The sequence below is a fragment of the Aquibium oceanicum genome, assembly GCF_001889605.1.
Taxonomy (GTDB): Bacteria; Pseudomonadota; Alphaproteobacteria; order Rhizobiales; family Rhizobiaceae; genus Aquibium; species Aquibium oceanicum.
In genome coordinates, this window is sequence record NZ_CP018171.1 from 3716598 (window position 1) to 3771123 (window position 54526).

The 54526-nt window shown below is 65.7% G+C and carries 56 protein-coding genes, 1 pseudogene and 1 other annotated feature (2 of these 58 only partly in view); of the genes and pseudogenes, 33 read left to right on the forward strand and 24 right to left on the reverse strand.

Annotated elements, in window-relative coordinates; all coding sequences use genetic code 11:
- A protein-coding gene (locus BSQ44_RS18165; protein ID WP_114580091.1) for an extensin-like domain-containing protein crosses the window boundary here: on the forward strand, positions 1-348 show its end. Its footprint begins 429 nt before the window's first position; the window shows 348 of its 777 coding nt (coding positions 430-777); its start codon lies off the left edge, out of view; it ends in the stop codon at positions 346-348.
- A 15-nt stretch (positions 349-363) separates the two neighbouring features.
- Here BSQ44_RS18165 and BSQ44_RS18170 read toward each other — a convergent pair whose 3' ends face one another.
- Positions 364-1242, reverse strand: coding sequence for a DUF1206 domain-containing protein (locus tag BSQ44_RS18170; RefSeq protein ID WP_072606551.1), 879 nt, complete (start codon positions 1240-1242; stop codon positions 364-366).
- A 102-nt stretch (positions 1243-1344) separates the two neighbouring features.
- A complete protein-coding gene (locus BSQ44_RS18175; protein WP_072606552.1) occupies positions 1345-1944 on the reverse strand; it encodes an NADPH-dependent FMN reductase in 600 nt (199 codons plus the stop codon).
- A 90-nt stretch (positions 1945-2034) separates the two neighbouring features.
- On the opposite strand from BSQ44_RS18175, the gene BSQ44_RS18180 reads away from it, so the two are divergent.
- Both BSQ44_RS18180 and BSQ44_RS18185 read left to right on the forward strand, forming a co-directional pair.
- Complete coding sequence (locus BSQ44_RS18180; RefSeq protein ID WP_162276746.1) at positions 2035-2406, forward strand: winged helix-turn-helix transcriptional regulator; 372 nt, start codon at positions 2035-2037, stop codon at positions 2404-2406.
- Positions 2407-2488: 82 nt separating this feature from the next.
- Positions 2489-2953, forward strand: a complete 465-nt coding sequence (locus tag BSQ44_RS18185) for a GNAT family N-acetyltransferase (protein WP_072606554.1) — start codon at positions 2489-2491, stop codon at positions 2951-2953.
- Positions 2954-2957: 4 nt separating this feature from the next.
- On the opposite strand, the gene BSQ44_RS18190 is transcribed toward BSQ44_RS18185, so the two are convergent.
- Positions 2958-3347 (reverse strand): acyl-CoA thioesterase, encoded by a 390-nt coding sequence (locus tag BSQ44_RS18190; RefSeq protein WP_072606555.1) that lies wholly within the window; start codon positions 3345-3347, stop codon positions 2958-2960.
- Between the two features lie 185 nt (positions 3348-3532).
- Between BSQ44_RS18190 and BSQ44_RS18195 the strand changes: the two genes are divergently transcribed.
- From BSQ44_RS18195 to BSQ44_RS18215, 5 genes are all read left to right on the forward strand, one after another.
- On the forward strand, positions 3533-5149 hold the full coding sequence (locus tag BSQ44_RS18195; RefSeq protein WP_072606556.1) for a GMC family oxidoreductase: 1617 nt from the start codon (positions 3533-3535) through the stop codon (positions 5147-5149).
- Positions 5150-5226: 77 nt separating this feature from the next.
- A complete protein-coding gene (locus tag BSQ44_RS18200; protein WP_072606557.1) occupies positions 5227-6438 on the forward strand; it encodes a mandelate racemase/muconate lactonizing enzyme family protein in 1212 nt (403 codons plus the stop codon).
- A 112-nt stretch (positions 6439-6550) separates the two neighbouring features.
- Positions 6551-6985: a DUF4383 domain-containing protein gene (locus BSQ44_RS18205; RefSeq protein WP_072606558.1), complete on the forward strand. Its 435-nt coding sequence runs from the start codon at positions 6551-6553 to the stop codon at positions 6983-6985.
- Between the two features lie 9 nt (positions 6986-6994).
- Entirely contained in the window at positions 6995-8122 is a 1128-nt protein-coding gene (locus BSQ44_RS18210; RefSeq protein ID WP_235633260.1) for a hypothetical protein, read from the forward strand.
- A 25-nt stretch (positions 8123-8147) separates the two neighbouring features.
- Positions 8148-9194 carry an alpha/beta fold hydrolase gene (locus BSQ44_RS18215; RefSeq protein WP_072606560.1) on the forward strand — a complete coding sequence of 349 codons (1047 nt, stop codon included), beginning with the start codon at positions 8148-8150 and terminating at the stop codon, positions 9192-9194.
- A gap of 1 nt (position 9195) precedes the next feature.
- On the opposite strand, the gene BSQ44_RS18220 is transcribed toward BSQ44_RS18215, so the two are convergent.
- Positions 9196-10116, reverse strand: a complete 921-nt coding sequence (locus BSQ44_RS18220) for an NAD-dependent epimerase/dehydratase family protein (protein WP_072608142.1) — start codon at positions 10114-10116, stop codon at positions 9196-9198.
- Between the two features lie 8 nt (positions 10117-10124).
- Positions 10125-10946 (reverse strand): glycosyltransferase, encoded by an 822-nt coding sequence (locus tag BSQ44_RS18225; RefSeq protein ID WP_072606561.1) that lies wholly within the window; start codon positions 10944-10946, stop codon positions 10125-10127.
- Positions 10947-11715: 769 nt separating this feature from the next.
- Here BSQ44_RS18225 and BSQ44_RS18230 point away from each other — a divergent pair.
- Positions 11716-13455 carry a sensor histidine kinase gene (locus BSQ44_RS18230; RefSeq protein ID WP_072606562.1) on the forward strand — a complete coding sequence of 580 codons (1740 nt, stop codon included), beginning with the start codon at positions 11716-11718 and terminating at the stop codon, positions 13453-13455.
- Here the strand turns inward: BSQ44_RS18230 and BSQ44_RS18235 are convergent.
- Entirely contained in the window at positions 13452-15092 is a 1641-nt protein-coding gene (locus tag BSQ44_RS18235; protein WP_072606563.1) for an FAD-binding oxidoreductase, read from the reverse strand. The genes BSQ44_RS18230 and BSQ44_RS18235 overlap by 4 nt on opposite strands.
- Before the next feature lie 408 nt (positions 15093-15500).
- Between BSQ44_RS18235 and BSQ44_RS18240 the strand changes: the two genes are divergently transcribed.
- The 3 genes from BSQ44_RS18240 to BSQ44_RS18250 all read left to right on the forward strand — a co-directional run bounded on the left by BSQ44_RS18240 (position 15501) and on the right by BSQ44_RS18250 (position 20396).
- Positions 15501-16019, forward strand: coding sequence for a SixA phosphatase family protein (locus BSQ44_RS18240; RefSeq protein ID WP_072608143.1), 519 nt, complete (start codon positions 15501-15503; stop codon positions 16017-16019).
- Positions 16020-16123: 104 nt separating this feature from the next.
- Entirely contained in the window at positions 16124-19219 is a 3096-nt protein-coding gene (gene uvrB / locus BSQ44_RS18245) for an excinuclease ABC subunit UvrB (protein WP_072606564.1), read from the forward strand.
- Between the two features lie 157 nt (positions 19220-19376).
- Positions 19377-20396, forward strand: coding sequence for an LLM class flavin-dependent oxidoreductase (locus tag BSQ44_RS18250; RefSeq protein ID WP_072606565.1), 1020 nt, complete (start codon positions 19377-19379; stop codon positions 20394-20396).
- A gap of 44 nt (positions 20397-20440) precedes the next feature.
- Here BSQ44_RS18250 and BSQ44_RS18255 read toward each other — a convergent pair whose 3' ends face one another.
- Positions 20441-21268 (reverse strand): DUF1206 domain-containing protein, encoded by an 828-nt coding sequence (locus BSQ44_RS18255; protein WP_072606566.1) that lies wholly within the window; start codon positions 21266-21268, stop codon positions 20441-20443.
- Positions 21269-21360: 92 nt separating this feature from the next.
- Between BSQ44_RS18255 and BSQ44_RS18260 the strand changes: the two genes are divergently transcribed.
- Both BSQ44_RS18260 and BSQ44_RS18265 read left to right on the forward strand, forming a co-directional pair.
- The gene (locus tag BSQ44_RS18260; RefSeq protein ID WP_083535021.1) at positions 21361-22014 is read left to right on the forward strand and encodes a DUF922 domain-containing Zn-dependent protease; all 654 of its coding nucleotides are present in this window, start codon (positions 21361-21363) and stop codon (positions 22012-22014) included.
- 76 nt (positions 22015-22090) lie between these two features.
- Positions 22091-23005 carry a CHAD domain-containing protein gene (locus BSQ44_RS18265; RefSeq protein WP_072606567.1) on the forward strand — a complete coding sequence of 305 codons (915 nt, stop codon included), beginning with the start codon at positions 22091-22093 and terminating at the stop codon, positions 23003-23005.
- A 98-nt stretch (positions 23006-23103) separates the two neighbouring features.
- Here the strand turns inward: BSQ44_RS18265 and BSQ44_RS18270 are convergent, their stop codons facing one another.
- Positions 23104-23322 (reverse strand): hypothetical protein, encoded by a 219-nt coding sequence (locus BSQ44_RS18270; protein ID WP_083534806.1) that lies wholly within the window; start codon positions 23320-23322, stop codon positions 23104-23106.
- Positions 23323-23857: 535 nt separating this feature from the next.
- Here BSQ44_RS18270 and BSQ44_RS18275 point away from each other — a divergent pair.
- From BSQ44_RS18275 to BSQ44_RS18285, 3 genes are all read left to right on the forward strand, one after another.
- Entirely contained in the window at positions 23858-24070 is a 213-nt protein-coding gene (locus tag BSQ44_RS18275) for a cold-shock protein (protein WP_072606568.1), read from the forward strand.
- Between the two features lie 397 nt (positions 24071-24467).
- Entirely contained in the window at positions 24468-24674 is a 207-nt protein-coding gene (locus BSQ44_RS18280; protein WP_378216144.1) for a cold-shock protein, read from the forward strand.
- Positions 24675-24848: 174 nt separating this feature from the next.
- Positions 24849-25274: a BA14K family protein gene (locus tag BSQ44_RS18285; RefSeq protein WP_072606570.1), complete on the forward strand. Its 426-nt coding sequence runs from the start codon at positions 24849-24851 to the stop codon at positions 25272-25274.
- An 83-nt stretch (positions 25275-25357) separates the two neighbouring features.
- Here BSQ44_RS18285 and BSQ44_RS18290 read toward each other — a convergent pair whose 3' ends face one another.
- Both BSQ44_RS18290 and BSQ44_RS18295 read right to left on the reverse strand, forming a co-directional pair.
- Positions 25358-25999, reverse strand: coding sequence for an MBL fold metallo-hydrolase (locus BSQ44_RS18290; protein WP_072606571.1), 642 nt, complete (start codon positions 25997-25999; stop codon positions 25358-25360).
- A gap of 133 nt (positions 26000-26132) precedes the next feature.
- Entirely contained in the window at positions 26133-27026 is an 894-nt protein-coding gene (locus BSQ44_RS18295) for a branched-chain amino acid aminotransferase (protein WP_072606572.1), read from the reverse strand.
- On the opposite strand from BSQ44_RS18295, the gene BSQ44_RS26970 reads away from it, so the two are divergent.
- From BSQ44_RS26970 to BSQ44_RS18310, 4 genes are all read left to right on the forward strand, one after another.
- Positions 27025-27189 carry a hypothetical protein gene (locus BSQ44_RS26970; RefSeq protein WP_157894632.1) on the forward strand — a complete coding sequence of 55 codons (165 nt, stop codon included), beginning with the start codon at positions 27025-27027 and terminating at the stop codon, positions 27187-27189. The genes BSQ44_RS18295 and BSQ44_RS26970 overlap by 2 nt on opposite strands.
- Positions 27190-27267: 78 nt before the next feature.
- On the forward strand, positions 27268-27810 hold the full coding sequence (locus BSQ44_RS18300; RefSeq protein ID WP_072606573.1) for a MarR family winged helix-turn-helix transcriptional regulator: 543 nt from the start codon (positions 27268-27270) through the stop codon (positions 27808-27810).
- The gene (locus BSQ44_RS18305; protein WP_235633262.1) at positions 27803-28507 is read left to right on the forward strand and encodes a response regulator; all 705 of its coding nucleotides are present in this window, start codon (positions 27803-27805) and stop codon (positions 28505-28507) included. Before BSQ44_RS18300 ends, BSQ44_RS18305 begins: the two co-directional genes overlap by 8 nt.
- A gap of 63 nt (positions 28508-28570) precedes the next feature.
- Complete coding sequence (locus BSQ44_RS18310) at positions 28571-29986, forward strand: ATP-binding protein (RefSeq protein WP_083534807.1); 1416 nt, start codon at positions 28571-28573, stop codon at positions 29984-29986.
- Between the two features lie 112 nt (positions 29987-30098).
- Here the strand turns inward: BSQ44_RS18310 and BSQ44_RS18315 are convergent, their stop codons facing one another.
- The 3 genes from BSQ44_RS18315 to BSQ44_RS18325 are packed head-to-tail and all read right to left on the reverse strand — an operon-like array spanning position 30099 to position 34830.
- A complete protein-coding gene (locus tag BSQ44_RS18315; RefSeq protein WP_072606575.1) occupies positions 30099-31226 on the reverse strand; it encodes an osmoprotectant NAGGN system M42 family peptidase in 1128 nt (375 codons plus the stop codon).
- A complete protein-coding gene (gene ngg, locus BSQ44_RS18320; RefSeq protein ID WP_072606576.1) occupies positions 31223-33052 on the reverse strand; it encodes an N-acetylglutaminylglutamine synthetase in 1830 nt (609 codons plus the stop codon). The genes BSQ44_RS18315 and ngg overlap by 4 nt, the downstream gene beginning before the upstream one ends.
- A gap of 2 nt (positions 33053-33054) precedes the next feature.
- The gene (locus BSQ44_RS18325) at positions 33055-34830 is read right to left on the reverse strand and encodes an N-acetylglutaminylglutamine amidotransferase (protein ID WP_072606577.1); all 1776 of its coding nucleotides are present in this window, start codon (positions 34828-34830) and stop codon (positions 33055-33057) included.
- Between the two features lie 99 nt (positions 34831-34929).
- On the opposite strand from BSQ44_RS18325, the gene BSQ44_RS18330 reads away from it, so the two are divergent.
- Positions 34930-35415 carry a MarR family winged helix-turn-helix transcriptional regulator gene (locus tag BSQ44_RS18330; RefSeq protein ID WP_083534808.1) on the forward strand — a complete coding sequence of 162 codons (486 nt, stop codon included), beginning with the start codon at positions 34930-34932 and terminating at the stop codon, positions 35413-35415.
- A gap of 29 nt (positions 35416-35444) precedes the next feature.
- On the opposite strand, the gene BSQ44_RS18335 is transcribed toward BSQ44_RS18330, so the two are convergent.
- From BSQ44_RS18335 to BSQ44_RS18355, 5 genes are all read right to left on the reverse strand, one after another.
- Complete coding sequence (locus tag BSQ44_RS18335; protein WP_072606578.1) at positions 35445-36293, reverse strand: universal stress protein; 849 nt, start codon at positions 36291-36293, stop codon at positions 35445-35447.
- Between the two features lie 11 nt (positions 36294-36304).
- Positions 36305-37792 (reverse strand): SulP family inorganic anion transporter, encoded by a 1488-nt coding sequence (locus BSQ44_RS18340; protein ID WP_072606579.1) that lies wholly within the window; start codon positions 37790-37792, stop codon positions 36305-36307.
- A gap of 67 nt (positions 37793-37859) precedes the next feature.
- Positions 37860-37915: a sequence feature (sul1 is cis-regulatory element that is thought to sense ions involved in sulfur or methionine metabolism; They are found in Alphaproteobacteria), on the reverse strand.
- 92 nt (positions 37916-38007) lie between these two features.
- Positions 38008-38373: a tRNA-binding protein gene (locus BSQ44_RS18345; RefSeq protein ID WP_072606580.1), complete on the reverse strand. Its 366-nt coding sequence runs from the start codon at positions 38371-38373 to the stop codon at positions 38008-38010.
- Positions 38370-38870, reverse strand: coding sequence for a type III secretion system chaperone family protein (locus BSQ44_RS18350; RefSeq protein WP_072606581.1), 501 nt, complete (start codon positions 38868-38870; stop codon positions 38370-38372). Before BSQ44_RS18350 ends, BSQ44_RS18345 begins: the two co-directional genes overlap by 4 nt.
- 311 nt (positions 38871-39181) lie before the next feature.
- Positions 39182-39496, reverse strand: a complete 315-nt coding sequence (locus BSQ44_RS18355; protein WP_072606582.1) for an accessory factor UbiK family protein — start codon at positions 39494-39496, stop codon at positions 39182-39184.
- Between the two features lie 178 nt (positions 39497-39674).
- Here BSQ44_RS18355 and lgt point away from each other — a divergent pair, with 178 nt between their 5' ends.
- The 7 genes from lgt (at position 39675) to BSQ44_RS18390 (ending at position 46581) form a co-directional block, all read left to right on the forward strand.
- Positions 39675-40520 (forward strand): prolipoprotein diacylglyceryl transferase, encoded by an 846-nt coding sequence (gene lgt / locus BSQ44_RS18360; protein WP_179948733.1) that lies wholly within the window; start codon positions 39675-39677, stop codon positions 40518-40520.
- A complete protein-coding gene (locus tag BSQ44_RS18365; protein WP_072606583.1) occupies positions 40517-41599 on the forward strand; it encodes a class I SAM-dependent methyltransferase in 1083 nt (360 codons plus the stop codon). Before lgt ends, BSQ44_RS18365 begins: the two co-directional genes overlap by 4 nt.
- Positions 41600-41660: 61 nt before the next feature.
- Positions 41661-42452 carry a peptidoglycan editing factor PgeF gene (gene pgeF, locus BSQ44_RS18370; RefSeq protein WP_072606584.1) on the forward strand — a complete coding sequence of 264 codons (792 nt, stop codon included), beginning with the start codon at positions 41661-41663 and terminating at the stop codon, positions 42450-42452.
- Positions 42452-43603 (forward strand): M24 family metallopeptidase, encoded by a 1152-nt coding sequence (locus BSQ44_RS18375; RefSeq protein WP_072606585.1) that lies wholly within the window; start codon positions 42452-42454, stop codon positions 43601-43603. Before pgeF ends, BSQ44_RS18375 begins: the two co-directional genes overlap by 1 nt.
- Positions 43604-43659: 56 nt before the next feature.
- The gene (locus BSQ44_RS18380) at positions 43660-44217 is read left to right on the forward strand and encodes a hypothetical protein (RefSeq protein WP_083535022.1); all 558 of its coding nucleotides are present in this window, start codon (positions 43660-43662) and stop codon (positions 44215-44217) included.
- A gap of 121 nt (positions 44218-44338) precedes the next feature.
- Positions 44339-45271 (forward strand): ribose-phosphate pyrophosphokinase, encoded by a 933-nt coding sequence (locus tag BSQ44_RS18385; protein ID WP_072606587.1) that lies wholly within the window; start codon positions 44339-44341, stop codon positions 45269-45271.
- Positions 45272-45528: 257 nt separating this feature from the next.
- Positions 45529-46581: a GGDEF domain-containing protein gene (locus BSQ44_RS18390; RefSeq protein WP_157894633.1), complete on the forward strand. Its 1053-nt coding sequence runs from the start codon at positions 45529-45531 to the stop codon at positions 46579-46581.
- 39 nt (positions 46582-46620) lie between these two features.
- Here the strand turns inward: BSQ44_RS18390 and chrA are convergent, their stop codons facing one another.
- From chrA to BSQ44_RS18410, 4 genes are all read right to left on the reverse strand, one after another.
- Positions 46621-47988, reverse strand: a complete 1368-nt coding sequence (gene chrA, locus BSQ44_RS18395; protein ID WP_378215996.1) for a chromate efflux transporter — start codon at positions 47986-47988, stop codon at positions 46621-46623.
- Positions 47985-48308, reverse strand: a complete 324-nt coding sequence (locus tag BSQ44_RS18400; protein ID WP_072606589.1) for a rhodanese-like domain-containing protein — start codon at positions 48306-48308, stop codon at positions 47985-47987. The genes chrA and BSQ44_RS18400 overlap by 4 nt, the downstream gene beginning before the upstream one ends.
- Before the next feature lie 119 nt (positions 48309-48427).
- The gene (locus BSQ44_RS18405) at positions 48428-48829 is read right to left on the reverse strand and encodes a (R)-mandelonitrile lyase (RefSeq protein WP_072606590.1); all 402 of its coding nucleotides are present in this window, start codon (positions 48827-48829) and stop codon (positions 48428-48430) included.
- 88 nt (positions 48830-48917) lie between these two features.
- Complete coding sequence (locus BSQ44_RS18410) at positions 48918-49790, reverse strand: LysR family transcriptional regulator (protein ID WP_072608150.1); 873 nt, start codon at positions 49788-49790, stop codon at positions 48918-48920.
- Between the two features lie 101 nt (positions 49791-49891).
- Here BSQ44_RS18410 and BSQ44_RS18415 point away from each other — a divergent pair, with 101 nt between their 5' ends.
- On the forward strand, positions 49892-50110 hold the full coding sequence (locus BSQ44_RS18415; RefSeq protein WP_072606591.1) for a DUF1127 domain-containing protein: 219 nt from the start codon (positions 49892-49894) through the stop codon (positions 50108-50110).
- A 107-nt stretch (positions 50111-50217) separates the two neighbouring features.
- On the opposite strand, the gene BSQ44_RS18420 is transcribed toward BSQ44_RS18415, so the two are convergent.
- Positions 50218-50898, reverse strand: coding sequence for a DUF502 domain-containing protein (locus tag BSQ44_RS18420; protein WP_072606592.1), 681 nt, complete (start codon positions 50896-50898; stop codon positions 50218-50220).
- Between the two features lie 288 nt (positions 50899-51186).
- Between BSQ44_RS18420 and BSQ44_RS18425 the strand changes: the two genes are divergently transcribed.
- Both BSQ44_RS18425 and pth read left to right on the forward strand, forming a co-directional pair.
- The gene (locus BSQ44_RS18425) at positions 51187-51840 is read left to right on the forward strand and encodes a 50S ribosomal protein L25/general stress protein Ctc (RefSeq protein ID WP_072606593.1); all 654 of its coding nucleotides are present in this window, start codon (positions 51187-51189) and stop codon (positions 51838-51840) included.
- A gap of 29 nt (positions 51841-51869) precedes the next feature.
- On the forward strand, positions 51870-52595 hold the full coding sequence (pth, locus tag BSQ44_RS18430) for an aminoacyl-tRNA hydrolase (RefSeq protein WP_072606594.1): 726 nt from the start codon (positions 51870-51872) through the stop codon (positions 52593-52595).
- Between the two features lie 101 nt (positions 52596-52696).
- Here pth and BSQ44_RS26975 read toward each other — a convergent pair whose 3' ends face one another.
- Complete coding sequence (locus BSQ44_RS26975) at positions 52697-53164, reverse strand: hypothetical protein (RefSeq protein WP_157894634.1); 468 nt, start codon at positions 53162-53164, stop codon at positions 52697-52699.
- A gap of 175 nt (positions 53165-53339) precedes the next feature.
- Between BSQ44_RS26975 and BSQ44_RS18440 the strand changes: the two are divergent.
- Positions 53340-54526 (forward strand): annotated as a pseudogene (locus BSQ44_RS18440) (IS3 family transposase) (it continues 2 nt past the right edge of the window).

Consider the following 54526-nt stretch of genomic DNA (forward strand, 5'->3'; position numbering starts at 1 on the left):
GACGAACTCGCGCCGGCTGCGCGGTGGCGCTATTTCTCGGGCGTGAAGACGATCCACCAGGGATCGAGCTATTCCTGCCGCTCGATCGCCGGAAGCCGCACGATCTCCGAACACGCGAAGGGGAACGCGCTCGACGTCATGCGCATCGAGCTGAAGAACGGCAACGATATCGACGTCCGCAAGCCGGGCTGGTTCGCCTTCCGCCAGCGTGGCCTTCTGAACAACGTCCGTTCCGATGCCTGCGGCTACTTCTCGACCGTGCTTGGCCCCGGCTACAATGCCGATCACAAGGACCATTTCCACTTCGACATCAAGGAACGGCGCAACGGCTACCGCGCCTGCAAGTAGCGTTCCCGACCGCGGTCAGGTCGCAGCGCGCGCCTTGGCCTTCAACCGCGCTCCCAGCGTCTCGATGTCGTCGCCCGCAACCTTCGGCACGATGCGGTAGGCCGCGTTGACGAAGCAGAACAGCGAGAAGCCGAGCAGCCCGACGCAGACGATGACAACGAGGACCTGCCCGTAAGCCTGGTTCGTCAGCCAGGAGAAGGCCCCGCCGACGCCGCCGGCCGCCTCCGGGTTGGCGCGCCAGGCTGCATAAAGGACCAGACCGCCGATGATCGCCACCACCGCGCCATGCGCGAACAGCCCGGCACGCAGGGCGCCGTTCCAGTTGGTGGTGAAGCGGTTGGCGCTCAGGTAGCGGCGATAGGTCTCTTTCCATCCCTTGTAGAAGAAGTAGCCGGCCGCGCCGAGCACTACCAGCCCGATGATGCCAACGATCCAGCGACCGCCCGGCCACTGCATCACCGTGGAGACGCCGCTCTGGAGCGACGAACTACCACCGCCGCCCGAGCCGCTTCCCGAGCTTCCGCCCGATCCGCCACCGGCGAACAGCAGCGAAAACGCGATCGCGGCGATGGACAGATGAATCAGCCCCGTCACCGCCACCGCGATGCGCGCGGCCATGCCCTTGCCGTCGTCGCCATGATCGTCGAGATCCCAGATCGCGTCGATGACGCGCCAGAGCGCATAGGCGAGCATGCCGAGAAAGATCAGGAAGAGGACGATCCCTCCGCCCGTGGAGTTTTCGAGGTCGGCCAAGGCGGATGACGTGCCTTGCGCCTGACCGCCCCGCCAGATCGCATAAAGCGAGAAGCCGGCCACCACGAGGTAGACAAGCCCCCTCCCCGCATAGCCGGCCCGCATCACCGGGACGGACCAGGAAAGATCGTTCTGTGCCATGCCTTGCTTCCCCTGCTGTTCAGCAGGGACAACAAGCGTGGACAGCCATCGTTCCTTGTCCGCCGGTGCAGCGGCCTTTCGAGGCGTATAGGGAAGACGTCGTCAGGCGGCCTCGGCCTGCGCGCCATCCTCCTCGCGGGCGTTCTTGAGCGCCTTCGTCCACCAGGCCAACTGGTCGAGCATGCCCTTGGCATTGTCTTCGAGATGTGGGAGCTCGCCGAGCTTCTTCTCGCCCTTCATCAGGGCAACGAAGTCCGGCATCAAGATGTGCACGCCGGCGCGGATCGGCGCCATCTGCAGCTCTACGGCATGGAGGCGAAGCTGCTCAACCGCCCTCGCGCCACCGACGCCGCCATAGCCGACGAAAGCAGCCGGTTTGTTGTTCCATTCGGTGTAGGCATAGTCGAGCGCGTTCTTCAGAACGGCCGTCGGCCCGCGATTGTATTCGGCGACGGTGAAGATGTAGCCATCGAGCGAAGCCACCTTCTTCTGCCACAGCTGCGCGGTCTCGTTCTTCGACGGCCCCCAGGCCGGCGACATCTGCTCCTCGAAGAAGGGCAGCGGATAGTCGCGCAGGTCGACGATTTCGACCTCGAAATCGCCGCGCGCCTTGGCGAGGTCGAAGATCCACTGCGCCGGCTTGTCGCCGAAGCGGTTCTCGCGGGTCGAGCCGATGACGACTCCGATTTTGGGTTTGGACATGGTAGTCTCCTTCGGAAACGAACGATGGTATCGAATTGTTACCGACGCTATATAGGTGACCGTTTTTGCGGCGCACAAGGAGGCACTTTCTTGAAACCGAGGCACATGCACTTGACCAATGACTGCCGGGCGGTGAGCGACGTCCTGCAGCGGGTCGGCGACAAATGGACGGTGCTGGTGGTGAGCAAGCTCGGCGGCGGCCCGCTACGGTTCAACGAGTTGCGCAACACGATCGGCGGCATTTCGCAGAAGATGCTGACGACGACGCTGCGCGGGCTGGAGCGCGACGGCTTCGTCACGCGCACGGTTTTTCCCACGATCCCGCCGCGGGTCGATTACGAGTTGACCGATCTCGGCCGCGAACTGCTGGTTCCCGTCCAGGCGCTGGGCGACTGGGCGCTGAAGAACATCGACAGGGTCAACGCGTCGCGCGAAAGGTTCGACGCGGAGCGAGGCCCATAGGGTCGCATCGCGCTGGCTCTTCATGCCGCGGGCACGGTCTGGTGCAGAGCGGGCCCGACCAGACACGCCGGTGAGTTTCGACATGAACGCTCCGCATTCGCCCGCCCTGCTTCGGCCTGCCACCGAGGCTGACCGCGACGCCATCGCCGACATCTGGCACGTAAGCGCCAGCCTGCCGGACGTCGGTCCGACCGACATGCCGAGTCGGCGGGAACTGCGGCTGCGGGTCGACGTGGAGATGGCCACCGGTTGGCAGGTGACGGTGGCGGACGCCGGCGGCGAGTTGATCGGCTTCCTGGCGATCAGGCCAGGCGAGGCGACGCTGAACGAACTCTTCGTGAGGCCGGGGTTCCTGGGCGGCGTCGTCGGCAGGGCGCTGTTCGAGCACGCCAAGGCCGAGATGCCGGAGGGGTTCACGCTCTACACGCGATCATCGAACGCGCGGGCGCGGCGCTTCTACGTGAGGGAGGGCATGGTCCCGTTGCGCGAGGACGTACATCCCCGCTCGGGCGATCCCGTCATCCACTACGGCTGGAAGCCGCGCTGAACGCCTACACCTGCGGGATGGGCTTAGGCTTGCCGGCGGCGTCGAGCGCCACCATGACGAAGTCGGCGTCCGTCACCTTCTCCATCAGGTCCGACAGGTAGCGCTGCGCCCAGGCTTCGACCTTCAGCGTCATGGAGGTGCGGCCGACGCGGGTGACATGGGTGTAGATGCAGAGCGTGTCGCCGATCTTCATCGCCTTGGCGAAGGACATCTCCTTCACCGCCGCCGTCACCACGCGGCCCTTGGCCCGTTCGGCGGCGCGGATGCCGCAAGCAAGGTCCATCTGCGCCATGACCCAGCCGCCGAAGATGTCGCCGGCGGCGTTGGCGTCGGCCGGCATGGCGAGCGTGCGCAGGGTCAGTTCGCCGGTAGGCCTGGTCTCGTCGCCACTCATCGTTTTTCCGATCCGCTCTCGTCCAGTCGGTTGATAGCCACGGCCTAGCCCCGCGGTCAACGCGGCGGCGGGCTGGCAGTCGTCGCTTTTTCCACACAGTGCGGCGCGCCAGCGACAGGACGGACACCCACGCGGAAGGCTAGTCTCCACCCCGTACAGGAGGCGGGCGCGCCGGCAAGACATCCATGCAGACATACGACTTCATCATCGTCGGCGCGGGTTCGGCCGGCTCAGTGCTCGCCGAGAGGCTTTCGGCGAGCGGCCGGTATTCCGTCCTGGTGCTGGAGGCCGGCGGCCACGACCGGCGCTTCTTCGTCCACATGCCGCTCGGCTACGGCAAGACCTTCTTCGATCCCGCCGTAAACTGGAACTTCAAGGCGGAGCCCGATCCGGGGCTCGGCGGCAATTCCGACCACTGGCCGCGCGGAAAGCTGCTCGGCGGGTCGAGCTCGATCAACGCCATGGTGTGGGTGCGGGGCGCGCGCGAAGACTATGACGAATGGCGCGACGCCGGCAATCCAGGCTGGGGCTACGACGACCTGCTGCCGATCTTCAGGACGATCGAGCACAACGAGGCTGGCGAATGCGAGTGGCGCGGCCATGGCGGACCGCTGCACGTCTCCGACATGCGCAAGAAGGTCGACCCGCTGACGCATCTTTTCCTGAAGGCGGCCGGCGAGGCCGGCCTGCCGACGAATGAGGACTTCAACGGCGCCGCGCAGGAAGGCGCCGGCATCTACCAGATCACCACCCGGAATGGCCGGCGCATGTCGGCGGCACGCGCCTTCCTCCGTCCCGCGATGAAGCGAGGCAACGTGCGCGTCGTGACGGGCTCCCATGTCGGACGCATCCTCTTCGAGGGGACCAAGGCCGTCGGCGTGGAATACGAGAAGAACGGCGTCTCGCGCCAGGTACGCGCGGGCCGGGAAGTGATCGTGTCCTGCGGCTCGGTCTGTTCGCCGAAGCTGCTGGAACTCTCCGGCATCGGCGATCCGGCGCTTCTTGGCGGCCTCGGAGTCCCGGTGGTGAGCGCCAACCTGAACGTCGGCGAGAATTTGCAGGACCATCTCGGCATCAACTACACTTGGAAGGCCAGGCGCCGGACGCTGAACCAGCTGCTGCGGCCCTGGTGGGGCAAGGCCTGGGTAGGCATGCAGTATCTGCTTTTGCGCTCCGGTCCGCTGTCCATGTCGATGAACCAGGGCGGCGGCTTCTTCCGCAGCGACCCGTCGCGCACGCGGCCGAACATGCAACTCTATTTCCAGATTTTTTCGACCGTCATCCCGAAGGCGGGCGAGCGGCCGATCCTGACCCCCGACCCGTGGCCGGGCTTTTCCATCGGCCTCTCCAACTGCCGCCCGACCAGCCGCGGATCGATCCATGTCCGCTCCGCCGATCCCGCCGCGCCGCCGAAGATCGTGCCAAACGCGTTTTCGACCAACGCGGACGTGGCGGAGATGCTCGACGCGGTCAAATACCTCCGCCGCCTCGCCTCGATGCCGTCTCTCGCCGCGATCATCGCCGAGGAGATGCTGCCCGGAGCTTCGGTGCAATCGGACGAGGATCTCGTGCAGGATTTCCGCAAGCGCTCCGGCACGGTCTACCATCCGGTCTCGACCTGCCGCATGGGACCCGATCCCGCGACCGCGGTGGTCGATTCGCGTCTGCGCGTTCACGGGATCGACGGCCTGCGCGTCATCGACGCCTCGATCTTCCCCAACAACATCACCGGCAACACCAACGCCGCCGCCATCATGACCGGCTGGAAGGGCGCGGAGATGGTGCTGGAGGACCAGGGGTGAGCGGATGATTAGGGTACTTTCCAATCCGCGCTTGCGGTAGAGCATAGCGATCCCATGCCCCACCCAGGAGAAAACCGATGAAAATCACCGACGTCAAAACCTGGGTCGTGGGCAATCCGCCGCCGGGGATCGGGGGGAAGTATTTCATCTTCGTGCGGCTGACGACCGACTCCAATGTCATCGGTTACGGCGAGGCTTACAATGCCACGTTCGGGCCGCACGTGACGGCCAGGATGATCGAGGACGTGGCGGACCGGTATCTGGTGGGGCGCGATCCGCATGACGTGGAGGCCTTCTTCCGCCGCTGCTATTCCTCCGGCTTCACGCAACGACCCGACGTCTCGATGATGGGCTGCGTGTCGGCGCTGGAGATCGCCTGCTGGGACATCATCGGCAAGGAGGCGGGAAAGCCGGTCTACAAGCTCATCGGCGGCCAGGTGCACGAGACGCTGCGCACCTACACCTACCTCTATCCGCACTCCGGAAGCGTGCACACCGAGGACGTCCACGGCAGCAATGTCTACAACGATCCCGACCTTGCAGCGGAATGCGCGGCGGAATACGTCGCGCAAGGGTTCAACGCCGTGAAGCTCGATCCCGCCGGCCCCTATACCGCCTATGACGGCCACCAGCCACGGCTCGTCGACATCGACCTGTCGGCGCGCATGGTGAAGGCGATCCGCGAGGCGGTGGGCACGAAATGCGATATCCTGTTCGGCACGCATGGGCAGTTCACCGCTTCGGGAGCGCTGCGCCTGGCGCGCGCCATCGAGCCCTATGATCCGCTGTGGTTCGAGGAGCCGGTGCCGCCGGACATGCCCGAGGTGATGGCGCAGGTGGCGCGCCAGACGTCGATCCCGGTGGCGACCGGCGAGCGGCTCACGACCAAGACCGAGTTCGCCCGCGTCATCGAACACCGCGCCGCGAGCATCCTGCAGCCAGATCTCGGACGTTCCGGCGGTATTTTGGAAACCAAGAAGATCGCGGCGATGGCGGAGGCCTATCACATCCAGGTGGCGCCGCACTGCTATTGCGGCCCGATCGTCGGCGCGGCGAACATCCAGCTCGCCGTCACGCTGCCGAACTTCCTCATCCTGGAATCGCTCAAGACCTGGGACGGCTTCCACGCGAAGCTCCTGAAGAAGAAGATCGAATGGCAGGACGGGAACGTCGTGCCCTCCAAGGAGCCCGGCATCGGCGTCGAGCTCGACGAGGCGGTCTGCGAGTCGCATCCCTATGACGGGAAGGACCTGCACCTGCAGATGATGCAGACGCCGCTGATGCCGTAGGCGGCGAGCGCGGCGGATTCGGCCGCTCAGCGGGGCGGCGGCGCAAGTTCGGCGTTTCCAGCGATCGGGAATCGGCTATCATTCGCGCACTAACTAAGGGGAAAGTGCTGCAATGTCGCTCATCCAGAAACTCGGCATCGCCTACGCGGTGATGTTCTTCCTGGTCGTGGCGATCGGTTACGTGCCGGCCTTCAACGACGAGAACGGCTATCTCTTCGGCCTGTTCTCGCTGCAATGGTACGATGACCTGCTGCACGGATTCTCGGGGATCTGGGCGCTCGCGGCAGCGTTCGTCTCGCACCGCGCCTCGGTGCTCTATTTCAGGCTCTTCGGCACGGTGTATTTCTTCGACGGCGTGCTGGGGCTCGTCACCGGCTCGGGCTGCCTAGACGGCGGCATCTTCATCGACGGCTTCCGCTCTCTGAACGACATCGAACTGCCGGTTCGCTTCTTCGCCAACCTGCCGCATCTGGCGATCGGCGGCACCGCGATCCTGATCGGCTTCTGGCTGGCGAGGCGCGTCGCGCGGCCGCTCGCCATGGCCTGAGGCATCCCGTTGCTGCGCTTCCTTTGGCGGATCGTCCGGGCGATCCTCATCCCCCTCGTGGTCGTTGTGGCGATACCAGTCCTGGGCTTCGCCTATGGCTGGCTTACCACGTCGCCGCCTCCCCCGCTCACTGATCCGGGCACGCGCGTAGATGCGCCCGCGCCGGAACTGTCGGCGCAGATCCGCCGCGAGATCCCGGGTTACCAGCGGCCGGAGGAATCGACCTTCCTGACCTATCCGGAGTGGTCGATCGTCTATGCCGCGCGCGAATACGCGGATTTCGTCGCCGATCGCAGCGAGAGCGATTTTCCCTACTGGCGCACCATCGGACGATTCTGGCAGGACTATGCCATGGTCGTGCGGGCGACCGAAGACTATCCGTTCAATTCGCAGAACCATGTGATGCTGGTCGTGATCGGCACCAGCCACACAATCGAGCATGCCATCCAGTCGGTGTGGGAGAACACCGTAGGGCGGCTGACCGAGTGGGCGGCCGGCTGGGAGAAGACGCGGCAGGATATATTCCAGGCCGAGGTCGCGGCCGAGTATGCCTCCTTCCTCGACCAGACCCCGTGGTACCGTTTTCCCTACGCCGAAAAGCGCGCCGGCCTGTGGCGCCTTCCCAACGCCAACGGAATGGCGACGCTGCGATCACGCGAGCGCAAGCTGGCGTTCGGCCTCGCCTACACGATCAAACAGGCCTATGCCGGCCTGATCACCGCGGGGCTCGCCGCCACCACCGATCCGGCCTTCCTCGACATCCACGCATGGGCGCAAGGACCGGTGTGGGAGGCGATCGCCGGGGAGCCGGACACGGAGCTCGAAATGGAGCTGGGCGATGCCGGCGTGGTGTTCGTCACCCGCCGCTACCAGGTCTTCACCGACATGATCCCGCGCCTGATCGAAAAGGGCGTCCGCTTCGTCGAGATCGGCGGCAACGACCGCATCTTCCTGACAGTGCTCTCCAACGAAGCCATCCGCCTGCCGGACGGCACTTCCGAGCTCTTCGCCTACCAGGTGCCCGCCGACCCGGCGCTGCGTCGGACAGGCATCGTCGCTTCGGTGCCGCGCCTGCACGAGGTGCTTCCGGAGATCATGCGCAATGGCGTCCGGCTGGAGCACGTTTACGACTACTGAAGATTGACCGCGTAGAGGTGACTTCATGTCGAACCTGCTGCGCAATCTCATCCTGTTCGTCGTAGCGGCCGCAGTGATCGCAGCGGTCTCCTTCCGCGTGCTGGCAGGCATGCGTGAACAATACGATCCGGTCACCGCCGCGGGCGCCAATGCGCGCTTCGCCGAGGTGAAAGGCCTGCGGATCCACTACCGCGAATGGGGCCCGACCAAGGGAACGCCCATCCTGCTCGTCCACGGCACGATGGCCTGGTCGGAAACCTGGCGCGACATCGCGGCACCGCTGGGCGATGCCGGCTACAGGGTGATCGCGCCCGACCTGCCACCTTTCGGCCTGTCGGACCGACCGTCGTCCCGAAACTATTCGCGCAAGGCGCAGGCGGAAATCATCGGCGGCTTCGCCGACGCGGTCGGCCTGGAGAAGTTCGTGCTCGTCGGCCATTCCTTCGGCGGGGGCGCCACGCTCGAAGCTGCCTTCACCATGCCCGACCGCATCCGGCAGCTGATCCTGCTCGACGTGGCGCTGGGTCTGGGGAGCGAAGGAGACGCGCCGCCGCTCGCCGCGCTGCTTCGCGCGCGATGGCTGCGCAACGTCGCGGTGGCGAGCAGCTTCACCAATCCGCTGGCGATCGGGCACGGGCTACGCAGCTTCGTGCGCGACAAAGCGATCGTGACCAAGGAACGCGCCGCGATCTACGAATGGCCGCTGACGCTGGTCAACACGACGGATACGGTCGGAGACTGGATGATGACCGGGCTCTACGGCGACGAGCGCGCATCGCGCGCCGCCGATAGGGCGAACTACGGCGACTTCCCGCGGCGCGTTCTGCTCATCTGGGGACGCGAGGATACGGTGACGCCGCTCGCAGAGGGTCGCGAGATCGCCGGCCTGTTCAGGGATGCCCGGCTGGAGGTGCTGGACGACGTCAACCACCTGCCGCAGATCGAGAAGCCGGACGAGGTGGTGCAACTGGTCACCGATTTCCTCGGGGGCTCCCCGCGTCCGAAGCCGACGAAGGCAAAGCCGATCGTATCCTCGCTACCGCTGCGCGGTTCCGTGGCGGATTCCCGATAAGTCAGGTGCTTGCGCCACTTCCGCGAAGCGGTCCGCAGAGTTCGGCGACCGTCGCGCGGAGCCTGTCGAGGCCGCCAGGACGCCATCCGAGCGCCGTGAGCTTTGCGGTGTCCATGACGTTGAGCGCCGCGGCATCCGCCCGCTCGGGCAGCGAAGACGCGATGCCGGTAACGTCCCCCACCATGGACAGCAGGTCGTGCCGGTCGAGCAGGAGGTCCGAGACGTTGAAGAGCGTTCCGCAGACATCTTCCGGCGGCGCCTCGAGGACGAGCCGCACGGCGGCGGCGACGTCCGCTCCGTACACTTCAGTGGCGACGCGCGGCGGAATGGGCGACCCGGCAGCGAAGTCGCGGAAGAGCGCCGACCATTTGTGTTCGCGCCCGGGCCCGGCGGGTCCGTAGACCCCCGTGACGCGCAGGCTGGTGCCGCAGAAGCGCTTGGGCTCGGAGAGGTCTCGGAGCGCCAACTCGCCGCCGAGCTTCACCTCGCCGTAGAGCGTGTCCGGGTGTGGGTCCATATCCTCGACCAGCGCAGCGCCCGGCGCCTGCCGGCCGTAGACGGCTCGACTCGACAGGAAGACGCAGCGGTTGACGCCGGCACCTTTTGCGGCGGCAAACAGCGCCAGCGTGCCGTCGAGATTGCGGCGGCGGAAACCTTCCGGATCGTCCCCCTCCCCGCCCCGGAACCGAGCGGCGAGATGGTGGAAGCCGGCGTGGACGAAGGCGTCGACGCCGTCGAAGAGGCCAGGGTCCGGCTCGGGACGGTCGAGCGAGCCCTTGGCGAACTCCACGGGACGGCTGAAGAAACCGGCCGGTGGCGGCGTCCGGCCCATGACGCGCACGGCATGACCTGTCTCCAGCAGCGCCTCCACGAGGAAGCGCCCGACGAAGCCGGTGCCTCCGGACACGAGCGTGCGCCGCAGCGGCCGGCTCATTCGGCGCTGCCCGGTTTCGGGAGGCTCGACAGGTCGGGGATCGCCTCGCCTCGATGGTAGGCCTGCCATAACTCGATCAGCGGACGCAGCCGCACGGCCTTTGCGTGCTCCACCTCCCAGGGTTTTTCGTACTGGAAATGGATCACCCGCACCGAGCCCCAATCCCAGAGGTCGGGCAGGTTAAGCCACACGTACTGGAGCATGTTGTCGAAGACCGGCAGGCCATGCCAGTCCGGGAAGAAGTGCTGGAGGAAGGTCTGGTCCGTGCGTCGCCAGAATGCGTCGGGAGCGTCGAGACTGGCGAGCATCTCGGAAAAGGTCGCGCGCGACGGTTTCGCGACGAAGACGCCGGAGTTCAAGCGGTGGAAGTCGGCCAGGCTCTCGTAGACGTTCGGCGCGGCGGAGAACTCGGGATAGGCGAAGAGCCGGTCGATGTTGCGCACGACGATGGCGTCGGCGTCGATGAAGACGATCTTCTCGTATTCCTCCATCTCCCACAGCCGCAGTTTGACGAAATTGTCGAGCGGCGTGTGAAAATCCGGTTTCCGACCCTTGGTGAACGGCGCGTCGGCATGCAGCCGCCGGCGCTGGTGGCGCTCGTTGAAGGCGTCGGAAGTCGGAAGGAGGCCGGCGGGAACGAGCCGCGCGCCGAGGCCGGCCAGCGGCGCCAGCGCTTCGCGATCGACGCCGCCCGTGTGCATGACCACGATGTCCGCCGCCGTTCCGCTCAGCCTCAGCGACCGCACGAGCGCGAGCGCGCCGGTGGCGTAGTCGGCATTGGTGACGAGCGTCGCGAAGGCGTGGCGGCTGTTGGACATGTCGATCTCTCGGGCAGCGGCGACGTTAGCAGCGACCGACGGTCACGGCGATGACGCCGAAGGCGGTCTGCGACGCTTGGCCACAATTCCTCCCGCCTTCGAACCCATTCCCGTCGCCATCGGGGCGTAGCACGCATTCGGTCGAAGGATTCGGGAGACCTGTCGTGCTGAAATCGGCTCTGGTGGCAATGACGGTGATGGGGTGCGATTGCGACGCGCGGGTATGCGTCCCGCTCGACGCACCCCCGGATCGATTCGCTTCGGTGGAAGACTGCGAATCGGCGCTCGTGGCGCTGATACAGTTCGGTAGCGAGATCTATCCGCTGCTCAGGGCCGAATGCAAAGAGCACCGGACCGGCGTCGGGGCAACTCGTCGCCGAAGCCGCCGAGTCACCCCTTGTTACGGTAGAATCCGCTCCGTCGTCCCCGCGCGGCACGCTGGTCGGCCAGGGGATCGAGTATGCCGGACAGGCGGGAAGCTATCTCTTCTACAGGACGGGCGACGGGTTCGTGGCCGTTCGCGGCGGACTCGGCTGGGCGTACGACAAGGCATCCCGGTCGGCGAGCGGCGCGGCGTCCTGGATTGCCGACAGCCTTCCGGTGGCGTTCCCCTTCTGACGCACATCGCGGTGGATCATCGGAAACGCATTGCATGCAGGGCACGCCGATTGCATATGATGACATTCCGATGGCGGCTCCGGCCGTACATAGCGGCAGACTGGTCCGGCGGCTTTGGCACCCGGACCTCGGACGAGGGAGACTTCCGCAAGTGCGGCAACCGGAATTCCTCCGGCGTACACTTGCAGCGCCGAGAACGCTGCAATTCCACCTGATCGCGTTTGCCGCGATCCTGGTGCTGCCGCTGTTCGTGATCGCGGTGACGGTCCTGCTTTGGTTCTCCAGCTCGGAACTCGCCTCCAACGAGGCGCGGCTGCAGAGGATGGCCTTCGACGTCTCCGCGTCGGTCGACAGGGACGTGACCAGCTGGATCACGGTGCTGGAGACGCTGGGAACCTCCGAACTCCTGCAGGAGGGACGCCTGGAGGCGTTTCACGCCCGCGCCCGGGCGGCGCTTCGCAACAGCGACGTCCATGTCATCCTGCTGGACGACGACTACGACCAGGTCCTCAACACGCGCGTTCCCTTCGGAACGCCGCTTCCGAAGACGGCCGATATCCGCAGTGCCGAGATCGTCGCCAAGTCGCGCAAGTCCTACGTGTCGGACGCCTTCGTCGGCCGTGTGTCCGGCGAGAGGGTCGTCAACGTCGAGATCCCGGTCATGCGGGACGACGAGCTTCGCTACATCCTGGTAATCACCTTTAACGTTGCCCGGATCGGCGAGATCATCGCGCAGGAGCAGCTTGGCACGGACTGGAACGTCATCGTCTCCGACCGCAGCGGCGGGGTGATCGCTCAGGATCCGCCGGCAGCACTCTCGGCCGAGCCGCCCTCCGTCAACGAGAACGGCGGTCAGGGCGGCGGTGTCGTCAGGCAGACAGGCGATTCGGACGAGTGGGTCGAAGGCTATCGCTGGTCGCAGGTGACGGGTTGGCGGACCTCCGTGCGTGTACCCCGCGCCACGCTCGACGCGCCCTTCTGGAGAAGCTTCTACGGCCTGGCGCTGCTGGCGCTGCTGGCCGCCCTGGTAACGGTCGGCCTCGCCACCTTCCTGGCGCGGCGGATGTCGCGTTCGATGTCCAAGCTGCGAATCGCCGCCGGAGACCTGGCCGCCGGGCGCGCGATCGAGGCTGCGCGCCAGCCGATCGCGGAGGCGAACGTCGTGCTGGACGCGATCCGCAAGGCCGCGAACGTGATCAGCGAGCGGACCCACGCCTTGCAGGCGAGCGAGGAACAGTCCCGCGATCAGGTGGAGCAGATCAAGATGCTCATGGGCGAACTCGCCCACCGCAACAAGAACGTCATGGCCGTCCTCCAGGCGATCGCGCGGCAGATTAGCCGGCGCAGCAACTCGCTGGAGGAGTTCCAGACCAGCTTCGACAGCCGCATTGGCGCGCTCGTACGCTCCAACGACCTCCTGTTCGGATCGGCGGGCGCGAAGGGGCAGCTGCGGGAACTGGTTCGGCGGCAGCTTGCGCCCTTCATCGAGGGAGAGCCGGACCGCATCGAGACGCTCGGGCCCGACCTGGCGCTGCGGTCGGAAGCCGTCCAGAGCCTGGGGCTGGCCTTCCACGAGCTGGCGACGAACGCCACCAAGTATGGTGCGCTGAGCAACTCCACCGGCAAGGTGGTCGTCTCCTGGAAGCGGGAGGGCACGGACGGCATCGACCTCACCTGGCGCGAGCAGGGCGGTCCTCCCGTCACCGAACCTACCGGGTCGGGGTTCGGCAAGGTCGTGATCGAACGCCTTACCGGGGCGAACCTGAATGGGGAGGTGGAATACCTGTTCCACCCTGAGGGCGTGGTCTGGCGGCTGACCGCGCCGGCAGTCGTCTCCACCGTGGCGGAGGATCTCGCTGCGAGACGGCCGGCGGCCGCTGTTGGCGCCTAGGCGGGCCCCGGCAGCGGCGCGTCGCCTGCCATGGACTTCAGCACGCGGTAGAATGTCGAGGTGAAGAGTTCGCCCGGGTCGTACTGCCGCTTGGTGTTCAGGAACAGCGGAAGTTCCGGATAGCTCGCCAGGAGCTGCTTCGCCGTGTAGTGCGGCTGGTACGGCAGGAAGAACCGACCCCGGTGCAGCAAGGTGAGATCGACGAGGGCGCGGGTCAGCTTGCGCATGCTCGCATTCCCCGCCTCGTCGGTGCCCTGGTTGATGTAGAGCACCAGCGAGAAGGCCGGCTCGACGGCGTAGGGCAGCGCGATGTCCTCGGCATCGACGACGCGGATCGAGGCATTGAGCACCGGCAGGTCCTGATCGCGCAGCAGCGCGCGGGCGGCATCGATGAAGGGGAGATATTCGCTGCGCGGCACGAAGTACTCGTGCAGGATGTCGGTCTCGCCGGCGAGGTCGTTGAACAGGTAGGGCACTGAATCGTGCATGGGATCGTTGCGCGAGACCAGGCATGCCTCGCCCTCGCCCATCGCCTGGGTGCGCGGGACCGTGCAGGATTCGAATTCCGGCTCGAGGTTCTTCTCGGCGAACCATTTCAGCCGCTGGAAGAAGCCGCCCTGCTTGGCGAGGTTCATGATGACGCGCTTGACCGCGACGGCGCCCGGTTCCGCCAGCGGCGGCATGTCGGCCGGAACCGCCTCGGACGTCTGGTCGTAGCGGTAGACGATCATGTCGTCGAGGAAGTTGCCCGGCGCGGTGGAGAGGTGCCCGTAGAACAGCGACGGCCCGTCCTCGGCGCCGATCTCGTTCGCGAAGACCTCGGGGAATTCCGCCGAGCGGATGATGGACCGGGAGGTGCGGTAGATCGCATTGGGCACGATCTCGAGCGTCGCCGAGAGGATGACGCCGAACAGGCCGTAGCCGCCGACCACGTGCCGGAAGAGATCCGAACTCTCCTCGCGTGAAACGGTCACGACGCTGCCGTCGGCGAGCATCACGCGCATGGAACGGATGCTGCCCGCGATCGACCCGGCGCGGTGGTCCATGCCGTGCGCGTTCACGGAAATCGAACCGCCGACGGAGAAGATGTCGGTGGACTGCATCGCCTTCACAGCGAAGCGCGGATGGATCACGTTCTGGATCTCGTGCCAGGTGGCGCCGGGCTGGACCGTGACCGTGTGCGCCTTCTCGTCGAGTTCGATGCGGTCAAAACCCATCATGTCGAGGACGAGCGCGTGGTCGTCGAAGGCGTGGCCACCCATGGAGTGGCGCACCGCGGCCATGGAGACCTTGAGACCGTTCTCGCGCGCGAAGGCGAGCGCCCGCGCGACGTGGTCTTCCTCCGTGACGCCGACCACGCCGTACACGGGGGTACGCGACAGGGCGCTGGCGTCGTTCAAGGCGCCACCCCTGGAAAGCCAAGGCAGCTCGGGATCGTGCGGCGGCAGGCCGCGGGGCGGCGGACTGGCGAGGCCCATGCCGTCGGCATCCGCGATGCGTCCGGCGTCCTTGGGACCCGAGGGGTCCCGCGCCAGCCGCGCCAGCGTCGATCCCGCCCAGCCAATGCCGCCGACCGCCAGCGCTCCGCCGAGGAGCAGGCGCCGCGAGATGCGGAAGCGTTTCCCGTCCTGCGCCATCGTCCCCCTCCGGCCAGCCGATCCTACGAATCTTGCGGCAGAGTGTAGCCGACCGGCTGCGCGACGGAAACTCGACCGGCCGGCCGGGAGGTGGAAAGGGTGAACGAGTCGGAAAGGCTCCGCCGGTGCCGCGAAGCGACACCGGCGCGGCCAGCGACCATAGGGGTGGGGTTGAGCGCTGGCCGCGCACCACGCGACCCGAAAGCTCTCGCTCGCCAGACCACGTGGATACCGGGAACCGATTCGCCGGTGGGGGCGATTTGCTCGATCCGCACCGTACAGTGGCCGATTTCCACAGGCGGCGCGATTACGTGATTACGGAATGACGTGGCGTCATTTTGCGATTGCCGCCGCCCACCGGAAACGGAGGGCTTCTCCCTGAAAAATTTCCGCCGCAGAATGCGGCCGATGAGGGAACTTCTCCTGCTGCGCCACGCCAAATCCGCCTGGGGCGACCCCGGTCTTGCCGATTTCGACCGTCCGCTGGCCAATCGCGGAAAGAAGGCGGCGCCGATGGTGGGAAGGCTGCTGGACGAGCGCGGCTGGCTTCCCGACTTCGCCATCGTCTCGCCGGCGAAGCGGACGCGACAGACCTGGAAATGCGTCGCGGGTGAACTGGCCGCGATTCCTCCCGTGCGATTCGCGGAGGATCTCTACGAGGCGACCGCCGAGACGATCCTGTCGGCCGTGAAGGAGACGCCTCCGGAGGTGGGTCGGCTGCTGGTCGTCGGGCACAATCCGGGGCTGGAAGACATGGCGGCGATGCTGGCGGGAGAGACCTCGGATGCGCAGGCGCTGGCGCGGATGCGGGAAAAGTTTCCGACCTCGGCGCTGGCGCGGATTACGGTCGAAGGCGGCTGGCCAGAGCTTGCGGCCGGCAGCGGCCTGCTCACTGCGTTCGTCGTGCCGAGGGAGATCGCCGGCTGAGACCGGCGCGCTCCTGACACCCTCCTGTCAGCAGGCGGTGCGGCATCGCGGCCCGCGGCGAACGCGCCCTTTCCATTCGCGCCGACACTCTCCATATTCGGGCCATGGCCCGATCTCCCGAGAAGAAGCGTCCGCTGCGCGCGGACAACGACCAGCGTGACCGCGCGGCGTCCGGCGCGCCGAAGCGGCGCAGCCCGCTCACCGACTTCATGGACGCCTCCGAGCCGCTGCATCCGGGCGGTTTCGAGGAGGCGCCGCAGCCGGAACTGACCGGCACGCCGTACTCCGGCTCCGTGTCGGACTGGGCGCGCGAGATGGAGCGCGCGGCGGAAGCCGAGACACGCGCCGCCGAGACTCGCGAGATTCGCTCCAAGGCCGGCAAGCACCGGGTGCAGGTCGCCATCGACGCCGAGAAGGAAGCCGCCCGCAAGCCGGCCAAGAAGATCCCCGAACGCTCCTCCGCCCCGACCAAGACGGCACGCGGCACCTCGATGGGCGGCGCGGCGACGGCGAAGGAACGGGCCGCCGCCGGCCTGAACCCCGTGGCCGGCATGGACATCTCGCTGGAGGACGCCGGCTCGCTGTCGAATGCCGGGGTCACCGCAACGGTCGCGGCGCTTTCGGCGCTCATCGAGAGCGGCAACCCGCTGCACAAGAACGGGCAGCTCTGGACGCCGCACCGGCCTGCGCGGCCGGACAAATCCGAGGGCGGCATCTCGATCGAGATGAAGTCCGACTACCAGCCGGCCGGCGACCAGCCGACGGCGATCAAGGATCTGGTCGAGGGCGTGAACGCGGCGGATCGCACGCAGGTGCTGCTCGGCGTCACCGGCTCGGGCAAGACCTTCACCATGGCCAAGGTGATTGAGGCGACGCAGCGCCCTGCCCTCATCCTGGCGCCGAACAAGACGCTGGCGGCGCAGCTCTACGGCGAGTTCAAGCAATTCTTCCCCGACAATGCGGTGGAATATTTCGTCTCCTACTACGACTACTACCAGCCCGAAGCCTACGTTCCGCGCACCGACACCTTCATCGAGAAGGAATCCTCGATCAACGAGCAGATCGACCGCATGCGCCACTCGGCGACGCGCTCGCTGCTGGAGCGCGACGACGTCATCATCGTGGCGTCGGTGTCGTGCATCTACGGTATCGGCTCGGTCGAGACCTACACGGCCATGACCTTTCAGATGCAGGTCGGTGACCGGCTCGACCAGCGCCAGCTGCTCGCCGACCTCGTCGCCCAGCAGTACAAGCGGCAGGACATCAACTTCGTGCGCGGCTCGTTCCGTGTGCGCGGCGACACGATCGAGATCTTTCCCGCCCACCTGGAAGATCGCGCCTGGCGCATATCGCTGTTCGGCGACGAGATCGACGCGATCACCGAATTCGATCCGCTGACCGGCCACAAGACCAGCGAGCTGAAGAGCGTCAAGATCTACGCCAACTCGCACTACGTGACGCCTCGACCGACATTGAATCAGGCCATCAAGTCGATCAAGTCGGAGCTGCAGCATCGCCTGCAGGAGCTTGAAAAGGCTGGGCGTCTGCTGGAGGCGCAGCGGCTGGAACAGCGCACCCGCTTCGACCTGGAGATGCTGGAGGCGACCGGCTCCTGCGCCGGCATCGAGAACTATTCACGCTATCTCACCGGCCGCCAGCCCGGCGAGCCGCCGCCGACGCTGTTCGAATACATCCCCGACAACGCGCTGGTGTTCATCGACGAAAGCCACGTGACCGTGCCGCAGATCGGCGGCATGTACCGCGGCGACTTCCGCCGCAAGGCGACCCTGGCGGAATACGGCTTCCGCCTGCCCTCCTGCATGGACAACCGGCCACTGCGCTTCGAGGAGTGGGACGCCATGCGCCCGCTCACCGTGGCCGTGTCGGCCACGCCGGGCGGCTGGGAGATGGACCAGTCGGGCGGCGTCTTCGCCGAACAGGTGATCCGCCCGACCGGCTTGATCGACCCGCCGGTCGAGGTGCGGCCTGCCAAGAGCCAGGTCGACGACGTGCTGGGCGAGATCCGCGAGACGACGGCCAAGGGCTACCGCACGCTGTGCACCGTACTGACCAAGCGCATGGCCGAGGACCTGACCGAGTACCTGCACGAGCAGGGCATCCGCGTGCGCTACATGCACTCCGACATCGACACGCTGGAGCGCATCGAAATTCTCCGCGATCTGAGGCTCGGGGCGTTCGACTGCCTCGTCGGCATCAACCTGCTGCGCGAGGGGCTGGACATTCCCGAATGCGGATTCGTAGCCATCCTCGACGCCGACAAGGAAGGTTTCCTGCGTTCCGAAACCTCGCTGATCCAGACCATCGGCCGCGCGGCGCGCAACGTCGACGGCAAGGTCATCCTCTATGCCGACCAGATCACCGGCTCGATGGAACGCGCGATGGCCGAGACCCAGCGGCGCCGCGAGAAGCAGCTCGAGTACAATGCCGCGCACGGCATCACGCCCGAAAGCGTGAAGAGCCGCATCGCCGATATCCTCGACTCGGTCTACGAGAAGGACCACGTGCGCGCCGACATCTCCGGCTTCACCAAGGGCGGCAAGGACAACCTCGTCGGCAACAATCTCAAGGCGCATCTCGATCATCTCGAGAAGGCCATGCGCGACGCGGCCGCGGACCTCGATTTCGAGAAAGCGGCGCGCCTGCGCGACGAGATCAAGCGGCTGCGCGAGACCGAGCTCGCGGTGATGGACGACCCGCTGGCACGCGACGCCGGCGTAGAGAACACGCAGAAGAGCCGCAAGGAGAAGGCGAAGGGCAAGCCGGCCGGCAAGGGCGGCAGCCTGTTTGCCAAGCCCGACCTCGACCAGATGGGCACGTCCGGCGACCACGCGACGCCGGCCGGGGCCGTCGATCGCTCGCTGTTCAGAAAACAGTCGCACCGTGAGGCGCACGGTTCGGATTTCGGCACGCCCGGCGAAGGCAAGTCGTTGTTCCGTAAGAACACCCTCGACGAGATGACGGTGCGCCGCACGGAAAAGCCGGTGGAGGGAGTCAAGCCCGATCCTTCGAGGCTCCGGCCGCCGGCCGGAGCACCTCAGGATGAGGGCGGTGGGAAGCGCGAGACGGACGACCCGCGACCGGTGGTGCGCGGGAAGGTCGGTGCAGGATCCTACGAGGATGCGGCGGACGAGAAGCGGCAGAAACGCCGGCCGGGGAAGACGGGACGGCCGGGGCGGTAGGAGCTGTCGAATCGGCGATCCTCCGCGAGTATCGCGAGGTTCGACACGGCGTCGGAGGCGCAGCATCAGGCGCACAGTCTGTCAATGCCGCGCGAATGGCATTCCCGCTGCGTCGCACATAAGTAAGCGGTTGCGTCCACTTTTCAGGCATGTCCCCATGAAGAAAATCGGCTTCCTCTCGTTCGGCCACTGGTCGCCCTCCCCCCAGTCCGGCACCCGCTCCGCGGCCGACGCGCTGCTCCAGACGATCGACCTGGCCGTCGCTGCCGAGGAACTCGGCGCCGACGGCGCGTATGTTCGCGTCCATCATTTCGCGCGCCAGCTCGCCTCGCCCTTCCCGCTGCTCGCCGCGATGGGCGCCCGCACGAAACGCATCGAACTCGGCACGGCCGTCATCGACATGCGCTACGAGAACCCGCTCTACATGGTCGAGGATGCCGGCGCGGCGGACCTGATATCGGGTGGTCGCCTGCAGCTCGGCATCAGCCGCGGTTCGCCCGAACAGGTGATCGATGGCTGGCGCTACTTCGGCTACCAGCCGGCCGAAGGCGAAAGCGACGCCGACATGGCGCGCCGCCACACCGAAGTCTTCCTCGACATGCTGCATGGCAAGGGCTTCGCAGAGCCGAACCCCCGGCCGATGTTCCCCAACCCGCCCGGCTTGCTCCGCCTGGAACCGCTCTCCGAGGGCTTGCGCGAACGGATCTGGTGGGGTGCGGCCAGCGACGCCACGGCGCGATGGGCAGGCACGCTCGGTATGAACCTGCAGTCCTCAACGCTGAAGTTCGACGAAAGCGGCAAGCCGTTCCACGTCCAGCAGGCCGAGCAGATCCGCGCCTACCGCGCGGCCTGGGCGGAGGCCGGCCACGCCCGCGAGCCCCGCGTCTCGGTCAGCCGCTCGATTTTCGCGCTGGTCGACGACAGGGACCGCGCCTATTTCGGCAACAACGATTCCAGCGACCAGTTCGGCTACATCGAACCACAGAAGCGGGCGGTTTTCGGTCGCGGCTATGCCGCCGAGCCGGACGTCCTGATCGATGAACTGAAGACTGATGAAGCAATATCCGAGGCCGACACGCTGCTTCTTACCGTCCCGAACCAGCTCGGCTTCGACTATAACGCACACGTCATAGAGGCTATCCTCAAACACGTCGCCCCGGGCCTCGGCTGGCGCTGATCTGCGCACATGGCTGATTAGCGGGCTTATGGAGTGGGAGGGCCTTATCCCGCCTCTTCTACATTGATCCGCCGGTACACCGCCTCCAGGAACGAATAGGCCGCGAACGCGATCAGCCCCAGTCCGGTGGCGGCGAGGAGCCAAGCGCCGCCGGGGAGGCTCTGGATGTATTGCAGGGCCTCCTCCGAACCGGGTGTTTCGTTCTGGCCGTTGCCGCGCCAGGCGGCGAGCGCCAGCATGAAACCGGCAACGCCGAAGACGATGCCGCGGGCGACCAGGCCGGTCTTGGCGATGGGGTGGATGATGCGCATCCTGTCCGGCCCCGCCGCGAAATGGGGGGCGTAGCGTTCCTTCAGAGCCTTGTAGAAATGCGCGCAGGCGACGCCGATCAGCACGGTGCCGATGATAGTGGCGGCCCAGCGCGAGCCGACGAATCCCGCGAGCGTCTCGGCGAAGCCGCCTCCCCCGCCGCCCGAGGAGCCGGCGCCGCGCGCTGCCGAGAAGGTGTAGAGCGCCAGCGTCGCGTAGGTGAAGGCCGCTGCCACGAGACCGCCGCGTACGGCGAGACCCTTTGCGCCGGTGCCGTGATCGTCGGTGTCGAAGATCGCCTGTATGAGCCGCCACAGGGCGTAGGAGACGAGGCCGAGGGTGAGCACCCAGGTGAGAATACTGCCTGCAGTGCTGCCCATCAGGGTCTGGAGCGCGCCTTCCGTGCCCATCGCCCGGCCGGAACCGACGGCCGCGAGCGCCGCGAAGAAACCGATGACGAGGTAGATCAGTCCGCGCGCGGCATAGCCGAGGCGCGCGAGCGGACGGAACCAGTCCTTCGCGGTGGAAACGGCGGAACCGGACGCTGCGGACGTAAATGGCATGGGGAACCCTCCGATCGGGGACAATGCGCCGGCGAAGGAGCGGTTCCACCAGGCGGGTCGCCATTGCCGGGTACGCTTTCGTCGGTCGGTGCATGCCGCTATGGTCCGGCCGCCCCTTCCGGAGTCCGCCCGTGACGCACGCCCTTGCCACCCTCGTCCTGACGATCCTCCTGCTCCCGCTCGTCTTCGGCGGCTCGTTCGCCGCGGCGGCCGAATGGCAGGCGGTGGAACAGGAGAAGACCTATGCGATTTCCGGCGCCAGCGGGCCGGCGCTCTATGCCTCGATCGGCGAGCGGGGACCCGTCGTCGGCGGCGGCAGGCGTACCATCGCCTACACCACCTTCGACCTCAAATGGTCGCGCGACTACCGCCCGCAGCCGGACGGCTCCTGCACGCTGGTTTCGGCCAAGCCCTGGCTGACGATCATCTACAACCTGCCGAAACCCTCGCAGAAGCTGCCTGAGCCGGCGGCAACGAACTGGAAGACCTTCATCGACGGCATGCGCCGGCACGAGAAAGTGCATGGCGAGCACATGAAGGAGATGGTGGATCAGATCATCGCCACGACGGTCGGCGTGAACGTCACCGACGATCCGAAGTGCCAGAAGGTCAGGCAGGCGATCCAGAAGCCGCTGTCGGAAGCCTCGCAGGAACAGCGCGCCAGGAGCCGCGAGTTCGACCGCGTCGAGATGAGCCAGGGCGCCAACGTGCACCAGCTGATCCTGGGGCTGGTTAACGGCGGCTGACCGGCGGCCGGCCGGCGCAGGCGGAACCTGCCCGCCGCTGCACCGTTCGCCCGCAGGGCGAGGAGCGTGTTGAAGCATGGCCTATCGATTCAAGCAGGGCGACAAGACGGTGCAGAAGGGCGTGCGGCGCATCGCCCGCCGCGAGCTTGAGAAGGCGGTGGCCGACATTGACGACAGCTCGATGGGCGTATCCGAGACCGTCCACCAGCTGCGCAAGCGTTGCAAGAAGCTGCGCGGTCTGGTCCGCCTCGTTCGACCTGGCTTCTCCGGTTACGCCGAGGAGAACGCCGCCTTCCGCGAAGCCGCCCGTACCCTCTCGGACGTCCGCGACGCCAAGGTGACGACGAGGACCTACGACGCGCTGATGAAGGCCTTCACGGGAGAGGTCGATCGCACCGCCATGGCGCCGGTTCGAGCCGCCCTGACCGCGCGCCTCAAGGATGCGCGGGACGACCACGCGCTCGGGGCCCGTCTCGACCTCTTCCGCCAGAACATGATCGCCGCGCAGCAGCGGGCGCGGGACTGGACAATCGACGACAAGGGGTTCGAGGCACTGGGATCCGGTCTGGCAAAGACGTTCCGCCGGGCGCGGGAGGCTATGGAAGAGGCGCGGGGCGACCCCACGCCGCAAAAGATGCACGAATGGCGCAAGCGCGTGAAGTATCACTGGTACCATGCGCGCCTGCTGCAACCGGCCTTTTGCGAGACGATGGCGGCGCACAGGAAGGCCGCGAAGCGACTGGAGTGCCTGCTTGGCGATCACCACGATCTGGCGGTGTTCGTCGAAACGCTCGAAACCTACGAGATCAGCGACGGCGAGAGGCGTGGTACCGTCCTCGCGCTCGCAGCGCGCCGCCAGAGAGCCATCGAAGCAGATGCGTTTCCGCTGGGAGCGCGCCTCTTTGCCGAAAGTGCCGACGAACTCGTCACTCGGTGGGGCCGCTGGTGGAACATATGGCGCGATGAAGCGCGAATGGCGGGCGCGAGCTAACCGACCGACGGATATGTCAGCGGCTACAGCCTGACGCTTCCGCTCCCGAACGGAATCCGGAGCAGTTACTCACCTTCGAACAGGAAGCGCGAGACCGGTCAGGTCTCCAGACCGGCGCTCACCAGATTGAGCGGCTGACGCGTTCCGCGTCGCCAGGCGGACATGATGCGCTGTTCGACGGCTTCACGGCGGCTGCCCTCCTGAGCGGCGATTCCCAGTTCGTCGCATACGGCATCGACGAACGGGCGAATGGCCTCCTTGTTCTTGCGCGGGGAGCTTCGGGTCGGCGGGCTTGCGCCCTCATATGTGATCATCATCCTCGGGCCTCCTCATGTGGCGGTTGACGTGCCGTTTCGGCATCTTAACTCCGCCATCTCCTGAATGTGCGCTTCCGCTGGGGAAAGTACACTCCCCATTCTATCACGGTTGAAGGCGGCGCGTAATAGAGCGCGATTCCGGGAATTCAGACGCGGTACTGGCGGCGGCAGTCGTTTGCGGAACGACGCTCCGGCGCGACTGTTCCGTATCCCGCGAACAACCGTTCCATGCCGCAATGCAGTATCGCAGACGGGGGTTGCGGTGGCTCCCTTAGGGAAGCCCCAGTAAGATACTGTAATCTCAAAGAACTTTTTCCGATGCAATCGGCATTGCGGCAACAAGCGTCTTGCCATCGGCCGGTTTTCGTGCAAGCTTCCTCTCGTTCGGGTTCGGCAGACCCGGAGACTGGAACGTTAGAGGACGACCCTTTCCCCGAAAGTTTGAACGCTCGATCCAACCGCTGACCCGGAACAGGTTCCGTGGCCAAGCCTCGGTTCCGTTCCAATACACATGAACGGGAAAAGGAGTTTCCCAATGGCCCAGACGGGCACTGTCAAGTTCTTCAACAACGAAAAGGGCTTCGGCTTTATCAAGCCAGACGGCGGAGCCAAGGACGTTTTCGTGCACATTTCGGCCGTGCAGGCATCGGGAATGGCGGAACTCACCGAAGGCCAGAAGGTCACCTTCGACACCGAGCCGGATCGCATGGGCAAGGGTCCGAAGGCAGTCAACCTCCGCCCGGGCTGACGAGCCGCTAGCCGCGCTTCGGCGCGCAAGCTCCGGTTCTCCCGACTGAAGACGCAGGTTCTTCCGCCCGCGTCTTCCCTCTCCTGTACTTCACGCACCGGGCACGCAACCTCTCGTGTGCCGGTTATGCTGCGTTTGCGAAAAAACTTCTTGCCCGCGCTCAGGAAATAAACCAAAAATTAGCCATTCGGGCATTTGCCGGCCCGGAGACTGGAATGGCATGCCCCGGCTCTGGTTCTGCGTCCGTACGGCCGGGTGGATCGCGAAGGAGAGGGTTTGCGGCAAGGCCCCGGCGCGCGTCCGACTGTTTCTTCTCCCCTAGTGAACGGCTGATGACCGCGTGATGCTTGGCGCACCACGAACAACCTGACGGGAGAAGAGGTTCCTCATGGGTCAGATGACCGGCACTGTCAAATTCTTCAACCACGCGAAGGGCTTCGGTTTCATCACGCCGGACGGCGGGGGAAGCGACATCTTCGTCCATATCTCGGCCGTGCAGGCCTCCGGGCTGCCGGGCATCGAGGACGGACAGAAGGTATCGTTCGACACCGAGCCGGACATGCGCGGCAAGGGACCGAAGGCCGTCAACATCACCATCGGCTGAAGACGCCTCCCCGCCATCCCGTCCTTTCGCGACGTGGCGGGGCGGAGCACTCGCGGCTGTAGGGAAGCCGCGCGCCGTCCGCGCGCCCGTTCAGGCTGCATTCAGCCGCGCGCGGCTAGTCCTTCGAGCATAGCCGGCCCGACAGGCGGCCGGACCAGTCGAAGGAAGCAGCCGATGAACCGCATCATCAAATCTCTCGTGCTGTCGCTCGCCGTGGGCGCCGCATCGCTCGTGCCGACTCTGGACGCGAGTGCAGGCGAGCGCTGGCGCGAGCAGCGGCCGAAGTATCATTCCTCGCACAACCGTCACGACCAGCGCGGCGACATGATCGCGGCCGGCCTTCTCGGCCTGGCGGTCGGCGCGATCGCCGCAGGCGCCATCGCCAACCAGCAGAACACCTACGCCGCGCCGGTGGATACCGGCTACTTCCCGGCCGCTCCTGCCGACTATGACGAGCAGCGCTATTCCTACGCGGCCGGCCTCGAGCCGTGGACGGCGGAATGGTACCGCTACTGCTCGCAGCGCTATCGCTCGTTCGATGCGCAGACGGGTACGTTCAGGGGATATGACGGGCAGGACCATTTCTGCGTCGCCAACTGACGCTGAGGAGAGCCTTCGTCCCGTGGTCGCGCCGTTCGGCGCGACCGGCGAGCCTCCCGGTGTTCCGACGCCGTATGAGAAAATCAGCGCAGGAACGGGTTGGAGCGCCGCTCGTCGCCGATGCGACCGCCCGGCCCGTGTCCGCAGATGAAGCCCACCTCGTCGCCGAGCGGGAATAGCTTCTCCTTGATCGAGCGGATCAGCTGGTCGTGATCGCCGCCCGGAAGGTCGGTGCGGCCGATCGAGCCGTTGAACAGCACGTCGCCGACATGGGCGAATTTCGCTTCCCGGTCGAAGAAGACCACATGGCCGGGCGCGTGTCCGGGGCAGTGCAGCACCTCGAAGGTGTGATCACCGACAGAGACGGTCTCGCCCTCCTTCAGGAACCGGTCGGGCGTGCAGTCGCGGACCGGTCCGGGCATTCCGAACATGCGGGCTTGGTTCTCGAGGTTGAGCAGCATCTGCCGGTCGTCTTCGTGCGGCCCGACGATGTCGACGCCGAGCGCCTCCTTGAGGTCCATGGCGCCGCCGGCGTGGTCGAGATGGCCGTGCGTGAGCCAGATCTCCTTGACCTTCAGGCCGTTCTGGTCGATCGCGGCCCGGATCTGCTCGACGTCGCCGCCCGGATCGACCACGACGGCTTCCTTCGTCTCCTCGTCCAAAAGAATGGTGCAGTTCTGCTGGAACGGCGTGACGGGGATGATGCCGGCACTGAGTTTTCCCATTGGCTTTCCTCGATTGTGTCGGGCCAGACATAGGGACATGGGCGCCGAGCGTCTACCACCGGCGTGGCGGCCAACGAAACGGGCGGCCCGCAGGCCGCCCTGAACGTTCCGGTGTCCAGCTTGGTTGCGGCCGCTACTCGGCTGCCACCGCGAGGCGCGGCTGGACCTCGGCGGAATAGTCTTCCATCAGGGTCTTGGCGATCTCGCCCACCGTGAAGCTGTAGGGGCCGACCTCGGAGACGGGTGTCACCTCTGCCGCGGTTCCGGTCAGGAAGCACTGCTCGAAGCCTTCCATCTCCTCCGGCATGATGACGCGCTCGACGACTTCGTAGCCGCGGCGCTTCGCCAGTTCGATGACGGTGCGACGGGTGATCCCGTCGAGGAAGCAGTCGGGTTTCGGCGTATGGATCACGCCGTCCTTGACGAAGAACACGTTGGCACCCGTGGCCTCGGCCACCTGGCCGCGCCAGTCGAGCATCAGCGCGTCGGCGTACCCCTTGGCTTCGGCCGCGTGCTTGGACAGCGTGCAGATCATGTAGAGGCCGGCGGCCTTGGACTTCGAGGGCGCGGTCCGCGGATCGGGCCGGCGATACTCCGCCATGTCCAGCCGAATGCCCTTCAGCTTCTGCGCCGGATCGAAATAGCTCGGCCACTGCCAGATGGCGATGGCGCAGTTGATGCGGTTGTTCTGCGCCGAAACGCCCATCATCTCGGACCCGCGCCATGCGATCGGCCGGACATAGGCATCGGTGAAACCCTGCTTCTTCAGGAGCGTGCGGCAGGCATCATCGATCTCTTCCACCGAAAACGGTATCTTGAATCCGAGGATGCGCGCGGATTCGTGCAGGCGCTCGGTATGTTCTGTCAGTTTGAAGATTTCACCGCCATAAGCGCGCTCGCCTTCGAAGACGGCGCTCGCATAATGCAGTCCGTGGGTGAGCACGTGAATCTTCGCGTCCGCCCATTTCACGAATTCGCCGTTCATCCATATGAAGCCGTCAAGCTGATCGAAAGGAACGGATGCCATGCTGACCTCCCGCGGAAAACGCGTTCCGCATATCGTTGGATTTGATTTTCGTTCCGCTGCTCCTGGGCGGCCGGACCGCATTCTTGCCTATCGCCAGGAAAAAGCAAAGGAAGGAATGCGACCCGAAAGCCGCCCCGGACTTGCCTTTTCGGTCTCGATCTGACGAAAAGCTTGATGAAAATTACCAGCCGGCCCGAGATATGTCAACAAGGCTGACCCATTTTATGGAGACTGTTGCGCAATGAACAGGCACGAGGTGGCCGGCCAGCAGCCGATCCGTACGGCGCTCGCGCGCGGCGACGATCTGGAACTCGACCTGATCGAGCTGCTCTTCTTCGCCTATCGCGACTTCACGTCGGACCCCGACCAGATTCTTTCGGGCGACGGCTTCGGGCGGGCGCATCACCGCGTCCTGCACTTCGTCAACCGGATGCCCGGGCTCACGGTCGCGGAATTGCTGGACGTCCTGAAGATCACCAAGCAAAGTCTCGCGCGTGTCCTGAAACAACTGATCGACACGGGCCACATCGTGCAGGTCCAGGGTCCAAGGGACCGGCGCCAGAGGGAGCTCTATCCGACGCAGAAAGGCCGCGAACTCGCCTTCGCCCTCGCATTGCCACAGTCCCGTCGCATCCGTGCGGCGTTGCGAGAGACCGGAGAGGACCGGCGGGATGTGATCGGGCGCTTTCTGAAGGCGATGGTCGACCCTGAATTGCGGGCACAGATCGATCGCCTGCCGGACGCCCGCTCGTCCGAACGCGATGGAGAACCGAGCGATGACTGACGAACCGACGGTCCCCGGAGACGACGCCCCTCATCTGCTCGTCGTCGACGACGACACCCGCATTCGCACGCTCCTCAAGCAGTTCCTTTCCACCAACGGTTTCCGCGTCACCGTCGCCTCGACCGCGGCCGAAGCGCGGCGGCAGCTCGCCGGCCTGGACTTCGACCTGATCGTCCTCGACGTCATGATGCCGGGCGAAACCGGCGTCGACCTGACCAAGGCACTGCGGGCGGAAAAGACCGTGCCGATCCTGATGTTGACCGCCTTGTCGGAGACCGACAACCGCGTCGCGGGTCTGGAAGCGGGCGCGGACGACTATCTCCCAAAACCCTTCGACCCCCGGGAACTCATCCTTCGGATCAACAACATCCTGCGCCGCGGGGGACCGCCGCAGACGCCGAAGGTCGAACAGCTGGTCTTCGGCCCATACACCTTCCAGATCGCGCGCCGCGAATTGAAGAACGGCGGCGAACCGATCAAGCTCACCGACCGCGAGCAGGAAATCCTCGCCATCTTCGCCGAACGGCCCGGCGAGACGATCCCGCGCCACGAACTCGTCAGCGGCGACGCGGAGGTCGGCGAGCGCACGATCGACGTCCAGATCAACCGGCTGCGGCGCAAGATCGAACGCGATCCCGGCAACCCGGTGTGGCTCCAGACCGTGCGCGGTGTTGGATACCGGCTGAGCGTGGAATAGACTGTCCGCCGACACCCCTCGTCGCCGGCGCGGCAACGGGCGGGGCCTCGGCGGAACGGGCGGATGGCGAGCACCGAAACCACAACGATCGAAAGACGGCGGCCGGCCGGATGGCTGCTGCGCGCGCTCGGGCCGTTCCCGCATCTTTGGCGGCGGTTCTGGCACCGCGTCTCCCGACGCATGCCGAAACGGCTCTACGCGCGATCCCTGATCATCGTCATTGCTCCGATGATCCTGCTGCAGTCGGTCGTCGCCTTCGTGTTCATGGAGCGGCACTGGCAGACGGTCACCCAGCGGCTCTCCATGGCCGTGACGCGCGACATCGCCGCCATCATCGACATGATCGAGACCTATCCGGAGGAGGAGGACGGCTACCAGAACGTGCTTCGCATCGCGCAGGAGAGGCTGGGGCTGAAGGTGGACCTCATGCCGCCCGACCCGCTGCCCTCGCCCGGGCCGAAGCCTTTCTTCTCGATCCTGGACGAGGTGCTGAGCGAGGAGATCACGCGCCAGATCAACCGTCCGTTCTGGCTCGACACGGTCGGCAATTCCAACATCGTCGAGATCCGCATCCAGCTGGAAAACGCAGTGCTGCGCGTCTTTGCCAGGCGAAGCTCCGCCTATGCGTCGAACACGCACATCTTCCTCTTGTGGATGGTGGGCACGTCGCTCGTGCTGATCGCCATCGCGGTGCTCTTCCTGCGCAACCAGATCCGGCCGATCCAGCAGCTCGCAGCGGCCGCCGAGAGTTTCGGCAAGGGGCGGCCGCCTCCACCCGACTTCCGACTGCGTGGCGCGGAAGAGGTTCGCCGCGCCGGCGCAGCCTTCATCCTGATGCGCGAACGCATCGAGCGCCAGATCGAGCAGCGCACCGCGATGCTGACGGGCGTGAGCCACGACCTGCGCACGATCCTCACGCGCTTCAAGCTGCAACTGGCCATCGCCGGGCCGCGGCCGGAGACGGAGGCGCTCGACAAAGACATCGAGGACATGCAGTCGATGCTGGAGGGTTATCTGGCGTTCGCCCGCGGCGAGGCGGCGGAGGATACCGGGCAGCTCAATCTCGAAACCCTGTTCGAAAACCTCACGCACGACGCGAAACTGCGCAAGCGCAACCTGACGACCGAACTTTCGGGTCCGCCGGATCTGCTCGTCCGCCCGGCCGCGTTCTCGCGCCTGATGGCCAACCTCGTCGGCAATGCATTCCGATACGCCAAGAACGTGCGGGTTTCGGCCGTCCATGCACGCGGCTCCTTCACGGTGATCATCGACGACGACGGCCCCGGCATTCCGCCGGAAAAGCGCGAGCACGTGTTCAAGCCCTTCGTGCGGCTCGACGACGCCCGCAACCAGGACGCCAGCGGCACCGGCCTCGGCCTCTCCATCGCCCGCGACATCGCCCGCAGCCATGGTGGCGACATCATGCTCGACGACAGCCCGATGGGCGGGCTCCGGGCGACGGTGAAACTGCCCGCGTAGGAGCGTGGGACTCGTCCAGAACGTCCGCCCCGCGGCGCGGTGGAAGCTGATCTGGGACGGCGATGCGCGCTACACGGTGACGACGGACTGAGGCGGCCGCGGGCGGCGCCCGTCACTCGCCGTCGTGCGAGGCGGAGGGCTGTTTGGTGAAGCCTTTCATCGTGGAGATCTCCTCCAGGTCACGCTTGATGTCGACCGGGCTCGTCACGTAGGCGGTTACGAGTTGCGCGATCGATTCCAGCGCGTGGAGGTGGATGCGCTCGTAGCCGTGCGAGGCATCGACCCCGAATGCCACGAGCGCGGTGCGCACGTCGTGGCCCGCCTCCACGGCGGAGGCGGAATCGGAGCGGTAGAAGCGGAAGATGTCGCGCTGCATGGGGATCTCGTTGTCCCCGCACAGTTCGATGAGCTTCTTGGTCAGGTGATAGTCGAACGGTCCCGTCTGGTCGGCCATGGCGATGGTTACGCCGAATTCGGACGAATTCTGGCCCGGCGCGGAGGTGCCGTTGTCAATCGCCACCATGGATGCCACCTCGGGCGCCACGATCGCGGTGGCGCCGACGCCGACCTCCTCGGCGATGGTGAAAAGCCAGTGGATGTCGACGGGGGTCCGGACCTTCTCGCGCTCCATCGCCTCCAAGGCCGCCAGTGACGCGGCGACGCCCGCCTTGTCGTCGAGATGACGCGAAACGATGAAGCCGTTGTCCATGAATTCGGTGTCGGGATCGATGGCGACGATGTCGCCGATGTCGATGCCGAGCGCCAGCGTCTCGTCCTTCGAAGTGGTGCGGGCGTCGATGCGCAGTTCCACCTGTCTCCAGTCCACCGGCTGCTCGTCCACCCCCTCGTTGAAGGTGTGGCCGGAGGCCTTAAGCGGCAGGATGGAGCCGCGGTGCGTGGCATTGTAGGAGTAGATGTTGGCTCGGGCCCCTTCGGCGAAGCGGGATGACCAGTGGCCGATCGGCACGAGTTCGAGCCGGCCGTTGTCCTTGACCATCTTTACCTGCGCGCCGAGCGTGTCGAGATGGGTGATGATGGCGCGCGCGCCGGAGCGCCGGCTGCCCTGACGCACCGCGCGGATGGCGCCGCGGCGGGTAAGTTCCACGCTCATGCCGAGCCGTTCAAGCTCGCGCGTGCAGTGGCGCACGATGGTGTCGGTGAAGCCGGTCGGGCTATCGATCGCTAGCAGCGCCTTCAGCTGCGCGGCGAGATAGTCGGTGTCGATCTCGAGCTTGCTCATGCCCGCGCCCCCTGCCGGCCGGAGGGCGAGCTGTGGGCGTGGATCGGCCTGGAATGCGGGAAGAGCAGGTCCACGAAACGCTCGGCCGTTGGCTGCGGTTCGTGGTTGGCGAGCCCCGGACGCTCGTTCGCCTCGATGAAGACGTAGTCCGGCTCGGTCGGCGTCTTGACCATGAAGTCGATGCCGACAACGGGGATCTTTATCGCGCGCGCGGCGGCGCAGGCTGCATCCACCAGGCGCGGATGTACGATGCCGGTGACGTCGTGGATCGAGCCGCCGGTGTGAAGGTTGGCGGTCTTGCGCACGACGATCTCCCGCCCGGCTTCCAGAACCGTATCGAGCGTGCAGTCCTGTGCCGTGAGGCACCGCATCGCGTCCTCGTCGACCGGGATCGTGCTTTCGCCGCCGGTCGCCGCGGAGCGACGGCGCGACTGGCGCTCGATCAGGCTGCGGATGTCGCTTTGACCGTCTCCCACGACCGTCGGCGGCCGGCGCACGGCGGCTGCGACGAGACGGTAGTCGATCACCACGAGGCGAAGGTCCTCGCCGTCGAAGCAGGCTTCGAGAAGCACACGGTTCGAGACCTCGCGCGCGCCGACGATGGCCTTGCGCGTGTCCTCAAGCGTTTCGAGACCGACGGAGACGCCGCGTCCCTGCTCGCCCCGAGCGGGTTTGACCACGACGGTGCCGTGTTCTTTCAGGAACTTCTCCACGGCCGGATCGTCGGCGGACTGGACGGAGATCTGTTCGGGCACCTTGAGGCCGGCATGCTCGACCACGCGGCGGGTAACCGCCTTGTCGTCGCAGATCGAGACCGCGACGCCCGACGTCATTTCCGACAGGCTCTCGCGGCAGTGCACGGAACGACCGCCATAGGCGAGACGGAAGAAGCCGCCCTCGGCGTCGGTCACCTCCACCTGCACGCCGCGCCGCCGCGCCTCGTCGACGATGATGCGGGCATAGGGGTTGAGCTGATCGTAGCCTTCGACGGGCCCGGCGAAGAGGCGTTCGTTGATCGGATTCTTGCGTTTCACGGCGAAAATCGGCACGCGGCGGAAGCCGAGCTTTTCGTAGAGCGCGATGGCCTGCTCGTTGTCGTGCATGACCGAAAGGTCCATGAACGCCGCCCCGCGCGCCTGGAAATGCTCGGCTAGACGCCGGACAAGCATTTCGCCAACGCCGGGATGGCGGCACTGCGGATCGACGGCGAGACACCAGAGCGAGGAGCCGTGTTCGGGGTCGCCGAAGAGCCGCTGGTGATCGACGCCCGTGACGGTGCCGACCACATCGCCGCTCGCTTCGTCCTCGGCGACGAAATAGGTGATCGAACGGTTGTCGCGGTTGGCCCAGAAAAACTCCGGGCTGACGGTCACCATGTTTCGCGCCGAATAGATGGAATTGACGGCCTCCGCGTCGACTTCCGACGTCAGTCGCCGGATGAAGAAGCTCTGCGGCTTGCGCCGGCTCGGGCGGTAGGTCGAGAGGTCGAGTCGATAGGTGTGCGAGGGATCGAGGAATGTCTCCTGCGGGGCGAGTGCCAACAGCACGTGCGGATCGCGCACGTAGAAGGCGATATCGCGTCGCTTGTCGCCTTCGTCGGCCAGAGCCTCCACGATGCTCGGGTTGTCGGCGAAGGTCTGCGAAAAGATCAGCCTCCCCCAGCCACAATCGAGCGCGACCGAGCTGCGCGTCGGCCCCGGTTCGCCGGAGGGATGGCCCATGGGCGGCTTCTGGGACTCGTTGCGCAGGCGCTTCAGCCGATGCTCCAGCGCCCTCTCGGCATTGCCGTTATGGCGCCGGGCTTCCGCCGTCTGTTTCTTCGACATGACTAGACCCCGTGAGTCTGCAGCCAGAGTTCCAGCAGCCCGGCCTGCCAGAGCTCGGAGCCCTGGAGCGGCGTGATGTGTTCGGACGGAGCGGCGAAGAGTTCGTCCAGCCACTCCTTGCGGAACAGTCCCCTCTCCCGTGCCGCCTGCGAGGTGAGAGCGTCACGCACCATGTCGAGATAGGGTCCGTCGACATATTTGAGTTGTGGGACCGGGAAGTAGCCCTTCTTGCGGTCGATCACCTCGGAGGGAACGATGCGCCGGGCGACGTCCTTCAGGACGCCCTTGCCGCCGTCGCGGATTTTTTCCTCCGGCGGAATGCGGGCGGCGAGTTCGACAAGTTCGTGGTCGAGGAAGGGCACGCGCGCCTCGAGACCCCAGGCCATGGTCATGTTGTCGACGCGCTTGACCGGATCGTCGACCAGCATGACGGTCGAGTCGAGCCGCAGCGCCCGGTCCACCGGGGTGTCGGCGCCCGGACGCATCAGCCGTTCGGCAACGAGGTCGCGGCTGTAGTCGCCGCCGTTTATCCATTCGGCGCCGAGCTGGCGCTTGAGCGTCGCATGGTCTCGGTCGAAGAAGACGCGGGAATAGTCGCCGACGACGTCGTTGGAGTTCATCAGCGGAGGATACCAGTGATAGCCGGCGAAGATCTCGTCGGCGCCCTGCCCCGACTGCACGACCTTGATGTGCTTCGAGACCTCCTTGGAAAGCAGGTAGAAACCGACATTGTCGTAGGAAACCATCGGTTCCGACATGGCGGCGAAAGTGCCCGGCAGCGCGTCCATCAGCTGGTCGGAGGGGACGAAGATCTTATGGTGATCGGTGCCGAACTTTTTGGCGATCAGGTCCGAATAGACGAACTCGTCGCCCTTCTCGCCGTTGGCTTCCTCGAAGCCGACCGAGAAGCTCATGAGCCCGTGCTGGCCGGCTTCGGCGAGCAGACCGACGATCAGGGACGAATCGACGCCGCCCGACAGGAGCACGCCCACCGGCACGTCGGCCACCATGCGCCGCTTCACCGCCACGCGCAGGGCATCGAGCACTCGGTCGGTCCACTCCTCGCGCGATACGCCACTGTCCGCCGGATCGCGCTGATGCGGCGGATCCCAGTAGACACGGTCGCGCGTCGAGCCGTCGGGCTCGATGACGCGGATCGTGGCGGGCGGCAGCTTGCGGATGCCGTTGAGGATGGTGCGCGGCGGCGGCACGACCGCGTGGAAGCTCATGTAGTGGTGCAGCGCGGCGCGGTCGATCGAGGTGTCGACGTCGCCCGCCGCCAGGATCGCCGGCAACGAGGAGGAGAAGCGGATGCGACCCGGCGTCTCCGACAGATAGAGCGGCTTGATGCCGAAGCGGTCGCGCGCCATGACGATACGGCCCGAATCGCGCTCCTGGAGGACGAAGGCGAACATGCCGTGGAAGCGCTCCACGCATTCCTCGCCCCACTCGCGCCAGGCCTTGAGAATGACTTCCGTATCGCCGGTGGAAAAGAAGGAATATCCTTTTCCTTCAAGCTCCTGGCGCAGTTCCGGGTAATTGTAGATGCAGCCGTTGAAGGCGATCGTCAGCCCTAGGCCGGAATCGACCATCGGCTGCCGGGCGCGCTCGGAAAGGTCGATGATCTTGAGGCGCCGATGGCCGAAGCCGGCGTTGCCGTGCACGACCAGCCCGGCGCCGTCCGGCCCCCGCGGCGCCATGCTCTCGGTCATCCTGGAAATCGCAATCGGCGACGGCGCCTGGCCGTCCAGTCTTATCTCGCCACAAATCCCGCACATCGGCGCGCGCCAAACCTCCGGTGTCAATGTCTCTTGTCTTCGTCGCGCAGGTCATTATAACTCTAATCATTAGAAGTCAAATTGATTGGCGACATTTCGATGGATGATGCTTCGGCGAACGCCGCAGGCGCCAATGGGTTCCACGTGGAAGATGTTCCCGCCTCAGACCTGCGGGCGATGATGAAGGCGGTGCGGCAGATCGTGCGCGCGAACGACCTGCAGTCCAAGGCGCTGGCACGCGCCAGCGGCCTGACCGCGCCGCAACTGGTCGTGCTGACCGGCGTGGCCGAGCTCGGCGAGGTGACCACCAACGCGCTGTCCGACTATGCCGACCTGAGCCCCGCCACGGTGGTGATGATCCTCGAAAACCTCGAAGGACGCGCCATCGTCGAGCGCTACCGCTCCACCACGGACCGGAGGGTCGTCTACACCCGGCTGACGCCGAAAGGCCGCGAGATGGTGGCGGCCACGCCCGGCCTGTTCGGGCCGGAGTTCTCCAGCCGTTTCGCCGCCCTGCCCCGCGACCGCCGCCGGGCGATCATGGAAGGGCTGACGGAAGCCGCCCGGCTGATGGGCCGCGACTGATCGACGGCATCGGCGGCGACGGAATACTCTCAGCGGAACATGAGGACGGGGACCTTGCAGCGGCGCACGAGTTCGGCGGTGGTCGAGCCGATGACGTAGCTGCGGATGCGTGAATGCCCGTAGGCGCCCATGACGAGAAGGCCGGCCTTGCCGCTTTCCACGCAGGCGCCGATCACCTCCTCCGGCTCGCCGTTCTGAAGCCTCGCCTCCACCTCGAAGCCGCCGGCTTCGAGGCGCCGCACCGGCGCATCCAGCCGGGACCGGTTTTCCGCGGTGTCGGCACCGACGGACAGCAGCGTGCAGGAAAGGCCTTTGAGAAGCGGGCTCGACGCGACGTAGTCGACCGCGCGGTTCGCGCTCTTGCCGCCGTCATAGGCGATCAGAAAGCGGTCGAATGGTTCGTGGCTGCGCGACGCCACCAATACGGGCTTCTTCGAGCTTCGCACCACGCGTTCCAGGTTCGACCCGAGGTGCAGCTTTGCGAAGTCCGCCGCTTCGCCGCGCTTGCCGATGACCACCATCTCGGCATCGGCTTCGAGATCGCCGAGCGCTTCGAGCAGGTCGCCGTTGCGCAGCTTGGTCGACACCTCAACGCCGTAGACGGCTTCGACCTCGCTGCGCGCGCCGTCGAGGATGGCGCGGCCTTTCTGCTGCGCCAGCTTTCCGTGCTGTTCGTCGAGATCGGCCATCTGCCGCAGGAGGTTCGTCCGTGCATTTGCGTCCAGATTGCCGCTGAGATCGAAATCCGTCGCGATGCGGCGGCCGAGCACGTGCGCGATCTCGACCGGCAGGCCGAGCCGGGAAGCCGCCCAGGCCGCGTGCCCCGCGACGCTGCGGCCGTAGACCGACCCGTCGACCAACGCCAGGATCTTCGCCATTCTCCCCTCCCTCAATGGTCCATCAGTCGCTCGAAAGCGCCGGGCTTGTCGTGCACCGCGAGCTTGTCGACGATGGTCGCGCTGGCCTCGTTGAGGCCGGTCAGTTCGACCTCGGTTCCCTCGCGGCGGAACTTGAGGACGACGGTATCGATCGCGCCGACGCCTGTCAGGTCCCAGATGTGCGCGCGGCTGACGTCGATGGTCACGCGCTCCACCGCCTCCTTGAAGTCGAAGGCGGCGAGGAAGGCCTCGGAGGAAGCGAAAAAGACCTGGCCCTCGACGACGTAGGACCGATGCTTGCCGTCGGCCGACACGCTCGACGTGACGCGGAAGATCTGCGCCACCTTGGAGGCGAAGAAGAGGCCCGACAGGAGCACGCCGACCAGGACGCCGATCGCCAGGTTGTGGGTGGCCACCACAGTGATCACGGTGGCGAGCATGACCGTCGAGGAGCGGCGCGGATGGTCCTTCAGGTTACGGATGGATGCCCAGGAGAACGTGCCGATCGAGACCATGATCATGATCGCCACCAAGGCGGCCATGGGGATGACCGAGACCCAGTCCCCGAGGACGACGATGAGGAACAGCAGGAAGACGCCCGCCGCGAAGCAGGACAGCCGCCCGCGTCCGCCCGACTTCACGTTGATGACCGACTGGCCGATCATGGCGCAGCCTGCCATGCCGCCGAGAATGCCGGTGGCGACGTTGGCGAGGCCCTGTCCGACACATTCGCGGTTCTTGTCACTGCCGGTATCCGTGAGTTCGTCAATGATCGACGCGGTCATCAGCGATTCGAGCAGCCCCACGACGGCGACCGCGGCCGAATAAGGCAGCACAATCATGAAGGTGTCGAGGTTGAGCGGCACGTCCGGCAGCAGGAAAACCGGCAACGTCGAGGGCAACTCGCCCATGTCGCCGACGGTGCGAAGCTCGTCCATGCCGAGCACCAGCGTGACGGCGGTGAGCACCAGGATGCAGATCAGCGGCGACGGCACGGCCTTGGTGAGGCGCGGGAACAGGTAGATGATCGCGAGGCCCGCGGCCACCATCACGTAGGTGGTCCACGGCACGCCGATCAATTCGGGCAGCTGCGCCATGAAGATCAGGATCGCGAGTGCGTTGACGAAACCGGTGATCACCGAGCGCGAGACGAAGCGCATGAGATCGCCGAGCCGGAGGAGGCCAGCGCCCACCTGCAGCACGCCGGCGAGGATGGTGGCGACCAGGAGGTATTGCAGCCCGTGCTCCTTCACCAGCGTGACCATGAGGACGGCGGTGGCAGCGGTCGCGGCAGAGATCATGCCGGGTCGTCCGCCGGCGAAGGCCACGACCACGGCGATGGAGAAGGAGGCGTAGAGGCCGATCTTGGGATCGACACCGGCGATGATGGAAAAGGCGATGGCCTCGGGGATGAGCGCGAGCGCGACGACGAGCCCGGCAAGCAGGTCGCCGCGGACATTGCCGAACCATTCGGCGCGATAGGCGGAAAGGGAGTTCATTCGAATCCGGAAAAACGGGACCGCGGCGGCCGGCGAAGGCCGTCCTGTGAGGAGAAGGATGCGGTCGGGTTGTCCGGCGGGTCGGCGGCCGGAAGAGCCACCCGGATTTTCACCGGGTCCGGTGTTTCCCCGTTCATAGGAGGGGAATTGTTGCACTGCAACAGGAAATCGGAGGATGGCGGGCTACATCCGCCAGCGCATACCGGCGGCCCCAGTCAGAACAGCCTGCCCCCGTCCGGCACTTTTCGCTCGATGGCGGCGAGCACGACGGCGCCCTCCTCGTCGGGGAAGCCGAGCGTCAGCACCTCGGACATGAACTTGCCGATCTGGCGCGGCGGGAAATTGACGACGGCCATGACCTGGCGCCCGACGAGTTCCTCCGGCCGGTAGTATTTGGTGATCTGCGCGGAGGATTTCTTCACGCCGATCGCCGGGCCGAAGTCGATGCGCAGCTTGATCGCCGGCTTGCGGGCCTCGGGAAACGGCTCCGCCTCGACGATCGTGCCGGCGCGGATGTCGACACGGTCGAAATCGTCGAAACCGATCTCCGGCTTCCGCTCTTCCCCGCCCGCTGCGCTCATGCGCTGCCGTGCGTCTCGAACAGGACGCTCTGCAGGGCGTCGCGGGCCGACACGCCCGACCACACCACGAACTGGAAGGCCTGGAAATAGCATTCGCAGGCTTCGAGCGCGGTCGACAGCAGCACCTCGACCTGCTGGCCGGTCGGCTCCACGCCGCCGTTCAGGAGCAGCGCCTGGCGGAACATGATGGCGCCTTCCTGCTCCCACAGGTCGAAATGGCCGAACAGCATCTGCTCGTTGATCAACGCCAGCAGGCGCATGACTTCGGTCACGCGGGTCTCTGTCACCTTGATGTCGAAGGCGCAGGCGAGATGCAGCGCCTCGAAGTCCTCCATCCACGAAAACGAGATGTGGTAGTCGGTCCAGTTGCCGGCGACCGAGATGGCGATCTCGTCGTCTCCGGCACGCTCGAAAGCCCACTCGTTGGCGTTAGCGACCTGCTCGATCACATCCACCGGATGCGCCTCGCGTGTCAGGTCGATTTCCAGAAGGCTCATGAATTGCTTCCTGTTGTTGTGGGAACGCGGTCCGCGCGCTCCGCCTTGGGACGCAACACGCGACGCGACTTCGAACTCGTTTGGGAACGCGCGAGGCCCTTCAATGGCCCCGGCCGGGGAACCCCCGTCCCGGCGCATGAACGAATCATGCAGTAAATTCAGTGTATTGATGACGAGTCGCAGTTCCAGCGGTTTTTTCGATCCGGCTGTTTCGCGTGTGGATAGCCTGTGCGTCGGCTACCATCCGTACGTGCGTAAGGGATTCTGCACGAACGTCTTTTTCGCCTGCCGCCCTGTGGAAACGCAGATAGTTATTTTTTCGTCCGCCCCCTCGCGGGAGCGCTCGAAGAGGCGTTTTCGGCCGCGCCGCCGCCCATGGCGGCGAGCCTGGCTTCCATTTCGTCGAGCCGCGCAGCGAGCTTCTTGTTCTCGGCACGCGCCTTGACCGCCATGTCGCGCATGGCTTCGAACTCCTCGCGCTGGACGATGTCCATGGAATTGAGCATGCGCTCGGCCTGGGCGCGGAAGGCGCCTTCCATCTCGCGCCGCACGCCCTGCGCGGCGCCCGCGGCGTCCGTCATCAGCTTGGCGATGTCGTCCATAATGCGATTGGGTCCGTTCGTCATGACGCTGGCCTCGCTCCTGGCGGATCCACTCCGCAAACCGGCGGAGCGTCCTTACAAGAGAACTAGGCGGGGGTGGGCCTCTTTGCAAGCATCGGACCGGGGAGCCTCGCGGGCATCTTGACCTTTGGCGCCGGCATCGACCATGGTCCGCGCGCTTTCGACAGCCGGGAACCCGCCCTTGGAAATCTTCCTCCTGCCGCTCGCGGCACTGCCCTTCCCCGAGATCGACCCGGTCCTGCTCCGGATCGGTCCGCTGGCGATCCACTGGTACGGGATCGGCTATGTCGTGGGCATCCTCTTTGCCTGGTGGTACGCCAAGCGGCTCCTGTCGAACCGGCGGCTGTGGGCCGACGGCATTCCCCCGATGAAGCCGGAGGACCTCGACGATTTCGTCGTCTGGGCCGCGGCCGGCATCGTCCTGGGCGGGCGCATCGGATACGTCCTGTTCTACGATCTGGCCCGCTACATTGAGGAACCGCTGGCGGCGCTGGCGCTCTGGGAAGGCGGCATGTCCTTCCACGGCGGCCTGCTCGGCACGATCCTGGCGATGATCCTGTTTTCGCGGTCGCGCGGCATACGCGTCTGGAGCATGTTCGATATCGTCGCCGCAGGTGTGCCCGTCGGGCTCGGCCTCGTGCGATGCGCCAATTTCATCAATTCCGAACTGTGGGGCCGGACGACGGACGTGCCGTGGGCCTTCGTGTTCCCAAACGGCGGCCCCGAGCCGCGCCACCCGAGCCAACTCTACGAAGGCGCGCTTGAAGGCCTGGTGCTGTTCATCGTGCTGCGCATCCTCACGCACCGGTTCCTGAAGCTGAAGACGCCGGGTTTCGTAGGAGGCGCCTTCGTGGCGGGCTACGGACTGTCGCGCATCATCGTGGAATTCTTCCGGGTGCCCGATCCGCAGCTCGGCTATCTGCTCGGCGGATGGCTGACCATGGGCATGATCCTGTCGCTGCCGATGGTGCTTGCCGGCGCCTGGGCGATGGCAACCGCCAAACCTTCGACTTCCCTTGCAAGATGAATCCGTTGGGAGAGAAACTAGCAGCGCTGATCGAACAGGAAGGGCCGCTGACGATCGCCGACTACATGGCGATCTGCCTGTTCGATCCGGCACACGGCTACTACACCACCCGCGAGCCGTTCGGCGCCGCCGGAGACTTCACCACCGCGCCGGAAATCAGTCAGATGTTCGGCGAACTGGTCGCGGTCTGGCTCTATTCGGCCTGGCAGGCGGCGGGCTCTCCCCGACCCCTCTGCATCGCCGAGATCGGGCCGGGACGCGGGACGCTGATGAAGGACCTAATCCGCACGCTTTCGCAACTCGATCCGGGTCTGGCGGGCGAGGTCCGCTTCGCGCTGGTCGAGGCGAGCCCGCGTTTGACTGAGGTACAGAAGCAGACCCTCGCCGGCTCGACGTTCTCCGTGGACTGGTTTCGCCAGGTCGGGGACCTCCCGTGGGTTTCGACACTTTTCGTGGGCAACGAGATCTTCGACGCGATCCCGATGCGCCAGTTCGTGCGCCGCGATGGCAGATGGCGCGAGCGCTGCGTCGGCCTGGACGGCGACGGGAAGCTGACCTTCGTGCAGGGGCCGGGCGAACCCGACCCGGGCCTGCTTCCGGCGGACGCCGGATCGGCCGAGGAGGGAACCCTGATCGAGCTCGCGCCCGCCCGGAATGCATTGATGGACGCGGTCGCCGAGCGCATCGCGCGTGACGGCGGCGCGGCGATCTTCTTCGACTACGGGCACCTCGAGACGGGATACGGCGACACGCTGCAGGCGGTCCGCCGCCATGCCTTCGACGAGGTTCTGGGCGCGCCCGGCGAAGCCGACCTGACGTCGCATGTGGATTTCGCCGCGCTCGGAGCGGTGGCGGCGCAGTATGGGCTTTCGACGCACATGGCGACCCAGGGCGACTTCCTGCTGGCGATGGGACTGCGCGAGCGCGCGGGGCTGCTCGGACGCTCCGCGGATGCCGAAACGCGCGAGCGGATCGTCGGCGAGGCCCGGCGTCTGGCGGCGTTCGACGAGATGGGCGAGCTGTTCAAGGTATTGGCTGTCACCCCGCGCGGCGTAGTCCCTCCGGGTTTCGCCGCGTGATTGACTTGGTCACCCCCCTGCCCCACGATCCGCACCGCCGACGGAAGAAACAAGGCCAACGATGCTGAATGACCCAGGACCGGAGCCGCTTCGGTCGCCAGAGCTTGCCGGATTGCCGGCCGGCGGCATCCGCCACGGCTTTTTCACGCGCGCCGGCGGCGTGTCGTCGGGCCTCTACCGCGGACTGAACGTCGGTCTCGGCTCGAAGGACGACCGCGAATCGGTGCTGGAGAACCGCGCCCGCGTCGCCGCCTGGCTCGGCGTTCCGGAAACCAATCTTTGCACCCCACACCAGATCCACTCCGCGCGCGCCGTCGTCGCGACCGGGCCCTGGACGGAGCGGCCACAGGCCGATGCGGTGGTGACCGACCGGCCGGGCGTGGCGCTCGGGGTTTTGGCGGCGGACTGCGGGCCGATCCTCTTCGCCGACGCCGATGCGCGGGTCATCGGCGCCGCGCATGCCGGCTGGAAGGGTGCGCTGGACGGGGTACTGGAAAGCACGATCGAGGCGATGGAGCAGCTTGGCGCCCGACCCGAGCGCATCGTCGCCGTGCTCGGCCCCTCGATCAGCCAGGAGAACTACGAGGTCGGCCCCGAATTCGTCGAACGGTTCACGACGGCCGATCCCGACAACCAGCGCTATTTCCTGCCTTCGGCCAGGACCGGCCACGAGAAGTTCGATCTCAACGGCTATACGGTCGACCGGCTGCGCCGCGCGGGGGTGGCGGCATCGCATGTCGGCCTGTGTACCTATGCCGACGAGGAAAGGTTCTTTTCCTATCGGCGAACGACCCATAGGGGAGAGCCGGACTACGGCCGGCAGATATCGGCGATCGTCCTGGAGGAAATCTGATGGCGCTTCACTTCGAACGCAGCGAATTCGATGCCCGGCGCGACCGCCTCGTGATCGAGATGGCCGACCGAAAGCTGGACGCCATGCTGCTCTTCGCACAGGAGAGCATGTACTGGCTGACCGGCTACGACACGTTCGGATACTGCTTCTTCCAGTGCTTGGTGATGAAGGCGGACGGCTCGATGGTGCTGCTCACCCGGTCGGCCGACCTGCGCCAGGCGCGCCACACCTCCACGATCGACACGATCAACCTGTGGACGGACCGGCAGGGCGCGAATCCCACCGTGGATCTGCGCAACCTGCTCAACGAGATGGACCTGCTCGGCTGCCAGATCGGCGTCGAATACGACACGCACGGACTGACAGCCTTCAACGGCCGCCGGCTCGACGAGCAATTGCAGACCTTCGGCAAGATCATCGACGCGTCCGGGATCATTCCGCGGCTGCGCCTGTTCAAGAGCCCGGCCGAGATCGCCAAGACGACGCGCGCAGCGGCGCTGGCCGACGACGCGCTCGACGCCGCGCTGCCGCTGATCAAACAGGGCGGGGACGAAGGCAAGATCCTGGCAGCCATGCAGGGCGCGATCTTCGAGGGCGGCGGCGACTATCCCGCCAACGAGTTCATCGTCGGTTCCGGCCCGGATGCGCTGCTGTGCCGCTACAAGGCCGGGCGGCGCAAGCTCAACAAGAACGACCAGCTGACCCTGGAATGGGCCGGAGCGTTTCACCACTATCACTCCGCGATGATGCAGACGATCGTGATGGGCAAGGTCTCCAAGCGCCATCAGGAACTCTACGAGGCCGCCCGGGACGCGCTGATGGCGGTCGAGACCGCCATGGTTCCGGGCAAGACCTTCGGCGACGTCTTCGACGCCCACTCGCGCGTCATGGAGAGCCACGGGCTGACGCGGCACCGGCTGAACGCCTGCGGCTATTCGCTCGGCGCGCGCTTCTCGCCGTCCTGGATGGATACGCCGATGTTCTATGCCGGCAATGCCGAGCCGATCGCGCCGGACATGACGCTCTTCGCCCACATGATCATCATGGATTCCGACACCGAGACGGCGATGACGCTGGGGCGGACCTACCTCACCACCGACGCCGAGGCGAAGCGGCTTTCGCGTCATGATCTGGACTTGATCGTGCGTTGAAAGCATAAGTCGGTTAAGCTTGTCGCCGGGGACCTTGGAGGAGCAGGGAGATGCGCATGAGGACGCTCGCCGCGGCTTTCCTCCTGGCATTGCTCGCGCTTTCCGCCTGCAAGACTTCCGAAGCCCTCGATCCCTCGGCAATCCAGGCAAAGGACGAACCGTCCCTGCAGGCTGACGTTCCCGGCACGACGGCGGACGCGCTCCTGCCGACCCCGGCCGCTCTCCCTCCGTCCGGCCCGGTGCGCGAAGGCGTGCGGCTGCAGTTCTCGCCGGTGGTCGGCGCGACGGTCGACGCGGCGACGCCGCTGGCCAAGCGGCTTTCGGCTCGCGCAGCCGAGCGCGGTCTGGTGATCGTCGGCAAGAGCAACGATCCCGCCAGCCATCTGATGAAGGGCTACTTCTCGGCCATCGCGGACGGCAACCAGACGATCGTCATCTTCGTGTGGGACGTGATCGGTCCCGACGGGAACCGTCTCCACCGCATCCAGGGGCAGGAACGCGTAGAGGCAACGGCGGAAAACGCCTGGACGATCGTGCCGCCGCAAACCATGGAAACAATCGCCGACAGGACCATCGACGAGCTTTCGCGCTGGTTGCAAACGCACCCGGGGTGATCGCCGCGAGGGAAACGGTTTTTTTGGATTAGCCGACGAATCCCGCCGCCGGCGCTTGCAATGGTGGATTCCGACGCTAAAAGCCACACGATCCGAGCTTGGCGTTCGCCGGGGAAACTTCATGAAACTATTTGCGGGCAACTCCAACCGGGTGCTGGCCGAAGCCGTCGCCCGGTACCTGAACGTTCCCCTGGGGCGGGCGAGCGTCAGGCGGTTCGCCGATCAGGAAATCTTCGTCGAGATCCAGGAGAACGTGCGCGGCGAGGACGTGTTCGTTCTCCAGTCGACCTCCTATCCGGCGAACGATCACCTGATGGAAATGCTCATCATGATCGACGCCTTCCGCCGCTCCTCCGCTCGGCGCATCACCGCCGTCATGCCCTATTTCGGCTATGCGCGGCAGGACCGCCGCGCCTCGGGCCGCACGCCGATCTCGGCCAAGCTGGTGGCCAACATGATCACCGGTGCCGGCGCCGACCGCGTACTCACCCTCGACCTCCATGCCGGGCAGATCCAGGGCTTCTTCGACATCCCGACCGACAACCTCTTCGCCGTTCCCGTGCTGGCGCGCGACGTCAAGGCGCACTACCAGCTCGCGAACGTCATGGTCGTGTCGCCCGACGTCGGCGGCGTGGTGCGGGCGCGGGCGCTCGCCAAGCGCATCGACGCGCCGCTCGCCATCGTCGACAAGCGCCGCGAGCGGCCAGGCGAATCCGAGGTCATGAACGTCATCGGCGAGGTGGACGGCAAGGACTGCCTGCTGATCGACGACATCGTCGATTCGGGCGGAACGCTTTGCAACGCCGCCGATGCGCTGCTTGCCAACGGCGCCACCAGCGTCACGGCCTACATCACCCACGGGGTGCTGTCGGGCGGCGCGGTGGCGCGCATCACCGGGTCCAAGCTCAAGGAACTGGTGACCACCGACTCGATCCAGCCGACCTCTGCCGTCGAGGCCGCGCACAACATCCGCGTCGTCTCCATCGCGGATCTCATCGGCGAAGCGATCTCGCGCACGGCCACGGAAGAATCCGTATCGAGCCTCTTCGACTGACCGGCGCGCCGGGCGACACCGTCGCCTGGAGCCGACATTTTGGATTTCCTTAACCAAAGGCCTGAACGGTTTTCTTAACTCCCTGCACCTTACCATAGGTCATGTCGCAAGGGGTTCTGGACAACATCGGCGATCGGTCACGACCCGGCCTCGGACGAGGCCGCAGGGTCCAGGACGTCCTGTGGCGCATCCATCATTGGATTTCCGCCGCGCCTCCTGGTTGCTCGGCCGAGGTCCGAGAGCGGCTGATCCGCAGCGTGTTCGAACGCCGCGCCGTGGTTGTCTTCGGCGCCGTCACCTCCACGATATCGGCCATCACGGCAGCGATCCTCACCGGCGCGTCATGGCCGTATCTTTGGATAGTCGCCGAAGCCTTTCTGTTCGTGACGCGCATGCGCGGGCTGGTAGCCGTCGACCGGTCGTCTCCGCAGCAGGCCGAACGCCGTTATGCCAAGCTGCTCTTCCTCGGCATCATCTGGGGCACGGTCTTCGGCCTCGGCAGCTTCGGGATGATATCCGCGGGAGACCACGTGCTTGTCGTGCTGGCGGCGATCAACGTCGCCGGAGCGGTCGGCAACATCGCCTCGCGCAACGCACCGCTGCCGCGCTTCGGCATACTGGTGATGGCCGCTACCTGCATTCCCTTCACGGTTGCTCTCCTGACCTATGGAACGGCGGACATGTGGATCTCGCTGGTGATGGGACCCATGTGGCTTACGGGCATGACCTTCGTCATGCTGCAGAACCACGAGATCACGGTCCGCATGATCGTCGCCGAACTCGAGAACCACAGGATCGCGCGGACGGACAAGCTCACCGAACTCCCGAACCGCATCCTGCTGGAGGAGCGGCTGGAGGAACTGTGCGCATCGCTTGGGCAGGCCGAGGGCGACAGGGGCTTCGCCGTGCTCTGCCTCGACCTGGACGACTTCAAGCCCGTCAACGACGATTACGGCCACGCGGTCGGCGACAAGCTGCTCGGAGCGGCGGCGCGGCGTATCCACAATGCCATTCGTGAAGTGGATTCGGCCTACCGGTTGGGCGGCGACGAGTTCGTGGTACTCCTGCCGCAGACCTCCCGGGCGGAAGCGTTCTTCGTCGGCTCGCGCATCATTACCGCCCTTACGCGGCCTTTCGACATCGGTGCCGGCGAACTGGTCCGTATCAGTGCCAGCATCGGCAGTGCGGTCGCCGATGTGCCGGACGTCGATCCCCAGATTCTGCTCGATCGGGCCGACCGGGCGCTCTATGCCGCCAAGGCGGCCGGCAAGAATGTCTACCGCGACAGCCAAACCGGGGCCGGGGGATAGCGCCCGGGCCGGGTGTATTTCCGGTGTTGGCCGCCTTCCTCAGATCCCGACGAGAAGCATGGCCGCGCCGGCGAGCGCCGAAAGCATCAGAACGGCAATCAGATTGGCGTGGAAGCGCAGGAGCGCGATGCCGGCAGCGAGAGCGATGACCGCGGCCGCCGCATCGAAGCTGGCGAGGTCCGGCGCGGGAAGATCGAACGGACCAACGGCATAGGCATTCACTTCACCGAAGAGCACGTGAAGGGCGAACCAGACAGCGAGATTGGCGATCACGCCGACCACCGCGGCCGTGACGGCGGCCAGCGCCGCCGCCAGCCAGCGGACGTTTCGCACCGTCTCGACATAGGGCGCGCCGGCGAAAATCCACAGGAAGCAGGGCACGAAGGTGAACCACAAAGTCACCAGCGCGCCAGCGAGACCGCCGAGCAGCGGATCCAGCGCCGAAAAGCGCGCCGCTCCCAGGTAGCCGACGAAGACCAGGACGAGGATGAGCGGCCCTGGCGTGGTCTCGGCTAGACCGAGGCCCGTCAGCATCTCGTCCGGGCGCAGCCAGCCATGCACCTCCACCGCCTGCTGGGCCACATAGGCGAGCACCGCATAGGCGCCGCCGAAGGTCACCGCGGCCATCTTGGAGAAGAACGAGGCCTCGACCGCAAGCACATGTCGCTCGCCGAGCGCGGCGTGGAGGAGGAGCAGCGGGCCGAACCAAAGCACCAGCCAGACGGAAACGATGGAGACGAGGCGGGAAAGGCTCGGCCGTGCCCAAGAAGGAAGCGGCGTGTCGGCGACCGCATCGGCGGACACCGGGGTCGCATCCCTCCGCCGAAAGCCGGGCGAACGAAACAGATGGAGCACGGCCCCGATCAGCGCCGCGCCCAAGATGATCGCGGGAAAGGCTATGCCCAGGAAAGCGATGGCGACGAAGGCGGCCACAGCGATCGCCACCGCCGACGGCCCTTTCAAGGCGCGCCTCGAGACCTTGATCAGCGCCTCCAGCACGACGGCGAGCACCGCCGCCTTCAGCCCGAAGAGCAGCCCCTGCACGATCGCCACCTCGCCGACGAGCATGTAAGCCATGGTGAGCGCGACAAGCACCACAGCGCCCGGCAGCACGAAGAGCAGGCCCGCCATCAGCCCGCCCCGCACGCCGTGCAGCAGCCAGCCGGCATAGGTCGCGAGTTGCATGGCCTCGGGCCCAGGCAGAAGCATGCAGTAGTTCAACGCGTGCAGGAAGCGCCCCTCGTCCAGCCATTTGTGCTCCTCGACGAGGTAGCGGTGCATCAATGCGATCTGGCCGGCGGGACCGCCGAAGGACAGGAGGCCGATGCGGGCGAAGACGGAGAAGGCTTCGGAGAGCGTTGGGTGGGCGCCTGGCGCGACGGGCGACGTTTCGGGGATCGGACTCACGGCCGGGCTCCGATCGCAACCACCGGGTTTCCCGCGGCCTCCCACGCCGCGAAACCGCCTTCGAGATAGGCGGCATCGATGCCGAGTCCGGTCAGTGCGTCGGCGACGCCCTGGCTCACTTCATGTCCGTGGACGCAAAAGACGACCACGCGGCGGCCCCTGAACGCCAGTCCCCATTCGGTCGCCCGCTCGGGTTCGCCGCGCTCGGCATCGGGGATGGTCCTGCCTGACGACGATCGCGCCGGCGCCTTGCGCACATCAATGAGCACGGGCGGTTGGGGAAGGGACAGGAGATCGTCGAGATTGATCGGGATCGGCATGGAAGGCCTCCGCATGAATGAGCGAAGGCGGACTTGGGCCGAAGCCTCTCGCGGGGAGTCCACCCATACCCCCGAGAGAGAAGAGTACCGCCGCGTTGCGGCGCGATCAACTGCCGGCCTCAGCTATTTCCGGCGTACTGCGCGTCGGTGACCGGCTCCATCCAGTCGATATGCTTGCCGTCCAGCGCCTCGTGTATGGCGATGTGGGTCATGCCGGTGTCCGGCCCCGCGCCGTGCCAGTGTTTTTCGCCCGGCGCGATCCACAGCGTATCGCCGGGGCGAATTTCGATGATCGGCTCCCCGAGCTTCTGCGCCAGTCCGAGGCCGGACACGACGTGCAGCGTCTGGCCAAGCGGATGCGTATGCCAGTTGGTGCGCGCGCCGGGCTCGAAACTGACCGACGCGGCCCTCACCCGCGCCGGCTCGTCCGCCTCCACAATCGGGTCCTGCCAGACGGTACCGGTGAACCAGTCGGAAGAGGCTCTCTTCGTCGCGCGCGCGCCGCTCTTGGAATGTTGCATCGTGTTTCCTCCGAGATTTCAGGTCTGCGTGTGCGCGGGCTGCGCAGGGCGGAGCGCACATTGGAATGGCACAGGTAGCATTGCAATCCTACGACAGCGCCGGCTGGTTGAGCGAGAAAGCCTCGCGGATGGCTGTCGCCATACCGTTTACCGCCGGACCCTTGGCGGCGGGGTTCCGGTGCAGAACCACATGCGAGGCATCGATGTCGCCGAAACCGTCCTCGTGGCTCAGGGCGCGGCATTCCTCGGGGATGTTGCTGCGCGAGATGGGTGCAATCGCGAGGCCTGAGGTGACGGCGAGCTTCAAGCCGCCGTTGGTGTCGCTGACATAGGCCACCCTATAGTCGATCCCGCGCTGTTCGAGCGAACGTATCGCGAAGTTCCGGCACCAGCCCGAGCTGCCGTAGAGTGCGATCGGCAAGGGCCGCTCCTCGTGCATGCGGTGCAGCTCCGACGTCACCCAGACGGTCGGGTCCGTCATCAGTACCTCTCCTTCGGAAAAATCCTGCCACTCAAAGATCACCGCCAGGTCGAGTTCGCCGTTGCGGACCTTCGCGAAGTGATCGGCGGAGAAGCCATACCGGACGGTGACCTCGACATTGGGTTGCCGCTTCGAGAAGGCGCCGAGCGCCCGCGACAGCACACGCTGGCCATACTCCTCCGGAATTCCGATGCGGACCTTTCCATCAAGCGCCGGCGCATCGAGCATTGCGACCGTTTCGTCCATCAAGGAGACGATGCGCCTGGCATTCGACAGGAGCTGGTCGCCCCTGCGGGTGATCTCGACGCCGCGCGATCCGCGGGCGAACAGTGGCCCTCCGACCTGTTCCTCCAGCCGCTTGATCTGCATCGAGACCGCCGACTGCGTGCGGTGCACCTGCTCGGCCGCCCTGGTGATGTTGCCAGTTTCCGCCACGGCGACGAAGGTTCGCAAAAGGTCGCTGTCCAGGCGCGAGGTCATCCGCTCCACCATAAGATTCCCTGATGGCTGACATCATTGCAATTCGTTTGAAGCATGTCAAAGGCTGGCTATATGCATGACTTCAGCACTTGGAGCAGATCATGGCTTATTCGCAGACGTTTCAGGGAAGCATTCCCCTCCGCCGGTCGGTACCAACAGCCCCCTCGGCGAAGACTCCCTCCGTCCCGCTGGCGAGCCTTCTAGACCGGCGCGACGACCATCTGCTGGCTGACGTCGGCCTGACCCGCGACGAGGTGGGCGGACCGGCGGCCAGCTTCTGGCGCGACTGGAATGCGGCGAAGGAGCCCTGGTCGCTCTGACACCAAGAATTTCACCGGCTCCTCACTGACCCGCCTGCGCGAATGCAGGCGGGTGCTTTTTTGCCTTGGCCGCGTATTGCCCGTGGGCGAGAGAAATCCCCCGCCCCCTACCGCGGCGGGTCTTCCGCGGGCTGTGTGGCCACCGGTTCGGCCGATTGCGAGTAGTGGATATCCTCCGGCGCGTTCGAGCCGCCGGTGACCACGAACGACATCGCCTGATCGAACGTCCAGTCCGTGAAGGTCAGCTTGGCGATCGGGACGATCTCGATGTAGCCGTTCGTGGGGTTGGGCGCGGTGGGCACGTAGACGGCGGCGAGTTCCTCTCCCGTGGTGGCGTCGCGCAGGGTGCGCGTCACGATCCCGATCGCTTTCATGTCCCGCGAAGGGAAGTCGATCAGAACGACCCGGCGCCCCCCCTCGCCCGAGGGGCCGGAGATCGCGAGGAACCGCTTGGTCGCGCGGTAGATGCTCTCGACGAAGGGGATCGCGCCGATCGCCTTCTCGAAGAGGGAAATAAGCCGCTGCCCGAGCACCCGTCCCGCAGCCCAGCCGAGCAGATAGAGGAAGGCAAGCACGATCAGCACGGCCGCCACCGACTGCAGCGTGTCGTTGAGCAGCAGGTCCGCGATCCCGGGGTTTGTGGCGCGCAGCCCACGCGAAACGCCCCGAATCCAGGGTTCGCCAAAACCCGAGAGAACCTGGAACAGGAACCGCACGATCAGCCAGGTGATGACGAGAGGGGCCGCCGTCAGCAGACCAATGATGATGGTGCGTCCGATCGATCTCAAATGGCCGTCCTCCTGGACATGGGTTGGCGAGGCGTGGCATCCCTTCTAGCAGAGCCTCGCCACAGGGGGCACGCCGCCGTCGACGAAAGGGTTCGGGCGTCGTCTTCGCCGCGCAAGAGCGGGCGTGGCATGAACTTGCGCTCTTTCCTGCCTTCCGGTATAGGACCGCCACCCGCGTAGACACCCTTGGAGGCAACGCGGATGAGGGCCGCCTCGCGAGGCGGCTTTCGACGTTTACGGCCGGTCCGCCGACCGAAAACGCTCCAGCAACACGTGAAAGGAACTGCCATGGCTCACGAAGCTTACGAGCTGAAGGCCGAGGCGCGCGAACGGGTCGGTAAGGGGTCCGCCCGGAATGTTCGCCGCAACGGAAAAGTACCCGCCGTCATCTACGGCGACAAGCAGGCGCCCCTCGCCATCGCCTTGACCTACAAGGACGTCTACATGAAGATTCATGGCGGCGGCTTTCTGACGACCATCGCCACGATCGATCTCGACGGCAAGAAGATCCAGGTCCTGCCGAAGGATTTCCAGCTCGACCCGGTCCGCGACTTCCCCATGCATGTGGACTTCCTGCGCGTCGGCAAGGACACCGTGGTGACCGTTGAGATACCGGTGCATTTCATCAACGAAGAGAAATCGCCCGGCATAAAGCGCGGCGGGGTGCTCAACATCGTGCGTCACGAGGTCGAGTTCACCTGCCCTGCCAATGCGATCCCCGAATTCATCACGGTCGATCTCGCCGGCACCGAACTCGGCGATTCCATTCACATCTCCGCTGTCAAGCTGCCGGAAGGCGTGAAGCCGACGATCACCGACCGCGATTTCACGATCGCCACGATCGCTGCGCCGGCCGGCCTGCGCTCGGAAGAGGATGAAGCCGCCGCGGCCGAAACCGCCGAGGACAAGGACGACGACGAGGAAGAGGGCGAGGAGGAGTAGTCTCCTCCTAGCGCCGGGAGGCGGAAACCATGCAGATCATCGCAGGTCTCGGCAACCCCGGCGCAAAGCACGAGAACAACCGGCACAATGTCGGCTTCATGGCGGCGGACGCGATTGCCCGCCGCCATTCCTTTTCCCCCTGGTCGAAGAAGTTTTCCGCGCTGATCGCCGAAGGCATGCTTGACGGCGAGAAGGTGCTGCTCGTCAAGCCGCAGACCTTCATGAACCTGTCGGGCCAGTCGGTCGGCGAGGCCATGCGCTTCTACAAGATCTCCCCCGCGCACATCACTGTGCTCTACGACGAGCTCGACCTCGCGCCTGGCAAGGTACGCATCAAGACCGGCGGCGGCGCGGGCGGCCACAACGGCATCCGCTCGCTCGATTCCCACATCGGCAAGGACTATCGCCGCGTACGCATCGGCATCGGCCATCCCGGCTCCAAGGAACTCGTGCACAACTGGGTGCTGGGCGACTTCGCCAAGGCGGACGGCGAATGGCTTCAGCCCCTGCTCGACGCCATTGCCGACAATGCCGTGATGCTCGCCAAGGGCGACGACAACGGCTTCATGAACAAGCTGAGCCTCGCCGTGCCTGGCGCCGCGAAGGTTGGCCCTTCATCCGGAGGTGAAGATCGCCCCGCGAAGGGCAAGAGCCACATTCGGCGGGCCCGGCCGCAGCAGCCGGAGGTGAAGGTTCCGGAGACGGGGCCGATGGCGGCAATGCTGAAGAGGCTGTTTGGGAAGGATGGCGGGTAGGCAGTGGCCGCGTTTCGCGTCGAACTGAAACAGAATTGTGGATTCTGTTTCTGCGACGGGCCTGCTACGTCGTGCCAATAGCACGCGTAGATTTGCAGCAGTTAAGGGCCTTCGGTTCCCCCACTGCCTAGCGCAATTAATGTGCCTACTAGCTGTAAGATAAATCCTAAAAAGACGAAGAATGCACCGCTTATAAGTACAATACGACGCCTAACGATGGCTTCCGAACGTGGCGTGGAGGCAAAATCCAAGCGTCGCTGGTAGTATAATTTTTCCCGCTCAATTTGAGCATACTTACGCGCAATTTGACAGTTGATCATTGCCCCTCCGAACCGCACCTTCCACGCAGGAAAACCTCTTTCTCGGATCTCTAAAAATCTCTTTTCTTGGTCAGCCTTGTAAGAATCTGCCTCTGTTTTCATCCGATCCATGTCCGGTGCTGCGATTGGCTTCTCCGGGTTAGAGAGCAACTCAAGGCGATGAGAAAACCCAACTTCCCACACGAGAAAGCTAAAACCTACGATGTCAGATAGAAGGCCGATGGCTTGAAGTACGCCCGCGATGTTCATGGTGCGCATCCGAAGTGGGGAAAATAGACAACTCACATCTACCCTCTCATGCAAGCCTCCTAAAGAGGGAAAACTGTAGTAGACATACTCCTGTTAACCGTTCGATTTGTGACCTGCCACTGAGTTTTTCCTCCACCTGGAGTTAGAGTCCGGCTCTCGATCGAAGGACGGACAGATGAAGCGAAAGCGATTTACGGAAGAGCAGATCATCGGGGTTCTACGCGAGCACGAGGCGGGTGCGAAGGCAGGTGACCTGGCCCGCAAGCACGGGGTCTCTGAGGCGACGCTGTATAACTGGAAGGCGAAGTATGGCGGCATGGACGTGTCCGACGCCAAGCGCCTGAGGGCTTTGGAAGACGAGAACGGGAGGCTGAAGAACCTGCTCGCCGAGCAGATGCTGGAAGCCTCGGCCCTTCGCGAGCTCCTGTCAAAAAAATGGTAGGGCCCGCCGCCAAGCGCGAAGCCGTCGCGCATCTGCAGGCCGTCATGGGTCTGTCGGAGCGTCGGGCCTGTTCCATCGTCGGTGCCGATCGCACGATGATCCGCTACCAGTCGTGCCGGGCGCCGGAGACCGAACTGCGCGGCCGGCTGCGCGATCTCGCCAACGAGCGCCGGCGTTTCGGCTATCGGCGCCTGTTCATCCTGCTGCGGCGCGAGGGCGAGCCATCAGGGATCAACCGCATCTATCGGCTCTACCGCGAGGAGGGGCTGACAGTGCGCAAGCGCCGGGCGCGGCGACGCGCGGTGGGCACGCGGGCGCCGATCCTGGTCGAGGCGAGGCCGAACGCGCGTTGGTCGCTGGACTTCGTGCACGACCAGTTTGCCTGCGGGCGGCGGTTCCGCGTGCTCAACATCGTCGACGACGTGACCCGCGAATGCCTGGGCGCCATCCCCGACACGTCGATCTCCGGTCGTCGGGTGGCCCGTGAGCTGACCGATCTGATCAGCCGTCGCGGCAAGCCGGACATGATCGTTTCCGACCACGGCACGGAGTTCACCTCGAACGCGATCCTCGCCTGGTCGAAGGATCATCGCGTCGAATGGCACTACATCGCGCCGGGCAAGCCCATGCAAAACGGTTACGTCGAATCCTTCAACGGCCGGATGCGCGACGAACTCCTGAACGAGAGCCTGTTCTTCGGCCTCGACCACGCCCGCAACGCCATCGCCGAGTGGCGGCAGGACTTCAACTCTGCGAGACCTCATTCCTCGCTCGGATACCAGACCCCGGCGGCCTTCGCCGGAACTCTCGCCGCAACCGCCTCCGACGCTTCGCTCGATAAGGCTTCGCGTCTCCACCGGTTGCTCGAACCGCGCCCTACGGCGTAACAGAAACGGCCAAGGCTCTAACCGCCGCTGGAT

Excerpts from the sequence above, each read along its gene's own strand:
- BSQ44_RS18170 (WP_072606551.1), bottom strand. The coding sequence starts at position 1,242 with ATGGCACAGAACGATCTTTCCTGGTCCGTCCCGGTGATGCGGGCCGGC.
- BSQ44_RS18175 (WP_072606552.1), bottom strand. The coding sequence starts at position 1,944 with ATGTCCAAACCCAAAATCGGAGTCGTCATCGGCTCGACCCGCGAGAAC.
- BSQ44_RS18185 (WP_072606554.1), top strand. The coding sequence starts at position 2,489 with ATGAACGCTCCGCATTCGCCCGCCCTGCTTCGGCCTGCCACCGAGGCT.
- BSQ44_RS18190 (WP_072606555.1), bottom strand. The coding sequence starts at position 3,347 with ATGAGTGGCGACGAGACCAGGCCTACCGGCGAACTGACCCTGCGCACG.
- BSQ44_RS18195 (WP_072606556.1), top strand. The coding sequence starts at position 3,533 with ATGCAGACATACGACTTCATCATCGTCGGCGCGGGTTCGGCCGGCTCA.
- BSQ44_RS18200 (WP_072606557.1), top strand. The coding sequence starts at position 5,227 with ATGAAAATCACCGACGTCAAAACCTGGGTCGTGGGCAATCCGCCGCCG.
- BSQ44_RS18205 (WP_072606558.1), top strand. The coding sequence starts at position 6,551 with ATGTCGCTCATCCAGAAACTCGGCATCGCCTACGCGGTGATGTTCTTC.
- BSQ44_RS18215 (WP_072606560.1), top strand. The coding sequence starts at position 8,148 with ATGTCGAACCTGCTGCGCAATCTCATCCTGTTCGTCGTAGCGGCCGCA.
- BSQ44_RS18225 (WP_072606561.1), bottom strand. The coding sequence starts at position 10,946 with ATGTCCAACAGCCGCCACGCCTTCGCGACGCTCGTCACCAATGCCGAC.
- BSQ44_RS18235 (WP_072606563.1), bottom strand. The coding sequence starts at position 15,092 with ATGGCGCAGGACGGGAAACGCTTCCGCATCTCGCGGCGCCTGCTCCTC.
- BSQ44_RS18240 (WP_072608143.1), top strand. The coding sequence starts at position 15,501 with ATGAGGGAACTTCTCCTGCTGCGCCACGCCAAATCCGCCTGGGGCGAC.
- uvrB (WP_072606564.1), top strand. The coding sequence starts at position 16,124 with ATGGCCCGATCTCCCGAGAAGAAGCGTCCGCTGCGCGCGGACAACGAC.
- BSQ44_RS18250 (WP_072606565.1), top strand. The coding sequence starts at position 19,377 with ATGAAGAAAATCGGCTTCCTCTCGTTCGGCCACTGGTCGCCCTCCCCC.
- BSQ44_RS18255 (WP_072606566.1), bottom strand. The coding sequence starts at position 21,268 with ATGCCATTTACGTCCGCAGCGTCCGGTTCCGCCGTTTCCACCGCGAAG.
- BSQ44_RS18260 (WP_083535021.1), top strand. The coding sequence starts at position 21,361 with ATGCCGCTATGGTCCGGCCGCCCCTTCCGGAGTCCGCCCGTGACGCAC.
- BSQ44_RS18265 (WP_072606567.1), top strand. The coding sequence starts at position 22,091 with ATGGCCTATCGATTCAAGCAGGGCGACAAGACGGTGCAGAAGGGCGTG.
- BSQ44_RS18270 (WP_083534806.1), bottom strand. The coding sequence starts at position 23,322 with ATGATGATCACATATGAGGGCGCAAGCCCGCCGACCCGAAGCTCCCCG.
- BSQ44_RS18275 (WP_072606568.1), top strand. The coding sequence starts at position 23,858 with ATGGCCCAGACGGGCACTGTCAAGTTCTTCAACAACGAAAAGGGCTTC.
- BSQ44_RS18280 (WP_378216144.1), top strand. The coding sequence starts at position 24,468 with ATGACCGGCACTGTCAAATTCTTCAACCACGCGAAGGGCTTCGGTTTC.
- BSQ44_RS18285 (WP_072606570.1), top strand. The coding sequence starts at position 24,849 with ATGAACCGCATCATCAAATCTCTCGTGCTGTCGCTCGCCGTGGGCGCC.
- BSQ44_RS18290 (WP_072606571.1), bottom strand. The coding sequence starts at position 25,999 with ATGGGAAAACTCAGTGCCGGCATCATCCCCGTCACGCCGTTCCAGCAG.
- BSQ44_RS26970 (WP_157894632.1), top strand. The coding sequence starts at position 27,025 with ATGCTGACCTCCCGCGGAAAACGCGTTCCGCATATCGTTGGATTTGAT.
- BSQ44_RS18295 (WP_072606572.1), bottom strand. The coding sequence starts at position 27,026 with ATGGCATCCGTTCCTTTCGATCAGCTTGACGGCTTCATATGGATGAAC.
- BSQ44_RS18300 (WP_072606573.1), top strand. The coding sequence starts at position 27,268 with ATGAACAGGCACGAGGTGGCCGGCCAGCAGCCGATCCGTACGGCGCTC.
- BSQ44_RS18305 (WP_235633262.1), top strand. The coding sequence starts at position 27,803 with ATGACTGACGAACCGACGGTCCCCGGAGACGACGCCCCTCATCTGCTC.
- BSQ44_RS18310 (WP_083534807.1), top strand. The coding sequence starts at position 28,571 with ATGGCGAGCACCGAAACCACAACGATCGAAAGACGGCGGCCGGCCGGA.
- BSQ44_RS18315 (WP_072606575.1), bottom strand. The coding sequence starts at position 31,226 with ATGAGCAAGCTCGAGATCGACACCGACTATCTCGCCGCGCAGCTGAAG.
- ngg (WP_072606576.1), bottom strand. The coding sequence starts at position 33,052 with ATGTCGAAGAAACAGACGGCGGAAGCCCGGCGCCATAACGGCAATGCC.
- BSQ44_RS18325 (WP_072606577.1), bottom strand. The coding sequence starts at position 34,830 with ATGTGCGGGATTTGTGGCGAGATAAGACTGGACGGCCAGGCGCCGTCG.
- BSQ44_RS18330 (WP_083534808.1), top strand. The coding sequence starts at position 34,930 with ATGGATGATGCTTCGGCGAACGCCGCAGGCGCCAATGGGTTCCACGTG.
- BSQ44_RS18335 (WP_072606578.1), bottom strand. The coding sequence starts at position 36,293 with ATGGCGAAGATCCTGGCGTTGGTCGACGGGTCGGTCTACGGCCGCAGC.
- BSQ44_RS18340 (WP_072606579.1), bottom strand. The coding sequence starts at position 37,792 with ATGAACTCCCTTTCCGCCTATCGCGCCGAATGGTTCGGCAATGTCCGC.
- BSQ44_RS18345 (WP_072606580.1), bottom strand. The coding sequence starts at position 38,373 with ATGAGCGCAGCGGGCGGGGAAGAGCGGAAGCCGGAGATCGGTTTCGAC.
- BSQ44_RS18350 (WP_072606581.1), bottom strand. The coding sequence starts at position 38,870 with ATGAGCCTTCTGGAAATCGACCTGACACGCGAGGCGCATCCGGTGGAT.
- BSQ44_RS18355 (WP_072606582.1), bottom strand. The coding sequence starts at position 39,496 with ATGACGAACGGACCCAATCGCATTATGGACGACATCGCCAAGCTGATG.
- BSQ44_RS18365 (WP_072606583.1), top strand. The coding sequence starts at position 40,517 with ATGAATCCGTTGGGAGAGAAACTAGCAGCGCTGATCGAACAGGAAGGG.
- pgeF (WP_072606584.1), top strand. The coding sequence starts at position 41,661 with ATGCTGAATGACCCAGGACCGGAGCCGCTTCGGTCGCCAGAGCTTGCC.
- BSQ44_RS18375 (WP_072606585.1), top strand. The coding sequence starts at position 42,452 with ATGGCGCTTCACTTCGAACGCAGCGAATTCGATGCCCGGCGCGACCGC.
- BSQ44_RS18380 (WP_083535022.1), top strand. The coding sequence starts at position 43,660 with ATGAGGACGCTCGCCGCGGCTTTCCTCCTGGCATTGCTCGCGCTTTCC.
- BSQ44_RS18385 (WP_072606587.1), top strand. The coding sequence starts at position 44,339 with ATGAAACTATTTGCGGGCAACTCCAACCGGGTGCTGGCCGAAGCCGTC.
- BSQ44_RS18400 (WP_072606589.1), bottom strand. The coding sequence starts at position 48,308 with ATGCCGATCCCGATCAATCTCGACGATCTCCTGTCCCTTCCCCAACCG.
- BSQ44_RS18405 (WP_072606590.1), bottom strand. The coding sequence starts at position 48,829 with ATGCAACATTCCAAGAGCGGCGCGCGCGCGACGAAGAGAGCCTCTTCC.
- BSQ44_RS18410 (WP_072608150.1), bottom strand. The coding sequence starts at position 49,790 with ATGACCTCGCGCCTGGACAGCGACCTTTTGCGAACCTTCGTCGCCGTG.
- BSQ44_RS18415 (WP_072606591.1), top strand. The coding sequence starts at position 49,892 with ATGGCTTATTCGCAGACGTTTCAGGGAAGCATTCCCCTCCGCCGGTCG.
- BSQ44_RS18425 (WP_072606593.1), top strand. The coding sequence starts at position 51,187 with ATGGCTCACGAAGCTTACGAGCTGAAGGCCGAGGCGCGCGAACGGGTC.
- pth (WP_072606594.1), top strand. The coding sequence starts at position 51,870 with ATGCAGATCATCGCAGGTCTCGGCAACCCCGGCGCAAAGCACGAGAAC.
- BSQ44_RS26975 (WP_157894634.1), bottom strand. The coding sequence starts at position 53,164 with ATGAACATCGCGGGCGTACTTCAAGCCATCGGCCTTCTATCTGACATC.